We start from the raw sequence: 55716 nt of genomic DNA, 5'->3' as shown, positions 1-55716 counted from the left end.
ACATATTCGCCGAATGGCCTGAGACCGGAGGAGAATGCATGGGCGAGCAGGCCCGGACCGCCAATCTGATCGACCCGGCGACGCTGCGGGCGGCGCTGTCCGACGGGACCCTGGCGGTATTCGATGTCCGTCACACCACCGCAGGCGACCGGCCCGACCCGGCTGCCTACCTGCGGGGGCATATCCCGGGCGCGGTGTTCCTCGACCTCGACACCGACCTCGCCGGCGTGAGCAGCGGTACCAATGGCCGCCGCCCGCTGCCCGATGCCGATGATTTCCAGAAGACCCTGCGCCGCTTGGGCATCACGGCGGACACCCCGGTGGTGGTGTACGGCGCCACCCGATCGGCGGCCCCGGCTCGTGCCTGGTGGCTGCTGCGCTGGGCAGGTGTGCGATCGGTACGACTGCTCGACGGAGGGCTGGACGGTTGGACCGACCACGGTGGCGAACTGAGCCAGGGTGCGGAGACCACGACCCGACCGGAGAGCGACTTCGTGATCACACCGGGCGGCCTTTCGGTCATCGAATTGTCAGAGGTACCCGGCGTCGCCGGGCGTGGCCAGCTGTTCGACGCCCGGCCGGCGGCGAAGTTCTCCCACCCGACCGATGCCGACGCCGGCCACATTCCCGGAGCCCGGAACGCTCCGGTCGGTGCGTCCTTCGATGACGCCGGTTACCTGCTCCCCGATGATCAGCTCCGCGAACGGTTCTCCCAGTTCGGGGTGGATCCCGACAGTGAGCCGGCGGCCTACTGCGGTACCGGCGTCGCGGCGGCACTGGAGGTCTTCGTGCTCGCGCTCGTCGGTATCCGCGCCCGCCTGTACGTCGGGTCCGCGTCGGAATGGACCGCGGACCCGGCACGCGTGCTCGTGAAGTGACGAGGCGTACCAGGCCCGGCTCGGGGCTGCTGCTGGATCTGACACCGTTCCGCGAGAGCCGGGCGTTCGGCAGGCTGTGGACCGGCACCGCGCTGGGCAGCATCGGTCAGGAGATGACGGTGGTTACCGTCGCCCTACAGGTGTACGCGATCACCTCCTCGACCTTCGCGGTGGCTCTGATCGCCGGTATCGCGCTGACGCCCATCGTGGTGATGGGCCTGTACGGCGGTAGCCTCGCGGACCGGTTCGACCGGCGCCGGGTGGCGATGGTGGCCTCGGTGATCTCCTGGGTGGCGATCATCGCGCTGGCCGTCCATGCCTGGCTCGGCGGCACATCGCTGTGGCTGCTGTATGCGGCCGCCACGGTCAACTCGGTCGCCGGGACCGTCGGCGGAATCACCCGTCGCGCCATCATCCCGCGCCTGCTGCCGCGCGAACTGCTGCCCGCCGCGGGCGCGCTCAACGGCATCAACATGGGCCTGATGGCGACGGGCGGACCGCTGCTGGCCGCCGCCGCGGTCGGGGCCGGCGGGTTCCAGGCCGCCTACAGCGTCGACGTGCTGTTGCACACCGCCGCATTCCTCGGGGTGTGGGCCCTGCCCGCGCTGCGCCCGGTCGACGCACCGGAGGTGGGCGCCTGGCGCGCCGTCCGCGACGGTATCGAATACCTGCGGCGCGCCAACAATATTCGGTTCGCCCTCACCATCGACCTCGTCGCGATGGCGCTGGCCCAGCCGCGGGTGCTGTACCCCGCGCTCGGTGCGGTGACCCTGGGCGGCGGTGTGACGACCGTGGGTGTGCTGTCCGCGGCATTCGCCGCCGGCGCGATGCTCTGCTCGGTGTTCTCCGGCTGGACCGGCTCGGTGCGGCGTCAGGGCGTCGCCATTCTGGTGGTCTCCTACATCTACGCCTCGGCCATCGTCGCAGCCGGCCTCATCCTGCTCGCCGCGTCGCTGTGGGGGACCGAGGACTCGGCCAACATCCCGGCCATCGTCGCGTTGACGGTGGTACTGGCAATCGGCGGCGGGGCCGACGGGGTATCTGCGATCTTCCGTGGCGCGATCCTGCAGGCCGCCGTACCCGACCATCTGCGGGGGCGTGTGCAGAGCATCTTCACCATCATCGTGACCGGCGGACCACGGGTGGGAGATGTGGTCACCGGCGCGATCGCGAGCACGCTCGCCATCTGGAGCCCGCTGATCGCCGGCGGCACCGTCATGCTGCTGCTGATTTGGGTGCTGGCGCGGCGGGTCCCGGGCTTCGCGCGCTACGACGCGGCCGATCCCGAACCCTGATATCAGGGCATTTCCGGCTGAATGGCGTTGCGGGCGCCCAGTGTTCGCCCCTTACCCCAGCCCAGTGCCCGACGGTAGGACCCCAGTAGGTCCGCCTCGATGACATGTGTGGCGTCCTTGAGCGGCGAGTCATCGGGAACCGGTTCCAGCAGCGGCGTGACGAACAGTGCGTCTGTCGGGCAGTAGGCCTCGCACTGGAAGCAGGTCTGGCAGCTGTCATGCCGTGCGATGACCGGGATACCGTCGGGACCGCGGTCGAAAACTCTTGTCGGGCAGACGTCGACGCACTTGTCGCAGGCTATGCACCGGTCCGCGAGGATGATCTCGATCATGCGGCGCGTCCGCGTGCCGACAGCCATTCCGGCTCGGGGCGCGACCACACGGTGTCGAGTCCGCCGGTGAGCAGCCGATACTGCTGGGCCGGATCGAGCTCGGTGTGATCGAATCGCCGGTGCATACCCCGACTTTCGGTACGGTTCAGCGCGGCGTGATACATCCAGCGGCTGTGCGCCAGCATCGCCGTGGCCTCCCGGGCCCGGAACCGTTCCTCGCCGCTGACCGACTGCCCGGTCGCGGTGGCCGACCACAGTTCGTCGAGGACGCCGAGGGCCGGGGTGAGCCGATCGGCGTGCCGCAGGTAGTTGATCTCGTAGGGCAGGACCTGCCCACGGACCTCCGCCACCACGTCGCGGTAGCCGGCGGTCCCGGTCCGGCCGACCTCATCGAGGGCACCCGACGGCCTGCCGCGCTGGCGCGCGAACGCCGCGGCACCCACACCGGCCCAGCCCCCGGAACACGCCGCCCACGCCGCGTTGTGACTGCCGCCGCCGGTCCACGCTCCGGCGATCAGTTCACGGGTGGCCGTGTCACCGGCCGCATAGAGCCCGGGAACATCGGTGGCGCAGTCGGTTCCGGCGATGCGGACGCCGCCGGTACCGCGGATCGTGCCCTCGGTGACCAGGGTGATCTCGAAATGTTCGGTGAACGGGTCGATACCGAGCCGATCGAAGGTGAGGAAGAAGTTCGGCTGCGCGCTGCGCATCGCGGTCTGCTCCGCGGGCCCGGCGCGGTCGATACAGGCCAGCACCGGTTCGGACAGCAGTGTCGCCGCCATCAATGTGCGGTCCTTCGACCGTGGCACCTCGAACACCGAGCCGTCGGCCCGATAGAAGGTGGCCCAGTTGTAGAAGGCGTTCTTGGTGACGCCGGTCCCCTTCGGGGCGATGGCATACGCGTTGGAGAACTCCATCCCGGAGAGCACCGCACCGGCTTCCACCGCCATCAGGGCACCGTCTCCGGTATCGACATCGCAGCCGAGGGTCTTGGATTTGAAAGCACAGCCACCGGTGGCCAGCACCACGGCGGCGGCCTCGATGCGCGCGCCCGCCCCGGTGCGCCGGTCCACCGCGGTGGCGCCGGAGACCACGCCGGTCTGGTCGGTGAGCAGTTGCAGCGCGGGGGTGTGGTCCAGGATGCGCACACCGAGCCGTTGCACCCGCAGCCGCTGACGACGCATGTACTCCGGCCCCTGCAGGTCGTCCTTGATCAGCTCCCCATCGGCACCGACCGGGAACGGGTAGCGCTGGATTCTGGCGAGTTCGTCCATCCGGCGGTAGGTTTCATCGAGCACCCGGGTCATCCAGGAACGATCGGTCAGGCCGCCGCCGATCTTCTCGCGGGCTGCGATGGCGGCTTCACGCCGTTCCGGATCGTCCTCGATGTACCAGACTCCGGTACCTGCCGAAGCGGTCGCACCGCTGGCCCCGGTGTACCCCTTGTCGGCCAGCACCACATCGGCGCCGGCTTCGGCCGCGCGGATCGCCGCCCAGGTTCCTGCCGGTCCGCCACCGATGACCAGGACGTCCGCCGAGCAGCGTTCGGCGGCGGCGGATTCGGTCATAACAGATCGATATTTGTCGTCGCCGACGCGGCGCGGAAGATATCGGATCGGCCCGATCGGAAACCGGGCTAGTGCGAGGGACCCAGCAACAGCGGCCGCGGCAGGCTGCAGGTCGGGGACGGCCAAGTGATCTCCGGGACGTAGCGGGTATGCGGAAGCGCCAGGTACTCCTGGGTATCGGTCATCACGCCTCCCGCTGCGGCCGGACCAGACCGCGTGGCCGGACCAGTCCGAGATCCAGATGGGTGACCCAGCCGGGTGCGGCATCGCACACCGCGGGAATGGTGTTGATGGCGCCCATCGCTGTCCAGTCATAGCCGGGATGGGCCATCGTCCCGTCCGGCCGGTTGACCCCCTTGAGGGTCAGTTCGGTCGGTGGATCTCCGTCGATGACGATCTCGTAGCGGGTATCGCCCCAGTCCCACGGCGGATCCAGCTTGTCCGGTCCCGCGGTGACATAGATGGCGTGGAAGACGATCAACGGCCGGCCGTCCACCCATGCCGTCCATTCGTGTCGCTGCGCGGCGACCGTGCCCACCGCGATCGCTCCCTCGTCGTGCGCAATGGGTTCCCGCGCTGTCGCGACGTCGATCTCGGCGGCGGTCACCTCGTCGATGGTAACGCCGAGGCCGTCGGCGATCATGTACATCGACTGCGCGAAGAACGGCACTCCGAGGCCGAGAATCGTCGGCTCGGTCAGGAATGCGTCCTTGTCCTTGCCGAACCCCATCCAGTCGATGTGGTCCAGCGGCGCATCCTTGATGACGTCGACGACTTCGTACACCTGGATGGTGTCGATCCTGCTCATCACGCGGGCCAGGGTGAGCGGAAGGACGTCACCGGCGTAGCCGGGGTGGATGCCGCCGCCGTGAAACGAGGTACCACCGTCGGCGCAGGCGGCGCGGATCTGGTCACCGGCGTCCGCGAAATCCGGTGACGGATAGAAGAACCCGCTGGTGGTGACGACATTCTTGCCGGAACGCAGTATTCGGCAGACGGTGGCGACGTCCATGATGATGGGGGTGTAGAACACGCAGTCGGCGTCGAGGGCCAGGACGGCTTCGACATCGTCGGTGGTGGTGACCCCGGTAGGAGCGATGCCGACAATGTCGCCGGCATCCAGACCCACCTTCTCCGCGGAGTGCACCAGCACGCCGATGAGATCGAACACCGGATTGTCGGCGAAATGCCGAAGGCCGACCTGTCCGACGTCACCGGTCATCCACTGGATCAGCCGATAGCTCATCGCCTCAGGCCTTTCGACAACACGCCGCGGCCCACGATGGTGGGCAGGTCCAAAAAGGTGCGGATCCCCGGCGCGGCGGCGCAGACCGGAGCGATCGCGTGGACGGCGTGCATCGCGGTGCCCAGACACCCCTGATCGGTGTCATCCTCGTCGTGGATGGCGATCCGCGATTCCAGCACCATCGACGGTGCCCCCTCGACGGTCACCTTCCAGCCTCGCCCGTTCGGCCAGTCCGGCGCCTGCTCGGCGCCGAGCCGGGTGATGTGTTCGACGGTCAGTGCCCGCCTGCCCTCGATCACCGCGGTATAGGAGAAGCGCTGCGCCGAAACGGTTCCCGCTTCGATGCGGCCGGCCTTGACATCGATCGGCGTGTCGGTGACCGCCACCTCGCGCTCCCAGATGTAGTCGTCGATCGTCGCGCCCAGGCCCTCCGCCAGCAGCATGAGCGGCGCCTTGAAGGACAGTCCGCCGATCGCCGCCTCGTCCATCGGCACCCGCTCATCGGGTGGTTTACCGAAGCCCATCACCTCGAACAATACGAACGGCACGTTGTAGGTGGAGTAGTCCATCAGCTCCTGCACCAGCAGCGAGTCGATGTGCCGGAACAGTCCGGACATCGTCAGCGGGAGCACCTCCGCAGCCCAGCCCGGTTGAATTCCGGTGGCGTGGAGAGAACTCCGGCCCTCCTGGCAGGCCGTCTCCAGTCGCTGGGTCACGTCGTCGCCGGCACTCTGCGGATAGATCCACGCGGTGACGGCGGTGGACACCACGTTCTTGCCGGAGGTCAGCAGCCGGCAGATATCATCCAGCGCGACGGGTGGATTCCACTCGCCCTCGGCCATGTAGAGCACACAGTCGGCGTCGAGCGCGAGGATCTCGTCGACATCGGTGGTGGCCAGGATGCCGATCTCGCCGATTCCGGCGAAGTCGCCGATATCGCGTCCTGCCTTCGCCTCGTTGTACACCCGGGCACCGACGAGTTCGAGATCGGGATGGTCGTGCACCGCGGCCAACGCGTGGGTGCCGACATTGCCGGTGGCCCACTGGATCACCCGTAGTTTCGGGCCCATCTCAGCCACCTTGCTCGGCGAGCCGGGCCTGGCGTGCTTCGTACCGGTCCACCAGCTCCCGGAATCCGAGCCGGTCGTACTGCGGGATGGGTTGGATGCCCCAGACATCGCGGGCGGTGTCCTTGCCCTCGGCGCCTTCCGGCGGGCCCAGCGGCGGATAGGGGAACTTGCACTCCAGGGCGTCATCGGAGTACCGCACCTTGAGCAGTTCACTGCAGATCTGGGTGAGGCTCAGCGTCGGGTAGCCGTAGTAGACCGCCATGAACGGCAATGTGAAGGCCCCCTCGATGACGAGCGCGATCAGGCACACCAGCACCGCGCGTTTGATGTACTTGTGCATCCGTGCGTAGTAGGGCGTGGTGCCCGGCGGCAGATCTTCGGCGGTTGTTTCGGCTTGCGGTGTTGTCACGGTGTCACTCCTTCAGTCCGTGAAGATTTCGCGATTCACCGTGTGCAGGTACGGGATCGCGAGGAATGGGGTGATGTAGAAGATGTCGTAGAGCCACCAGCCGATGACGGGGAAGATGACGCCCGCGAACCGGACATCGGCGAACATCGTCATGTTGAAGACATAGACGCTCCAGATCACGACACCCATCCAGCAGGTGACGATCATCCACTGGTGGCCCCAGCGCTTCATCTGCAGGAATCCGATGGCGGCGGCGCAGCGCATGGCGAAGACGGTGATGATCATGCCGGCCACCATGGCCTTCTCGCCGGGACCTGCGGCGCCGCCGATCCACAGTTCGTTGTAGTGCCAGAAGTATCCGGCGTCGAACATGTGGCCCCAGCCCACCATGAGGACCCGGTTGATCAGGGTGTGGTTGGCGACCAGGTCCAGCGCCCAGCCCAGGCTGTTGAGCATTCCGTCGATCAGCACCAGGTAGCCGATCAGGGTGACGATCATCGGGCGCACCGACAGTCCGGCGCGCGCCGCCTGCCGCTGCAGCCACACCCCGCGCATGAAGATCGGGAAGCCGATCAGCCCCGGTACCCACATGCCCATGAGCGCAGCGCCGACGATCATCCATTTGTCGGCTCGCCGCTGGGCGAGCCGGGACTCCTCGCTGTGGTCCTCCAGGCTGACGGAGCCGCCGACAGCCAGGCTCACAGATACCACCAGCCGCGTTCGAACGACATGTAGAGCTGGATGAGGAACATCGTGAGCAGGTAGCCGTAGATGGCGATCTGGAACACGATGAGCGCCCGCTTACGCTTCTTCTCTTTCTGGTCGACCATGGCGAAATCCCTTCTCAGAGTGTGTCGGCGGCGAGCAGGCCTGCTGCCGCGATTTCCCGGAGCCCCTCACTGATGGCTCCGTCGGTGCTCAATGGTGCGAGGATGCACGCTTCGGCGGCCTCCAATTCGCCGGCACCGGCGGCGATCAACTGGGCGGCGGTGACAAGCACCCGCGTCGACGGCGGCTCGAAGTGGAAGGCTTCATCCGCGGTGCGGATGGCGTTGGCGCACTGCACGAGCCGCCGGGCTGCCGCTGGGTCGATACCCGTTTCGGAGACCACGGCTTCGGCTTCCCGTTCCGATGGCAGGTAGTTCATCGGCAGCGTCGCGAAACGCTGCCGGAAGGACGGCTTGAGTTCCTTCAATGAGCTGCGGTAGGCCGGATTGTAGGAGCACACGAGCATGAATTCATCTGGTGCCGAGACGACTTCGTCGGCGCGGTCGAGATAGAGGGTGCGACGGTGGTCGGTCAGTGAGTGCAGGATGGCCAGCGAGTCGTGGCGTGCCTCGACGACCTCGTCGAGGTAGCAGATGGCCCCGGTCTTGACCGCTCTGGTCAGGGGTCCGTCGGTCCAGATCACGTCACCACCGGTGACCATGAAGCGGCCGACGAGATCGGAGCTGGTCAGGTCGTCGTGGCAGCTGATGGTCACGACGGGTCGGCCGAGCAGGGACCCCATGTGTTCGACGAACCGGGTCTTCCCGCAGCCGGTGGGCCCGGTGAGCATGACCGGGATCTTGCGGGTGAACGCCTGCTCGAAGAGCTGCACCTCGTTGCCGTTGGAATAGTACGTCTCGCTACTCATCTGTCTCCCGATGTCATGCACTGACCAGCTCCCGGTGGACGTGCGCCAGCACGCGGGGTAACTCTTCGATCCGCCGGATCCGTTGTGAGCGTTTGGGTCCGAACACCTCGGGAAGCGGGTCGACCCGCGTCGGTCCCACGCCGACGTAGTAGACGGACACGCCGGCGTCGTTGGCCTCCTCGACCGCATGCGCGGCATCCGACCAGGCGTAGCGGCCCTCGTAACCTTCATCGGAGATCATCCCGTCACCGATGATGATGAGCAGTCGGCGCTCCGAGGGCTGTGCGAGCAGCCTGCCGGTCAGGTGACGGATGGGCGCGCCGAGTCGGGTATAGCCGCCGGTGGACAGCCCCAGACCGCTGGGCGGGACGAACCGTACTTCCGGGAAGTCCTTGAGGCAGCGCACTTCCACGCGATGGCGGGTGTTGCCGGTGAACACGAAGATGCCGTGCCGTTCCCGCGCCTGGGTCATCGCCCGCGACAGGGCATCGGCGCAGGCCAGTTCCAACCGGAACACCCGGCCCCCGTGGACACCCAGCGATGAGCTGCCGTCCAGCAGCAGCGCTGTGCTGACATCGCGGTTGCTGGGTAGCAGTTCCCGGAACAGGCGTGGCTCGGCGGCTTCCCCGGTGCGCAGGTCCACGTAATGGCGTACGTACTGGTCGATGTCGAGATCCGAGCCGTCCTCCAGACGGCTGATCATGGCGCGATGGGTGTTCTCCTGGAACCACTTGCGCAGATCGGCCGAAGCCGTCTTCGCGGCATCGACACGGCTGTCGCGGGCCAGTTCCAGAACCGCCACGTGGTCGGGCAGGAAGCGTTTCGTCCAGGCGTTCCACTCCGGGTACGGGATGCCCGGCCGGTGCTCGGGGGTGACATCCACGTCGTTGTCCTGCGGGCGGCTCGGTGGCGGCAGATTCGGGTTGCGCACGCCGCCATCACCGCCCACCGGTACCGAGTAGGGCCGGGGCATCCGCTTTTGCGTCGTGGTCCACGGCATCCTGCCGAATTGGCGCCGCAGCTTGTCGACCAGTCCTGTCGGTGTCGTGTAGATCGCGGGCAACCGCCCCAACAGTGGGTGGACGGTGAGCCCGTCGGCGCTGCGGGCCAGCGCGATCGCGCGGCTGATCATCGTGTGGGCATCCAGTTGCGGGTCGGCCGGCTCCAGTTCGGGCAACAGCCGGGCGCATTCGGGCATCAGCCCCGGCCACCGTGAGGCGATCCAGCCCAGCGAGACACCCGCCTCGATGAGGGTCAGGGCACGTATCTCGCGTGCCGACAGTTCGTCGATCCGGTATTCGCCGACCCGGTCCTTGGATGACGAACATTGCAGGGCGATACCGCATGTCAGCGAACGGCGTGTCCAGTCCGCACCGAGCTGCGGGTAGGGCACGTGGATGAACGTGCGCGACGAGTTCAGGCCGAACCCGCGGTGTTCCCCGGTGACCAGCCGGACACCCGCGCGATGCTCTTCGCTCAGTGCGACCGCGGTGAGCGAGCAACTGCGTTCCAGCGCCATCGCCGAGGTGTCATCGAGATCAGCCATGGCCGGCCCCCGGCGGTCCCACGTGGGCGCGGTTCAGAAGGTGCCGATATTGGAGAACATCCAGTACCAGAACCAGATGACCAGGCCGGTACCGCCCCAGGCTGCGACGTAGCGCAGTACCTCCCACAGATAGTCCACGGTCGAACCTCCTCGTTGACGGGTTCATCGGATCTCCAGGCCACGAGCCGCGGAGGAGACCAGCTTGTCGAGCATGGTGTTTCGGGCGGCGACGTCGTCGGTGGTGGTGAGCACCCCGTAGACGCCGAGCAGGAAGAACACGGCGCTGTAGAAGGCGTCGACTTCCGGGTGCACAGCGCCGTCGCGGCGCGCGCTCTCGATCTCACGAACGAGTTGCACGATCACCGCATGGTCGGTCCAGTCTTCGGGGTCGGGCCGCGACGGCGAGAAGTGCAGGGCAAGAATCTCTTTGAACAAGATTGGGCCGAAGCGGCGCTCGATGCCGATCACGAGGGTGATCACCTCTGCCAGTGCGCCCCGCAGATCATGCCGGTGATCGAGGAAACGGCCGAAAGCCGTCGCCACCCTGGCTTCTTCGCGCCGTACCAACTCCAGCAACACATGTTCTTTGGTCGGGTAGTGGAAGTAGAAGGTGCCGTGCGCAACCCCGGCCGCAGCCACGATCGTGTTCACCTCGGCGCCGGCCGTGCCCGCCCGCTGGAACTCGGCGATCGCGGCGCCGAGGATGCGTTCCCGGGTCTGAAGCCGGCGCGCGTCACGCTGTGTCGGCTTCAGTTGTGGCGTCATGTCTTCTGTTTCTAGCCGAGTGACTGACTTGAGTCAATAGAGGACACGGCTTTTCGAACTGAATTGCCTGTTTGGGGCCTATATGGGAACAGGTTAGGTGATATCAGTCAGTGAATATTTCGCGGTTCACCGTATGGAGATACGGGATCGCAAGAAACGGCGTGATGTAGAAGATGTCGTAGAGCCACCAGCCCACGACCGGGAAGATAGTGCCCGCGAACCGGACGTCGGCGAACATCGTCATGTTGAACACGTAGAGCACCCAGATGACCACGCCCATCCAGCAGGTGACGATCATCCACTGCTGGCCCCAGCGCTTCATCTGCAGGAAGCCGATGGCGGCGGCGATCCGCATGGTGAACACCGTGAGGATCATCCCCACCTCCATGGCCTTCTCGCCCGGCCCGGACGCGCCGCCGACCCAGAGTTCGTTGAAATGCCAGAAGTATCCGGCGTCGAACATGTGTCCCCAGCCGTTCAACAACACCCTGGCCAGCAGTGTGTGACTGCCGATCAGGTCGAGCGCCCAGCCGACCGTGTTGATCGCCGCGTCGATGATGACCAGGTACCCGAGCAGGGTCACCATCATCGGCCGCACCGACAGTCCGTTCTGCTGGGCACGGCGCAGCAGCCACACGCCCCGCAGGAACAGCGGCAGGCCGAAGATCCCCAGCGCGGCGGTACCTATCAGGATGCTGCCACTGATCAACCATCGGTCCGCCTGGCGCTGGGCCAGCCGTGACTCCTCCATGTGTTCATCGAGAGGCAGGGTCGCCGAAGCGGCTGACGGTCGCATATTCACTGACTCTAGTCATGCAAATGACTGCCGAACAAGCACCGGACGCGGTAGCGGCCGACGACTCAGCCGGCGACGGCGACGCTGCGCATGGTGCGCTTCACCAGATCTTCGAGCAGATCGCGGCGCATCGGGTCGTTGGTGGTGATCGCCAATGCGTAGAGGCACAACAGGAAGAACACCGCACTGTTGATCGGCTGAACCTCGGGATCCACGTCACCCTCGGACCGGGCCTGCTCGATGCGCTGGGCCAGCAGCAGCACCAGCGAGTGGTCACCGCCGTCCTCGGAATCCGGCCGGGTCTGTGAGAAATGCAGCGCCAGGAAGTCCTTGAACAGGACGTCGCCGAGCCGGCGTTCGAGCCCCAGCACCAGGCGCGCGGCCTCGGACAGGGCCGACTCCAGGTCATGACCCTTGTCGAGGTAGCGGCCGAACTGCTTGGCCATTCGGTCTTCCTCGCGCTTCTCCAACTCCAGTAGAACGTGCTCCTTGGTGGGAAAGTGAAAAAAGAAGGTGCCATGAGCCACCCCGGCGGCGGCCACGATGGCGGCGACATCGGCCTCGGCCATCCCGGACCGCTTGAACTCGGCGACCGCGGCGCCCATGAGGCGCTCCCGGGTCTGCAGACGCTTCGCCTCGCGCGCCGAGGGGCCGTTCACCACCGCCATATCCGCTCCGTCCCTGTCCCCGCTGCGGCGCGCCGAGTGGTCCGGAGCCGCCGACAACGACAATATCGCCTCCACCCGCCGACACATCCGTCCCGGGGAAGCTGCCGCTCCAATGACCTGAGTCAGCTTTGGTCGAGAGGGACAGGCCGCCATGTTTGGGCACGCAGACCGCGGGGCAGCCCATTGTCATGACTGCTACGCCCACAGCCCTTCAGGGCAAGAAGATCGCCATCCTGGCCACCGACGGTGTTGAGCGTCGCGAGCTCGCCGAACCCCGCGATGCCATCGACAAGGCCGGCGGCGCGATCGAGTTGCTGTCCCTACATGACGGCGAGATCGACGCGCGTGACCATGATTTGGAGCCCGCCGGCACTTTTCAGGTGGATCGCCAGGTCGGTGGTGCCAGCGCAGATGAGTTCGATGCACTGGTGATCCCCGGTGGCACCGTCAACGCCGACAAACTGCGCTCCGATGAGTCCGCGGTGGCTTTCGTACGCCAGTTCGTGGAGTCCGGCCGCCCGGTGGCGGTCATCTGTCACGGACCGTGGACGCTGATCGACGCCGGCGTGGTCGAGGGTCGCACCGTCACCTCCTATCCCAGCCTTCGCATCGACCTGCGCAACGCCGGAGCGAACACAGTCGACCAGGAAGTGGTGGTCGACGGGAATCTGATCACCAGCCGCTCCCCCGACGACCTGCCGGCGTTCTGCAACGCCCTCGTTCAGGCCGTCGCTGCTGTTCCATCCCCGCGCTGAGGCCAGTCTGTCGAAGCGCGGCGCAGCGGTGCCATTGGTCCTATCCTGTCAGCGGTTGAGACGCAGCCGGCTGGGAGGCACCTTGTCATGTCCGCTGATCAGATCGCGCGAACGGTCCTGCCCATACCCGATGTCGCACACGTGGGTCTGACCACCTACGACGCGAAGGATCCCGATACCAGCTACCCGCCGATCAGGGATATCCGCCCACCCGAGGGCGCGCCGAATGTCGTGGTGATCCTCATTGACGATGTCGGCTACGGCGCGAGCAGTACCTTCGGCGGGCCGTGCCATACGCCGAACTTCGATCGGCTCGCCGAGCGTGGCCTGAAGTACACCCGGTTCCACACCACCGCGCTGTGCTCGCCGACCCGCCAGGCGCTGCTCACGGGTCGCAATCACCACTCGGTGGGGATGGGCGGCATCACTGAGATCGCCACGGCAGCACCCGGTTACAGTTCTGTGCTGCCGAACACGAAGGCGCCGCTCCCGCTCACCCTGAAGCTCAACGGTTACGCGACAGCACAATTCGGCAAGTGCCATGAGGTGCCGGTCTGGCAGACCAGTCCCGCGGGACCGTTCACCGCCTGGCCCACCGGCGGAGGCGGGTTCGAGTACTTCTACGGGTTCATCGGCGGTGAGAACAACCAGTGGGACCCCGCCCTCTATGAGGGCACCACTCCCATCGAGCCGCCGAAGACCGCGGCCGAGGGCTACCACCTGACCGAAGACCTGACCGACAAGGCCATCGCGTGGGCGCGGCAGCAGAAGGCGCTGTTGCCGGACAAGCCGTTCTTCATGTACTTCGCCCCCGGCGCCACCCATGCCCCGCACCAGGTTCCACCAGAGTGGATCGAGAAGTACAAGGGCAAGTTCGCACACGGCTGGGATCGGCAGCGCGAGATCACTTTCGAGCGGCAGAAGGAACTCGGCGTCATCCCGGCCGACGCTGTTCTGACACCACGCCACGCCGAGATTCCCGCTTGGGAGGAGATGGATCCCGCGCTGAAGCCGGTCCTCGAACGCGAGATGGAGGTCTACGCCGCGTTCATGGAACACACCGACCACCACGTCGGCCGGTTGCTAGACGCGCTCGAACCCGTGCGGGACAACACCATGGTCTATCTGATCATCGGTGACAACGGGGCGTCCGCAGAGGGCACCCTGCAGGGCGCGTTCAACGAGATGGCCAACTTCAACGGTATGGCGGCCATCGAGACACCCGAGTTCATGCTGTCCCAGCTCGACGAGTTCGGCGGCGAGAAGTCGTACGGACACTACGCGGTGGGCTGGGCGTGGGCGATGGACGCGCCGTACCAGTGGACCAAACAGGTGGCCTCCCATTGGGGCGGGACCCGCAACGGCACCATCGTGTCGTGGCCGGCGGGTATCGGCGAAACCGACGGCGTACGAGACCAGTTCAGCCATGTCATCGATCTCGCACCGACCGTGCTGGAGGCTGCCGGCATCCCGGAACCGGTGATGGTCAACGGTGTGCTGCAAAGTCCGTACGAGGGCACCAGCATGCTGTACAGCTTCAATGACGCGCAGGCACCGGAGCGGCACGAGACGCAGTACTTCGAAATGTTCTGTAACCGCGGCATTTATCACAAGGGCTGGAGCGCGGTGACCAAACACCGGACGCCCTGGGAGATGGGCGGGACCGTCATGCCCGCATTCGACGATGATGTCTGGGAGCTCTACGACGGCAGCACCGACTGGACGCAGTCCGATGATCTCGCCAAACGGCACCCGGAGAAACTGCATGAGCTGCAACGTCTCTGGCTCATCGAAGCGGTGAAGTACAACGTCCTTCCGCTCGACGATCGCCAGGCCGAGCGGCTGATCCCCGATATCGCCGGCCGGCCGACCTTGATCAAGGGCAACACCCAGCTGCTGCTCGGCGGGATGGGTCGGCTCACCGAGAACAGCGTCGTGGACATCAAGAACAAGTCCTTCGCCGTCACTTCCGAGCTGGAGGTCCCGGCCGACGGCGCCGAAGGCGTGATCATCGCGCAGGGCGGACGATTCGGCGGGTGGAGCCTGTACGCCAAGGACGGCCGGGCGAAGTTCTACTACAACGTCCTGGGCATCCAGTCCTACGTCATCGATGGCACCGCCCCCATCCCCAGTGGGACGACCCAGGTCCGGATGGAATTCGACTACGACGGTGGAGGTATGGGCAAGGGCGGGACCGTCACCCTTTACCACGACGGCACCGAGGTCGGTACCGGCCGGATCGAGCAGACGCAGCCCATCGTGTTCTCGGCCGACGAGACCACCGATATCGGCCGCGAAACCGGCACCACCGTCAGCCCCGACTACACCGCGCACACCAGCGCCTTCACCGGAGCGGTGAACTGGGTGCAGATCGACCTGGGCGAAGACGCCGAGGATGCCGATCACTACATCGACGCCGAGGAACGTTTCCGGGTGGCGATGGCCAGGCAGTAGGCCCGTCGGGTCAGGGCGTCAGTGCAGCGCTGAAGAACTCCAGCTCCAGCCGCATCGCGCGCCGGTAAGCCTGCCGAGTCGCCGGACTGTCCTCGCCGTGCTGGTCGAGGAGCCGTTCCAGCAGTGCGGCGATCTCCTCGAAACCCGGGTCCGCATAGGTCTGAACCCACTGTGCGTACGGCCCGGCCGTGCCCGCATCCAGGTGTGACCCGATGTGGGCATAGAGCCGCATGCACGGCGTCATCGCCGCGCACACCACCCCCAGCCCTCCGGTCGCCGCGGTCGCCAGCAGAAACTCGGTATAGGCCAGGGTCGCGGCCGCGGGTTGAACCCCGGCCATGTCGATGCCCCAGGAGGCGGCGTACCCGGCATGCAAGCCCAGTTCTTCGCGCACGCCGGCCAGCAGATCAGCGAAGGTCAGCAGCGTCTCGGTGTCGGTACTGCGCGCCAGCGCCAAAGCGTATGCACGAGCGAAGGATTCGAGGAAGAACGCGTCCTGGGCGATATATCCGGCGAAGAGTTCCCGCTGCAGAGTGCCGTCCCCGATTCCGCGGACGAACGGGTTGGCCAGTACCTCGGCGGTGATATCGGCGTTCTCCGACCACAATCGGGCAGACAGCGTCATGCCAGCGCCATATCCCAGAAGGCCACCTCGAGCTTCAGCACCGCATCGACCTGTTCGGTGTGCTCGCCCGGTGAGGCCAGTGCGCCCAGCGCGTCGACGTACCCGGCGAAGTCCGGGGTCGTCCAGTGTTCGACGAACTCATCCAGGGGGGCCGCAGCCGGCGCGGCGGAGGTCCACCCCAGCAGGTAGACCCGCTCGATGACCCACAGTGCGGTGATGGCGGCGTCATGGGGCTCGTTGTCGAGACGCTGCAGCAGCTCGCGGTAGGCCAGCGTGGCGGGCAGCGGCGCGGCAGCCAGATCGATACCGCGGCGCACCGCCTGTTCCTCGAACCAGTCCAGCTCGGCCACCAGGGCGGCGCATCCGCCGACGAGCACCTGCTGGGCGCCGCGCGGTGCCCGGGCCAGCAGTCGGGACTGGAAGATCAGCAGATCGGCGACGAACAGCGCATCCTGGCGCAGCCACTTGTCGAACGCAACATCGGTGATGGTGCCGGCACGCACCGCGTCGAGGAACGGGTGCCGGGTGGCAGCCGTCCAGAGGTCATCGGACACAGCACAACCCTAGCCGTGCCGCGCGGACCGGACGCCGCTACCCCGTCACACGTTCTGCGGTTCGTACCCGCAGATCGCGGCGACCTTCTCCGCCGATGCGGAGGCCGGATCGAACTGGTAGCCCAGCCATTCGGCTGCCAGCCGACGTGCCAACTCGACCCCCACGACGCGCTGCCCGAAGCACAGCACCTGGGCGTTGTTGCTCAGTACCGCACGTTCGACCGAGAAGCTGTCGTGGGCGGTGACCGCGCGTACGCCGGGCACCTTGTTGGCCGCGATGGCCACCCCCAGGCCCGTACCGCAGATCAGCAGCGCCCGGTCGGCTTCCCCCTCGGCCACCATGCGGGCCGCGGTGACCGCCACGTGCGGGTAGGCGGTGTGTTCGTCAGGTCCGACGCCCACATCGACCACGCGATCCACCCGCGGATCGGACTCAAGGTCGGCGCGCAGGATGTCCTTGTACTGCAATCCGGCGTCATCGCAACCGATCACCACGCGCAGGGTCATGCCATCTCCTCGATCAGTTCGGCCACGGTGTGAATGCACATGGCCAGCGATATGGCGCCCGCGTCGGGGGTCCCGACGCTGCGTTCTGCCAGTGGTCGGGCCCGGCCGACCTTGGGTCGAAGGTCGGCCGTCTCGGCGGCCGCCTTCTGGGCGATCTCCACGGATTCCAACCAGGCTCTGCGCCAATCGGTTCTGCCCTCGACGGCAGCCTCGAACGACTCGATGAAGGGTCCGAGTGCATCGAGCATGGTCTTGTCGCCGCGCTCGGCACGGCCCAGCGCCACCAGCGCGTCCTGCCCGGCCCGCAGCGCAGAGGCGATGTCACGTCCCCCGGGAACACCCCGATTGCCAAGGGTCGCCCCGGCGGCACACAGAGCGGCACCCCACAGCACGCCGGAGGTGCCGCCGGCCTTCGCCGCCCACGCTTCGCCGGCCGCGGTCAGCACAGATGCGGTACCGCCGCCCGCGTTGACGGCGAGGGCGGCGGCGCCGGCGGCCGCCGTGGTGCCCTTCACCATGCCCCGTCCGTGGTCACCGTCCCCGGCGACCGCGTCGATGCGCCCGAGTTCGTGCTCGGCATTCACCATCTGCGCGGCGATCGATGAAATCCCCTGAGCCACAATCGCAGCCACCTGCCGGGAATCCCCATCACCCTCGATGGTCCGCAGCGCAACAGCACCGGCAACGCCATCGGCACGTCGGATCCCCGCGCCTGCCGTGACCGCACCCTTGCGATAGGCGGGCGTGTCGGCCGGCGCGGTCCACAACCGCTCCAGTTCGTCATCGAGCCACATCACCGTCAGCGAGCAGCCCGCCATGTCCAGGCTGGTGACCAGTTCTCCCACCTCGGGTGCCACCACGGTGTGGCCCGATTCGGCGAGCCGCGCCGCCACCGTCTTCCACACCACGAACAACTCTTCGTACTTGGTGCGGCCCAAACCATTGAGGATCACCGCGATTCGCCCGGATGACCCGGACGGCTTCTCGGCAAGCACCCCGGCGACCAGCAGGTCGGCGAGTGCGGCGGCCGTCGGCATCTCATGACTGGAGACACCCGGTTCACCGTGGATGCCCAGGCCGAGATCCATCTGGCCGTCCGCGACGACGAACAGCGGACGACCCGCACCGGGCATGGTGCACCCCTCGAACGCCACGCCCAGGGTGCGGGTCGCCGCGTTGGCCTTGACGGCCACCCGCTCGACACCGTCGAGATCGGCACCTTCTTCGGCCGCTGCACCGGCACAACGGAACACCGTGAAGTCTCCGGCGATACCGCGCCGCTTCCCGATGTCTTCGACTGCGGCACTGGCGATATCGTCGGTGACACCCAGATAGCGGGCGTCTATGCCCTCGGCCCGCAGCGCCGTGACCGCGAGCCCGAAGTTCATCACATCGCCGGCGTAATTGCCGGTGATGAGCAGTACGCCCGCGTCGCCGTGCGCGGCGCGGGCCACCGAGGCGGCCTCCTGCGCCGACGGGGAGGTGAAGATGTTGCCCACCACCGCGCCGTCGGCGAAGCCGTGCCCGACCACCCCGCAGAACGCGGGGTAGTGGCCAGAGCCGCCACCGACGACGACTGCCACCTTTCCCGCCGGTGTCTCGGTGGCACGCACGACGCCGCCGGGCACGCCCACCACGTAATGCGCGTTGGCGTCCAGGAAGCCGGCGAGCATGTCCTCGGTGAACGTGGCCGGGTCGTTGAACAGACGTGTCATGGCACGGACCTCATCTAGGTGAAAGGCGACTAGTGAATGTGGCTGCCGCCGTTGATGTCAACGGTGGTCCCGGTCAGGTAGCTGGCGTCCTCGCTGGACAGGAAGGTGATCACCGCGGCGATCTCCTCGGTGGTGGCGGTGCGCCCGACGGGAATGGCGGCAGCCAGCGCGGCCTCCTGCTCATCGGTGGATCCGACGCGGATATTGGTGTCGACCGCGCCCGGGGTGACGGCATTGACGGTGACGCCCTTGTCGGCGACCTCACGGGCCAGCGCCTTGGTGAAGCCGAGGATGGCGGCCTTGGCCGAGGAGTAGGGCACCTTGCCGAACACACCGCCACCGCGCTGCGCGGACACCGATGACATGTTGACGATGCGGCCCCAGCCCTGCTCGATCATCGCGGGCAGGAAGGCGCGGGTGACGAGGTAGGTGCCGGTCGAGTTGACGGCGAACACCTTGTTCCACAGCTCCAGGGTGGTTTCCAGGAACGGCACCGGGGAGGTGATGCCCGCGATGTTGGCCAGTGCGCCGATCGGGGGCAGGTTGCCCGCGGTGACCTCAGCGGCGACAGCGTCATAGGCAGCGGTGACCGATTCCTCGGAGGTGACGTCGATGCCGTAACCGAACGCCGGTACCGCGTACTGGTTTCCGATCTCGGCGGCGACCTTGGCGCTCTTTTCGCCGTCGAGGTCGAGGATGACGATGGCCCAGCCCTCCCGCGCATAGCGTGCGGCGACGGTCGCGCCGATGCCCTTGTCGGAGGTTGCGCCGGTGATGACGGCGGTCTTCTCGATACTCACAGTGTCTCCTTCTAGATCAGTTCGGAAATCAGTTGGCCGCCGGCGGCTGTCGCCGCGGGTCGTTCGTCGTGGGTGATATCTCGGGTCTCCAGCTCCAGGGAGAAGTGGCCGGTGTAACCGGCGTCTGCCAGTGCCTTGAGTCCGCGGCCGAAGTCGACGGCCCCGTTGCCCACCGAGAGGTTGATGTTCCCGGGCACCGCATCGCGGATGTGCACGTGCGCGATACGCGCACCGATCCGTCCGATGTAGTCCACCGGGTCGCCGCCGGAAGCCACGATGTGGCTGAAATCCATGACGATGCCCACCGCGGCTTCGAGTCGTTCGTGCAACGCCTGAGCCCGGTCGATGTCACAGCACAGCCGATGGAAGTGCAGGGATTCGGTCCAGAGCTCGACCCGCCCCCCGGCGGCGATGTGCGCGGCCGCGGTGAGTTCGTCGGCGACCAGGTCGAGGTCCTCGTCGAGGGTGGACACCGGTTCGTGAGCCAGCGCCCCGCAGGGCAGCACCAGCGCACGCGCGCCGGTGGCCGACGCGAGGGCGACCAGCATGTTCAGGTGGCGCACTCGCGCTCGTTGCTGATCTGTGTCCAGCGGCGCATTCAGGTCGCCGATATCGCCGTTGATGGATCGGACCGTGAGCCCGGACGCGGCGACCGTCGTGGACACCTCGTCGACAGCGGCTTCGTCGAGCACGTACGGCACGTGATCGCAGACGCCGGGCAGCGCGCCTAGATCGATCTCCCTGAAGCCCAGCCCGGCGATCGTCGCCAGCCCCTGAGCCAGATTCTGGTGCCGAAAGCTGATGGTCGAGCACCCGAGCCTGCTGCTGAAACGGCTTGTCATGTCACCTCCCGCGTTGTGATGACTGACACAGTAACCGAGTTGACTGTTAACAGTCAACGGGCAACATTTGTCTGGTGTTGACTGTTGACATTCAGTGTGGGCGTGCTCACACTGGGTGACGCACCGCACTGTTGACCGTCGACAGTGACCGGAATGGCCAGTCGGAACACCAGGTAGAACTGGATTTGAAAGGATGTCCACCATGAGCGACGACGCTCTGAAGATGCGGGGTCCGGTGCATGGCACCAAGGACGCCAAGCGGGTAGCGATCGGCTCCGGTGTCGGAGCCGTCATCGAAACCTATGACTTCATCGGATTCGGCACCGCAGCCGCGCTGTACTTCGGGACCGCCTTCTTCCCGAACTCCAGCCCGGTGACGGGGACCCTGCTCGCGTTTGCGACGCTCGGCGTCGGGTTCGTCGCCAGACCGCTCGGCGGCATCATCGGCGGCCACCTCGGCGACAAGGTGGGCCGCAAGCCGGTCCTGGTCGCCTCGCTGATCCTCATGGGCATTGCGACCTTCGCGATCGGATTGCTTCCCACCTACGAGACCGTCGGCGTGCTGGCCCCGATCCTGCTGGTGACCGTGCGCATCATCCAAGGTCTCGCGTTCGGTGCCGAGTGGGGTGGCGCCATCCTGATGAGCTACGAGCACGCCCCGTGGAAGAAGAAGGGCCGCTACACCGGCATCGTGCAGGCCGGATTCCCCGTCGGACTGCTCATCGCCAACCTCGTGTTCTTCTTCAGCATCCACCTCGGTGGCGACTGGGCGTGGCGGGTGCCGTTCCTGGCCAGCGCCGTCCTGGTGATCGTCGGTCTGGTCATCCGGGCCAAGGTGCCCGAGTCCCCGGTGTTCGAGGACGTCAAGAGCGAGGGCAACATCATCAAGTCGCCCATCATCGAGGTGGTCAAGACCGACTGGCGGAACATCCTGCGCGGCATCGGCCTTCGCATTGCCGAAACGGCCGGCTACGCGGTGTCCATCACGTACATGCTGTCCTACCTGAAGAACGCCGAACTCGCGACCAGGTCCCAGACCATCGGCGCCCTGTGCATCGCATCGGCGGTCGGCATCTTCGCCACCTTCGCCTGGGCAAAACTCACCGACAAGATCGGACGCCGCCCGCTCTATCTCTGGGTGTGCGCATTGGGCATACCTTTCGGCGTCCTGATGTTCGTCACCGTCAACACCGGTGTCTTCATCCTCATCGTCGCGACGTTCGTCATCGCCTACGGCGTGTTCCAGAACGCGCTGGCCGGCTCGCAGGGCGGATGGTTCCCCGAACTGTTCAATGCGAACACCCGCTCCTCGGGTGCCTCCCTGGCCTACCAGATCTCCGCGATCGCCTCGGGCTTCACGCCCTTCATCACCACGCTCTTGTACGAGGCCTACGGCTGGTGGGGCCCCGCCCTGCTGTTCAGCGGCTACATGGCCATCGGGCTGATCGCCGCCATTCTCACCCGCGAAACCTGGGGACCTCGGGAGCGCATGCTGGCCGAGGAAGCCTCGATCAGCACCCCCCTGCCACACGGGGCGAGCGTCTGATGCCCGCGGTGAGCACAGCCACAATCGACCTCCGCAGCCAGAAGGTCACCCAGGCCGCCTACCGGATACGGCACCACGCGCTGAACATGGGCGAGGCCCAGGGCCAGGGCTACGTCGGTCAGGCGCTGGGGGCCGCGGACATGCTGGCCGCCGTGTACGTCGACCAGTTGCGTTACCGCGCCGACGATCCGCACTGGGCCGGCCGCGACCGGTTCCTGCTCTCGACGGGTCACTACGCCATCGGGTTGTATGCCGCGCTGGCCGAGGCCGGCATCATCGACGTCGACGAACTCGGGACCTACGGATCCGATGACTCCCGACTGCCGATGTCCGGAATGGCAAGCTACACACCGGGTATGGAGATATCCGGCGGTTCCCTCGGTCACGGTCTGACGGTGGCGGTCGGGATGGCGCTGGGATTGCGGCACCAAGGCTCGGATGCCCGCATCATCAACTTCCTGTCCGACGGTGAGCTCGATGAGGGTTCCACGTGGGAGGCCGCGATGGGTGCCGCGCACCACGGACTGGGCAATCTCATTGCGATGGTGGACATCAACGCGCTGCAGGCCGACGGACCCACCGCTGGTGTGCTGCGCACCGAGCCCGTCGCCGACAAGTGGGCCGCATGCGGGTGGCATGTGGCGCGGGTGGATGGCAACGATGTCGACGCGCTGCTCGGCGCTTTCGACGCCGTCAGCACCAGCGTGCCGTCGGTCATCCTGTGCGACACCAAGGTCGGCCGCGGTGTGCCGCTGCTGGAGAACCGCGAGAAGGCGCACTTCATGCGCATCGACGAGGACGAGTGGCAGATCTGCCGCGACCAACTGACTGAGGGATATCAAGCATGAGCACGCCCACCAAGCTCAAGACATCGGCGATGATCGCCTCGTTCGCCGATCCGGGCCAGAAGACCACCCCGGCCCCGTTCGGGCACGCATTGGTCAAGGCCGCCCAGGCCGATGACCGGATCGTCGGTCTGACCGCCGATCTGGGCAAGTACACGGACATGCACATCTTCGCCAACCGGTTCCCGGACCGGTTCTTCCAGATGGGGATGGCCGAGCAACTGCTCTTCGGCGCCGCTGCGGGGATGGCCGAAACCGGTCTCGTGCCGTTCGCGTCCACCTATTCGGTGTTCGCGGCGCGGCGCGCGTATGACTTCATCTGCCTGGACATCGCCGAGCCGAACCTGAACGTGAACATCATCGGCGGACTGCCGGGCCTGACCACCGGCTACGGACCGTCACACCAGGCCACCGAGGACATCGCCATCTTCCGCGGCGTGCCGAACCTGACCATCGTCGACCCCTGCGACTCGGTGGATATCGAGCAGGCCGTCCCGCAGCTCGCCGAACACGCCGGACCGACCTACCTGCGGCTGTTACGCGGAAACGTGCCCACCGTCCTGGACGAGTACGACTACCGTTTCGAGCTCGGCAAAGCCAAGGTGTTGCGGGACGGGGCCGACGTGGTGCTGATCTCCTCGGGCCTGATGACCATGCGGGCACTGCAGGCCGCCGAACAACTGGCTGCCCACAATGTCGACGTGGCCGTGGTGCACACCCCGACCATCAAGCCCTTCGACGCTGAAACCGTACTGGCACAGGTGGATACGGATCGATTGGTGGTGACCTGCGAGAATCACACGGTGATCGGCGGCCTGTTCGAGACGGTCGCATCGGCGGTGGTAACCCGCGGGATCGCCAAGCAGATCACCCCGGTCGCGCTGCCCGACGAGTTCCTGGCCGCCGGCGCGCTGCCGACCCTGCACGACCGTTACGGGCTCGCGACCGCGCGTCTCGTCGCGACGGTGCTCGAACGGCTGTAAAGTGTTGACATCTGAATGTTGACAGTCAAGGAGCGCAGGATGTCCGTGGATTCCACATCTCTGCTGCGCCTGGAAAAAACCAGCCTGCGCCAGCAGGCACTGACCGCACTGCGCCGGGCCATCACCACTGGCCAGCTCACCCCGGGCACCCACCTGGTGGAGACGGATCTGTCCGACGCACTGCAGATCAGCCGGGGCACCCTGCGCGAGGCGATGCGCCAACTCCAGCAAGAGGGCCTGATCTCGGCAGGGGCCCGCGGGCGGCTCTCGGTACGGCACCTGGACGCCAAGGAGATTCGCGACATCTTCAACGTCCGCGCCGCGCTGGAGTCGATGGCCGCGCACGAACTCGCCTCCCGGCCCGACCGCACCGAGGCCGTCGCGACCCTGCGCCACGCGGTCGACGAGATGGATCGCTGGGCCGAGGCGAACCTGGAGGACCGGATCGAGGCCGACCTGCGGTTCCATCGCACCATGTGTCAGCTCACCGGAAACGAGACGCTGCTGCACCAGTGGACATCACTGGAGGGCAGCATCCGGATGTCGATCATGTTCGCCGGCGTCGACCGGGCCATCAAGAACATGAACGCCAAGCGCCATTACGACATCGTCGACGCCATCGAATCCGGGGACGCCGCCTTGGCCGCAGCCACGGTCGCCGAGCACATGGCGGGCGCGGCGAGCACGCTGGTCGGCTGAACGAGCCCCCTTTAGGGGGGACAATGGGGTCGTGTCGACGCCTGAGTTCGAAAAAAGCCTACGGGAGCGCAAGAAGATCAGCACCCGTGCCGCGATCCGCCGCGCGGCCCTCGAGCTGTTCGCGATGCGGGGCTACGCCGACACGACCGTCGAGCAGATCGCCGATGCCGCCGATATCTCGCCGCGCACGTTCTACCGCTACTTCGGTGTCAAGGAAGCTGTGCTGCTCGCCGACGATCAGATCGCGCCGATCGTGGCAGCCTTCGCGAAGGCACCCCCGGAACTGTCCATCGTCGCCGCCTACCGGCACGGGGTGGCCGAGGTGTTCGGTGCGCTGACACCCGAGGAACGGACGGTTTTCGAGGCCGGCCAGCGGTTGACGTTCGACATTCCCGAGGCGCGCGGTCTGCTCTACGCCGAGTACATCCGGCTGATCGATCTGATCACCGAGGCGCTCGTCGAACGCCCTGATGCGCCCGCCGACGAACTCGGGCGCCGGGTGATCGCGGGGGCGATCGTCGGGGTACTGATGGCAGCCTCGGACAACACTCCGATGCCCGAGGGCTCGCTGCTGAGCGCGCTGTCACTGTTGGACGACAAGTTGTCCGCCAGCTGATCTATTCGGCTGCAGTGTCTTTCGTCGATTGATATCCCACCGTGAGCCAGTACACCGTGCGGTCCAAGGTGGGCAGGATGTCGGTGGTCTCGATCTCACCGGCAACGAACCGGCCCAGTAGCCCGTAGACCACGCTGGACAGGACGGCGTTCAGATCGGCGACGAATTCGTCATCGACATCGGCCATCAGCTCAAGACCTGCCGGCCCGACGATATCCAGACCCCGCCGAAAGAGGCGTTGCCCGCTCGCCGATGACCGCGCCCGGAAGTAGGCCGTCAACATCCCCGGATTGCGCTCCCACGGTTCGAAGATGGTGCGAAACAGCGACATCATCGCCTCGTGCAGAGACTCCCCCTCGGCCCGGCGATGCGGCGCGACAGCGGAGTACCGATTCTCATCCAGCCACACCTCGAGCGCCGCGAGGATCAGGTCCTCACGGGTGGTGTACCGCTTGTAGATGGTGGCCAACGACGAGCGGGCGCGGCGGGCCACCTCACGCAACTGCACCGCGTCATAACCCTCGGTTTGCAGGATCTCGACCACGACGGCGAGCAGCCGGTCATCGATCTCCGCCATCGCACACCCCCTTGCCCATCGTCAGTAACTTGGTTACCGTACCCCCAGTAACCCGGTTACTCCGGAGCGCCGCACACAGAGGCGGCACCCGCAACGAAGCGAGGATTCATGGGCTCATTGGACGGCAGGGTCGCCTTCATCACCGGCGTGGCACGCGGACAGGGACGCAGCCACGCCATCAAGCTGGCCGGTGAGGGCGCCGACATCATCGGCATCGACATCTGCGCCGACATTCCCGCCAACGGCTATCCGATGGCCAGTCGTGACGAACTGGACGAAACGATCGCACTGGTGGAAGCCGCGGGCGGCAAGATCCTCGCGTCGGTCGCCGATGTCCGCGACTTCTATGCCGTCCGGGCAGCGGTCGACGCCGGGGTAGCGCGCTTCGGCCGACTCGACATCGTCTGCGCCAATGCAGGAATCGCACCGACGGCTTTCCGCGAGGTCAGTATCGAAGAGGACTTGGACATGTGGTCCGCAGCCATCGACGTGAATCTCATCGGCTCCTTCCACACCGCGAAAGCCACCATCCCGCACCTGATCGCCGGCGAGCGCGGCGGCGCCATCGTGTTCACCAGTTCGACGGCCGGGCTCAAGGGTTTCGGCGGCTCGCAGGGCGGCGGCCTCGGTTACGCGGCATCCAAGCACGGCGTGGTGGGCCTGATGCGTACGCTGGCCAATGCTCTTGCCCCGCACAGCATCCGGGTCAACACCGTGCACCCGACCGGTGTCAACACCATGATGGCGAACAATCCGGCGATGACCGCCTTCCTGGAGCAGTACCCCGGCGCGGGGCCGCATCTGCAGAACCCGATGCCGGTGTCCATGCTCGAACCCGAAGACATCAGCGCGGCGATCGGCTATCTGGTCTCCGACGCCGCCAAGTACGTCACCGGGGTCACGTTCCCGGTCGACGCCGGCTTCTGCAACAAGCTATGAACGGCCGGGTCGAGGGCAAGCGCGTCCTGATCACCGGCGCGGCGCGCGGTATGGGCCGCAGCCACGCCGTCCGACTGGCGCAGGAGGGTGCCGATCTGATCCTGATCGACATCTGCACTTCGCTTCCCGAGGTGGAGTACCCGCTGTCCACCGAGGACGATCTGGCCGAAACTGCGCGACAAGTAACAGAACTAGGCCGTCGAGCGGTGTCCCACGTCGTCGATGTCCGCGACGCGGAGGCGCTCGCAGCCGCGGTCGATGCGGGGGTTGCCGAACTCGGCGGTCTGGACGCCTCGGTGGCCAACGCCGGGGTGCTGACCGCGGGCACCTGGGACACCACCACATCGGCGCAGTGGCGCACCGTCGTGGATGTCAATCTGATCGGCACCTGGAACACCTGCGCCGCTGCGTTGCCGCACCTGGTCGAGCGCGGCGGAAGTTTGATCAACATCAGCTCGGCGGCGGGGATCAAGGGCAGCCCGCTGCACACCCCCTACACAGCGTCCAAGCACGGCGTCGTCGGCATGAGCAAGGCACTGGCCAATGAGCTTGCGGCGGTCAATGTCCGGGTCAACACCGTGCATCCCACCGGTGTCGAGACCGGTATGCAACCCGCTTCGCTGCACACCCTGCTGGTGGAGAAGCGGCCCGATCTCGGCGTTATCTTCCAGAACGCACTGCCCATCGTGATGGCCGAGGCCATCGACATCAGCAATGCGGTGCTGTTCCTGGTCTCCGACGAAGCTCGCTACGTGACCGGCCTGGAGTTCAAAGTCGATGCCGGCGTCACCATCAGATGACCGGCCGCCGAGAAGGAGAACCGTTATGACGCTGACCGACACAGACCGTCTCGAACGAGGCCGGCAGGCCTTCGCCGACGTGATGACATTCCCGGCCCCGGCCGACACCGCGCCGGCCACCACGAGCATGCTGGACTTCGTGTTCGCTGAGGTATGGCAACGGCCGGGCCTCAGCCGCCGCGACCGCCGGTTCGTCACGCTGGCCTGCGTGGCCGATGCCGATGCCGAAACCCCGCTGCGCGATCACGTATACGCCGCGCTGAACAGCGGGGACGTGAGCATCGTCGAAATGCAAGAAATGGTACTACATTTCGCGGTGTACGCCGGCTGGCCGAAGGCATCCCGTTTCAACATGATCGTCGACGAACAATGGGCCCGTATCCACCGCGAGCGCGGCGAGCAGGTACCGCCTCCGCTGCCGCTGCTGCCCTTGCCGACGCCCAGTGACCCGCAGGCCCGCCTTGCCATCGGTGCGCAGTCTTTCAAGGACATCAACTGCCTTGAGTCCGCGCCGAATCAGGACAATCCGTTCCAGGGCGCGGGGATCCTGAACTTCGTGTTCGGCGAGATGTGGTTGCGACCCGGGCTCGGCATGAAGGAACGCCGCCTGATCACCGTGGCGTGCGTGGCGTTTCAGGACGCCCCCTACCCGATCCTCAGCCACGTCTACGCCGCGTTGAAGAGCCGTGAGGTCTCCTTCGACGAGATGGACGAGTTGGCACTGCAGTTCGCGGCCTACTACGGCTGGCCGAAGGGATCTCACCTCAATCAGGTGATCGGGGAACAGAAGCAACGGGTTACCCAGGAGTGGGGATCGGAATGACCGGTGCACCAGTCGGATTGTTGATCGGCGGGGACCGGATCACCTCGACGGAGACCTTTCACGAGCACATCTTTCCGGCGACGGGGCGTCCCAATGCGACCGTCGCGTTGGCCGGCGCCGCGGACGTCGACCGTGCGGTCGTCGCCGCACGCGAAGCCCAAAAGGAGTGGGCGGCGCAGACCGTCGATGTGCGTCGCGACCGGCTGATCGACCTCGCCGACGCCGTCCACCAACACCTGGACGAACTGGCCACGCTGAACGTGCAGGACTATGCGGTACCGATATCGTTCGCCGGCACCGCGCACATGCTGGAGGGCTTCCTGCGCCATTTCGCCGGCTACGCCGACAAGATCTCCGGATCGAGCACGCCGGTGAGCGGATCGTTCGACGTCAACCTCGTCGAGCGGGAACCCTACGGTGTGGTTGCGGTGATCGCACCGTGGAACGGGTCGCTGGCGGTCGCCGGTTCCTGTGTCGCGCCGGCCCTTGCCGCCGGGAACGCCGTCATCTTCAAACCATCCGAGCTCGCGCCGCTGGCCGCACTCCGCTTCGGCGAACTGTGCATCGAAGCCGGGCTGCCCCCGGGTTTGGTGAACGTCCTGCCCGCCGCGGCCGAAGGCGGCGACGCCCTGGTCCGCCATCCCGGTGTGCGCAAGGTGCACTTCACCGGGGGCGGCATCACCGCGCGCGCGGTGATCCGCGCGGCGGCCGAGAACCTGACGCCCGTGGTCGCCGAGCTGGGTGGAAAGTCGGCCAACATCATCTTCGGCGATGCCGATCTGGATCAGGCTGCGATGCTGTCCGCGCACCAGGGGCCGCTGATGCAGTCCGGGCAGAGCTGCGCATGCGCGAGTCGGTTGCTCGTGCACGCCTCGGTGTACGACACCTTCGTGGAGAAGTTCCTGGCAGTGGTCGGCTCCGCCACGGTGGGCGACCCGTTCGATCCGAACGTCAGGTTCGGTCCGGTCATCTCCGAGGGCTCGCTCACCCGCATCCTCGAAACTGTCGATACCGCGGTGCGCACCGGCGGCGGGGAGCTGCTCACCGGCGGTAAGCGGGTGGGCGGTGAATTCGCGCAAGGCTTCTACGTCGAGCCCACGGTGTTCGCCGACGTGGACAACGCGTCACCGCTGGCGCAGACCGAGACCTTCGGTCCGGTCGTCTCCATCATCAGGTTCACCGATGACGACGAGGCTGTCCGGATCGCCAACGACACGGCCTACGGACTGAACGCGTTCGTGCACACCCGAGATCTGCGGCGTGCGCACCGGGTGGCCCAGGCACTGGAATCCGGCTCGGTGTGGATCAATTCCACGAGCAGGATCTCACCGCAGGGGCCTTACGGCGGATACAAGCAGAGCGGCTTCGGGCGCACCGGCGGGTGGGAAGGCCTGCAGGAGTTCTTGCAAGTCAAAAATATTCGTATTGGGCTGGGCTGAAAGCTCAATCGTTCCGCTGGTCGAGCGACGAGCCTGCATGGTTGGCCTAGCGCTCAGTCAAGAAGGGCGTCGGCAAGTTCTTCCAGCGCTGCGAGCGCCCGCCGCGCCGCGGCTTCACTGCCCAGTTCCTCTGTGAAGATGGTCAGCAGGGGTGGCGTGCGACGTCGGCTGGCGCCCTGCAGCATCGGACTTGGGCCGATGATCGTCCGCCTCCGGTCGGACTCATCGGCAGCTGTGACAAGGAGACCCCGCCCCACCAGTCCCGCGACACATTTGGACACGTAGCTCTGGGCGAATCCGGTCCGCGTGACGACGTCGCCGATGGTGCTGCTCGGATGGAACATGACGTCGCCGATGATCAATTCTTCTGCAGGATCGGGACGCACATCACCGGGCGCAAGCTCCACCTGCCGGGAGAGTTCGACCAAACGCCGCCCGAGGCGGTGCAGTCGCTGGCGTTCCATGGTTGCTAATCTAGCACCAGAGATGTATCTCTAGAGATGTATCAAAGATTCCGAAGGAGCCCGCATGCACTCGGCACGTACCGCCGGCGTCCGCCTGGGCGCAGCCCTCCTGGTGGTTGCCATCCTGGGCGGCTGCACCATGGGAACTGGCGAGAATCCCTCTCCAACAGGTTCTTCAGAGGTCGAACCGGTCGCTGTACGCGAGCTGCCCTTGCCCCCCACCGCCCCATCGGCCGAGGTCGGGTCGTGTAGCCACCCGACAGGGTGTATCGATGGCGGGGACCGCGGCATCGCGGAAGGACCTAGCTACACCCCGGATGGCAACCACATCCTGCTGCCGATCCGTTACGCAGGCGCTCCGGGCGCACCCGATCCCCGCCACATCTTCACCGGGGACCAGGTCATCGCCATCAAGACCGATGGAACCACATTCAGCGACGGGGAGGCGTGGCGATGCCTGACATGCGGTGTGTCCAATTCTGTCGGCGCAAACCGTCAACCCTCCGGTGCCGGGGACATTCTGGTCGACCACCCCCAGATATTTCGGGACGGCACGCGAATGCTGCTCGGCACCAATGTGTTCGACTGCGGGTCACATCGCATCCTAGACGACGCATGCACACCGGCTGAGGCCACGATCTACCCGATCTCGCCCCACCGACCGGGCATGATCATGCGCGAACTCCGGCTGCACCCCGACAACGAGCATCTCGGGTTCAGCGAGCCGAGTCTCGTCAACGGTGTTTTTGTCGATCAGCTCGCGGTGGTGGGCGGACTGAACTTCAACCGCACACAAGCCCGATACGAACTGAGTGACGTCACCTACCTGGTCCCGCACGAATCGAGCTTTCGCGGGATGGTCGATATTACCCCCGGTGACCCGACTCGGCTGCAGCTGAACGAACCCACCGCGATGATCGGCGAGTTTCGCGGCTTCACCCGTGACGGTAAGGCAGCGCTGGGAATAGGGACCTACGACTCGTGGAACTTCGATCTCTTTATCACAGATCTCAAGAGTGCTGCTTCCCAACGCATTTCGTATGATGCGGCGTACACCGACCCATCGATGACCTCACCTGACGACGAGTGGGTCGTATACATGGATGGTCGCGTGAGTGATCGCATGCGCTTCGTCGGCGCACTGCCGGGTGTGCCCCCGATCGTCGATCTGGTGAACACCGGGGCGGTGCAGTTCTTCTACAACAACGGACACCGCCGATTCTTCCAGCCCTTCATTGCACGAATTGATGACCCCGGTGCCACCCAGCAGTTGAACGCCTGCGATGACGCCACTCCGGGCAGTGGAAGCGTCTGCGACCCGCTGTGGAACGGCCGCGCTGATCCGGCATGGTCTCCAGATGGAACAGCGATCGTCTACTGGCAGGCCATGGTGGTGGCGCCGGCATGCGGTCCGGATCAGCCCACCGCGGCGGCGTGCCCGACGTCGAAGGAACCTGGCGGGCGGGCCACCAGACTCATGATTGCCGAACTGACCGACAGGCAGCCGCGTGTGGCCCCCCAGCCGCAACCGTTCGACATGGATATTCCTTGGGCAACCCGGGTGAATCCAGGTCAGCCCCTGCCCGCGCGTCGGCACCTGCCTGCGGGGACCTACACCCTCGACGGGGACGCGTCAGGCAAGGCGACCGTCAGCATCACCGAAAACGCCGACCGGACCGCGATCTCGCGCATCGACGTCGACTATGAGAACTTCAGTCGCGATGGCGCGAACATCGTCAACGGCACTGAATCGGCCACCTCTGCGCCGTATACCTGGCACTCAAACGTGACGCTCAGCGGAAAACACACCGGGTCGAGGTCGACCACCGGACCCACCGGTTTCGTGGTGACCCCTCCCTCGAAACCCGACGGCCGCGCGACGATCACCGGCGAGTTGGTCACGGTCCTCGATGGCGAGACGTTCACATCCCCCCGAACCGGACAATGAACCGCCCGGGCAGTTAAACGCGTTTCGCTTGCCGGTGACGCCATTGGCCGGCCCGGTGACGAAACCGGGATAGCCGAGCGCCAGTTTCGTCGACGAGCCGCAGGACCATTGATAGCAGAAGGTCGGAGATTGCGACGGTGATGTGTCGCCGGGGTTTTCACGAAGCAGGGAATGTCGATCGTCTGCGCCCGGAGTTCGTCGAGGAATCTATCGGTCTTCGTTTCGATCTCTTCGAGGGACCGGCCGGTCGAGCATTTGAAGGCAATTATGCGCTGGCGGGCCAACACCCGCCGGCCCGGAGCGGACTCACCCAATGAGCGCGCCAATCCTGAGCGCGATGACTACGTCCAAGCACGACCTGTGCCAAGCCGCTGTCACACCGGTCTGTCCTGTCAGGCTCTCGAGGTCGGCATCTGCTGCGGGGGTTTCACGAACTCTTCTGCGTCATAGCCGAGTTCGGCCAAGATGGCCGCAGTGTGCTGCCCCAGCGCGGGTACCGGATCCATCCGAGGTTCGGCGCCGAGATCGATCGGTGGCAGCAGAGCACGCGTGGGGCCGTTCTCCGTCTCGACTGTTCGCCAGCGATCACGTGCCGCGAGTACAGGATGGTCTAGGAATTCGCTGACTGTGTTGACTCCGGCGAAAGCGATGCGCGCAGCGGTCAGCCGGGCCTGCAGTTCGGCGGCGGACAAGGTGGCGAACACCTCCGAGATCGTAATGTTGACCTCGGTGCGGTAGGCCACCCGCAGGGAGTTGGACGCGAATCGCGGCTCCTCGGCGAGCTCGGGGCGCTGCAGAACCACGGTGCAGAACCGCGACCATTCCGGTTCATTCTGGATGGCGATCAGCACCGTGTGGGCGTCCCTTGCTTCGAAGGGCCCGTACGGGGCGATGGTGGCGTGCTGGGCGCCGAACCGTCCGGGTTGTCGGCCGGCTCCAGCCGTGAAATGCGCGGGCTGTCCGACCCATTCGGCCAGCGCCTCGAAAAGCGACACCTCGATGGTGGCGCCCTCGCCGGTGGCCCGATGGCGGTACAGCGCCGCCAGGATACCGCTGAACGCGTACATACCCGCGGCGATGTCGGCGATCGAAAGACCCACCTTGGCCACCTCGTCGGGTGTGCCGGTCAACGACACCAGCCCGGTCTCACACTGGACAAGCAGGTCGTACGCCTTGCGGTCGGCCCACGGACCGGTGCTCCCCCACCCCGTCACCGACACCACGATCTTGCCGGGGGCGCGTGCACGGATCTTCTCGGCGGACAGACCCAGCCGTGACGCTGCACCCGGGCCGAGGTTCTGCACGATCACGTCGGCCTTGTCGGCGAGTTCATGAAGAACCTGTTGTCCGCGTGCAGACTTGACGTCCAAGGCGACGGACTCCTTCGAGCGGTTGAGCCACACGAAATAGCTGGAGCTTCCGTTGACCGAATCGTCGTACTGGCGGGCGAAGTCACCGGAACCGGGTCGTTCGACCTTGATCACCCGGGCGCCGAGATCGGCGAGCTGGCGCGTGGCGAACGGTGCTGCCACCGCGTGCTCGAGCGAGAGCACGGTGATGCCCTCCAGCGGGAGCGTCACCGGTCCAGCCCTCCCCGCTTGACCAGCTGCTTGGCGATTACCCCGCGCTGAATCTCATTGGTGCCCTCACCGACGATCATCAGCGGGGCGTCGCGGAAGTAGCGTTCGACGTCGTACTCGGTGGAGTAGCCGTAGCCGCCGTGCACCCGCACCGCGTCCAGCGCGATCTCCATTCCAACCTCGGAGGCGAACAGCTTGGCCATCCCAGCCTCCATGTCCACGCGCGCACCGGAGTCGAATTTCTCAGCAGCGCTGAACAATAACGCCCGAGCAGCCGACAGTTTGGTGCCCATGTCGGCAAGCATGTTGCCCACCGATTGGTGCTGCCAGATGGGTTTGCCGAAGCTCTCGCGCTCCTGGGCGTAGCGCAGCGCGTCCTCGAAAGCGGCCTTGGCGACGCCGGTGGCGCGGGCGGCCACCTGGAGGCGGCCGACCTCCAGGCCCTTCATCATTTGGGGGAAGCCGCTACCCTCAGAGCTGCCCAGGAGGGCGTCGGCCGGCACCCGGCAGTCGGTGAAGTTCAGTTCACAGCTCTCCACACCCTTGTAGCCGAGCTTGGACAGGTCCTTGGACACCGTGAAGCCGGACACCTTCTCGACCAACAGGATGGACACACCGCGATGCGCCGGTTTGGCAGCAGGATCGGTCTTGCACATCAAAGCGATCAGGCCTGCCCGACGCGCATTGGTGATCCACGTCTTGCTCCCGTCGATCACGTATTCGTCACCGTCCCGGCGGGCGACGGTCCGCATAGCCTGTAGGTCCGACCCGCCTCCGGGCTCGGTCAGGGCCATCGTGGTGCGCAGTTCTCCGGACGCCATCCGCGGCAAGTAGCGCTGCTTCTGCTCCTCGGTGCCGAACATCGTGATCAGCTTCGAGACCACGGTGTGGCCGCCCATGGCGCCGGCCAGACTCATCCAGCCGCGGGCGAGCTCCTCGGTGACGGCGACATAGCAAGGCATCGAGACCTGCCCGAAACCGTATGGCTCGGGAATCGCCAGACCGAAGATGCCGATCGCCTTCATCATCTCGATGAGTTCTTCGGGGTAGGTGTTGGCGTGCTCAAGCTCGCGCACCACCGGTTTCACCTGCTTCTCTACGAACAGCCGTACCGTATCGACGAGGGCCTGTTCCTCCTCGGTAAACACCATGATTCCTTCCGCGTCCTGGCGAGAACAACAGCCGCCACGCCGGCGGCCTGCTGCCTCACATCGATAGAGCTTCCTGTGTCGCGTGAAACTTGCCTATTGCCATATGCGTTCAGGCAGGTGTCGGATCAAACGCGGAGATGAGCCATCGCCCGTTGTCATTCGTCATCGTGACCAGGACGCTGCTCGCCGAGATTGCGGACTGCGGCTTCTCTGCGGTGGTGGTGTCCTGATTGACGAAGACAAGCACCTTGGCGGCATCGCGATCAACAGCGACAGGCGCGGCTCGTACCACGGTGGCGGTCGTCTTCACGCCCTTGTCCTTGACGGCAGCGGGATTGAGCATTTTGTCGGTGAATTGTGAGTAATAGGTCAAAAAATCGCCGGTCAAATGAGATTTCGCGTTGTCGAGATCTGACTCGATCGTTTCTGGCGCGTAGGACAGAAGGGCGACGGTCGCGTCGCCGGCCGCCGAGATGACGGTTTCTCGCAGTTCGTCACTCGCCGGGCGGTCCGGACGGTACTGAAGCCAATACTGCCCGGCGAACAAGCCGACTGACATGATGGCGACGACGACCGCCACGATGGTCTTGGCGCGGGAGCGCCGCGGGGCGGGCTCCGCAGATGGCTCCAGGGGACTGTCGTCGGTGGTGCTCACGTTCACGGGACGAACTCCACATCTGAGATCAGGTACTGGCCGCCCTCGCGCGCAACGGACACACTGAGCCGCCAGGCGCGTGGCGCCTTGTCCGCACCGGCATTGTTGGTGACCTGTGAGGTGGCAGCAACCAGCACGACGGCCGAGTCGTCGGTCATCGTCTGCAGCGCAGCCGAGTGGACGGTGCCGCGGGTGACGACTTTGGAGTCAAGGACCACTTTCGCGAAGTCGGATCCCCGGGCCTGAAAGTCTCTTTCGAAGTCGCCGGTGGCGTGTTCGAGGACTTTGTCGATGTCTTCCTGGGCGTGATTGAAGTCCAATGAGGTAAGCGCGGAGATTCCCTCCCGTGCAGCGTTGATGAACTCAGTCTGGCGTTGCTCGTCGGCGGCGAGCTGGTGATGTTGCCACGAGAGGTAACCACACCCGGCAATTGCCACGACACACAAGATTCCCGACATCAATCTCACCGCGATGTGTACATCAGGTAGGCGCCACCGAGTTTGCCTCCCAACGTAACCCGCAGCGGCGGGATCATCGATTTCGATGAGGTCAGAATCATCGACGGGTAGTCCGGACTGCGCGCGGGCCAAGCTTTCGCGAAGTCGTGTCACCTTGGCACGTGCGCGTGTAGCGGCCAGGACCGCCTCGGCCTCGGCCACTTCAGCATCGGCCTGTTCGACGAGCTGTTGAATCTTCTGCAGCTCGAGGTCGTTCTCGGCGTCGGGCACGTCTGCATCTTCGAAGGTGGTACGCATGAGGGTTTCAGGGTCCGTTCGTATGGTCATCAGGCAGCACCGTCGAGCAGAAGGTCCCTCCAGGACTGCGGCTTTGATCCGGAAACCAGATCGTTTTGGCGGTGCACCTTCCCGTCACTGCCCATGAATTCACCTGTGCGCGGGTTGTAGTGCGCGAAATGGATCGATCCCGAAGTCACACTCGGGCCGTATCCCGAGGGGCTGACGGCAGGGACGACGGCTTCAGAATCTGGGGGTGGGAGAACGTTGCCGCCGGACGGACCGTTCATCCCCGGTGGCGGAGCGTCCATGCCGGTGCCCGGCGGCGGAACGGGCATGCTGGTCGGCGCCGAGGAAGTCGATACGTCCGATGGTGGTGGTGGACCCTGCCCGGGCGGCGAGTACAGACCCTGGTCGGGAAACCAGCGGCTGTCGGGCGGGATGCCCTGCGCTTCGAGATTCGGATCTCGTGGGGCGGGGCCCAGGACCGGCTGTTTGGGTGCCAGTGCTTCGTAGTTTTGGTCGCTGTTGCAGATTTCTGCCGTCGGTGCCCGTTTGCCGGGCTGGCCCATGCAGGGAAAATTGCGGCTGCCGCGCACCGCTATTGGGGAATCCTGTGGCAGTTTGCAGTACAGATCGTCAGGAGTGTCGATGGTGGTGGTGTCGTACGCCGGGCGCCAGGATGATGGTGGGAGAAACCCGACGGTACAGGCGGGCGGGTCGCTGACGGTGATACGAAACGAACCGGCGCCCAACCCTTGCGCGTTGCGGTTGGGTTGTACAGCCTGAACGATCGAAATCACCGGTGGCAGAAGCACAAGGAGCTGCTCCAGAGACGGGCGGTACGTAACGGCCAACTGGGAGATGGAGTTCAGATTAGCCAGCAGGATCGGGATGGTCGGGTTGAGTTGGTCCAGCAATCGGCTGGATTCATCGAACGCACCGGGACCCTTCTCCAGCAGAGTTCGAATATCGGGCTCGTTGTCAACGAGCTGAGTGCTGACCGCTGCCAGCGAGCGCGTCCACGTCTCGATCGACTCTGTGCTCTGCACCTGGCCGTCGATCAACGGACCGCCGTCGTCGATCAAACTACGGGTCTCTTTCTCGACGTTCCGCAATCCATGGGTAATCGTGCCCGCTGAATCCAGGAGGGACTGCAGGTCATATTCCGCCCCGTCGAAGGCCCGGTTCATCTCGTCGACGAGGCTGTGCAGCTGGGGTTTCGGCAGACTGCCCAACAACTCACTCGTCTTGTCGAGTACCGGGCCGATCGGCTGGGGAATCGTGGTGTCGGCCTGGCCGATGACCGAGCCATTTTGCAGGTAGGGCCCGTTGGCACTGCGCGGGATCAGATCGACGTACTGTTCGCCGATCGCCGATACGCTGTGCACGTCGGCCTGCACGTCGGCCGGTATCTTGGCCCCACCGTCCAGGGACAAGGTTGCGCGCACCGTGCGCTCATTGCCGTCTTTGGAGATCTCCACCTCGGTCACCTTGCCGACCTGCACACCGCGGTAGGTGACGTTGCTGAAGCGATACAAGCCCCCGGCGGCAGGCAGTTCCACCGTGACCGTGGTTCGCCCGATCCCGAGCAGCGCGGGCACTTGCACGTAGTTGAGAGCGATGGCGGTCACGCCGATCAACCCGGTAACGGTGAAGATCATCAGCTGGATCCGAACAAAGCGTGTGAGCATTGTGGCCTCCTACCTTGGCGCCTGTCCGGCGACCGGAGGCGCGGTGACAGGATCAGAGGGCGACACGGGGCCAGTCGGCGCGGGGGACGGCGCCAATCCGACAGCAAGGGGATCCCCGGTCTGTTCGGCATAACCGGGGTCGCCGACAGCGGCTTGCAACTGCGCCTGGGGATCACCCCACCGGGTACCCATGAGCAGTTCTTTTTTCAGCCGCGGGACGGTGAAGTCGAGGGTGGTGATCTGGTTGATGTAGTCACCTCTGACCGCATGGTCGATCACGGACTGGCCATAGGGAAAGACTGTGGCGAAAGCGATCGCCTTGTCAATGTCAGCGCCGACATCGGCCAACGAGCGTAGAACGGGCTCCAGATGTCTCAGGTTGGTCACCAGATCGCTCTGAACGTTGTTGATCACCGCAGTCGCGGTGCCGCTGAAGATGGCCAGCTTGTCCAGCGCAGCGATCAGGCGTGGTCGTTCGCGGAGCAGGACATTCATGGCCTCCGGCAGTTCCGTCAGGGCATCGGTGAGCACTGCGCGCTGATCGGCGAAGACAACCGCCAGTCGGTTCAGGCCGCTGATGAGGTCCACCACATCCTCGCGTTGGGAGTCGAACGTTCCGACGAAGGTGTCCAGCCTCCCGATCAGATCACGGAAATCCTGCTGCCGGCCATTGAACGCAGCATTGAAGCTGTGCACGATATCGCCGATCTGACCGAGCCCACCCCCGTTCACGACCACCGAAACCGCGGCCAGGGTCTGCTCGGTCGAGGGATAGGTCGACGTGTCGTTGAGCGAGATCACCGATCCGGAAGCCAATTGACCGGCTGGCGACTCTCCCAGCGGCGGGTTGAGGGCCAAATGGCTCGATCCCAGAAGACTGGTCTGGCCAACGGTCGCCACTGCATTGGCCGGTACCTTGACCTCGGGCCGGATGAGCACCTCAACCACTGCGTGCCAGTTCTTCACTGTGATATCACCGACGCTGCCTACCACAACGTCGTCGACGAGCACCGGTGAATTCGACACCAAGGAACCGACGTTGGCCATCTCGACAACCATTTGCTGCGCAGCGGAGACCCGGCCCGGCGCACCGGGCAGCGGCAGCGCACTTGCGCCCTGCCAGCCACACGAGCTCAGCACGACTGTGCATCCAATCCCGATGAAAACTCTTGCGAAACCGCTGTGATTGTGTGAAATCATGGTTGGCTTTCTGCGGGCAGAAGCATCTGCGGCATGGTCGGAGGTGGGGGTGGTCCTTGCTGACCGACGACGCCGGGAATGAGATCAGGTTCGCTGTAGATGAGCTGGTCCGGCGCCGGCACAGGAGCCAGGAATGGGTTCAATGCGACCGGGACATAGTTGAAGTTCACGAGGGCAGCCGGATTGAACACCCGAAGCAACGGTCCGAGGTACTCGGCACACTTCTTGACACCTTCGGTCGGGTTGGCTGGTTGGGTGGCAGCGAGTGCTGCACAGGTGAATTGAATCGGATTGGCGAAGTTGTTGAGGGCGAAGGTGCCTGTTTCGGTCCCCGTCACCGGATCGTAGATGTTATAGAAGTTGGACAGACTGTTCGGGAAGATGTGGAGCAGTTGCTCAAGGTGTTTCTTGTTGTCTACGAGGGTCTGTGTGACATTGGACAGCCGCTCGACTTGCTCGACGGTCGGGTCCCGGGCTTTTTGGACGAAGCGCTGTACATCACCGACCGCGGCGGCCAGGGTGGTCAATGCCGCGTCGAGATCGCCTCGGCTACCGTCTAATACGCTGGACAGCGTGGCCAGGTTGCCGCCGAAGTCGACAATCTGTTCATGACTGCTTTTCAACGCCTCGACGAAGCGCTGCAGATTGACGATGACACTGGTGATGTCGCCGGTGCCGTCGGCAAGCACCCGCGCGACGCCGGACAGCTCCGCCATCGTCTGCCGCAGCTTGTCACCGTTTCCGGCCATCGCGTTGGCCGCACTGTTCAGCAACCTACCGGCCGATCCCATATCGTTTGCGTCCTCAGGACCCAGTTCCTCTGCGAGGCGGTCTAATTGAATCTTCACGTCATCCCATTCGACGGGTACGGCGGTCCGTTCGATCGGGATGACTGCGTTGTCCCCCAGACGCGGACCATCTTCTGTCTGGGCCGGCGTGAGCTGCACATAACGTGCAGCCACCAGGTTCTGGGCCACCACCACAGCTTTCACGTCAGCGGGCACAGCCACCGAACGATCGATGCTCAGCGAGAACGTGACAGCGTCGGGGTGCGCGACGATCGCGGTCACCGTGCCGACGCGCACACCGGCCACGCGGACGGTATCACCGGGGTAGATCGCGGCCGCGTGGGAGAAGTGCGCAGTGATCGTCATCGGTGCGGTTGAATGGCGGTAGACCGACACAGCGACAGCTATCACCGCACTGACTGCGAGGACGACGGCGATCGGACGAATGATATTGCGAGTCAGCGTCATCTCGGTGCCTCCGGTAGATCCAGCGGCAGAGTTTCCTCGCGGTCGTAGCAGTCACCGTCATCGCCGCAGGTCGGAAACGGGAAGAGGGCGCGAGGCTGTACGTTGAAGATCCGGTCCATGATCGGCTGGATGAACTGTCCTGAGGACAAGTTGACGATGAAGGCGTTGTAGAAGGCGCCGCTGGATACCGCTTCTCCTTGCGTTTGCGAAGACCGGGCCAGCCCGGGGATGGCTTTGGCCAGGTTGTCCCGGTTCTTCTCCAGCATCGCGGTGACAGCGTTGAGCCGTTCAAGTGTCGGTACGAGTTCCTGCTCGTTATCCGCCACCAGGCCGCGGAGCTGAGTGGCCACCGCGGCCGTATTGGACAACAGATCGACGATCGCCTGGCGACGCTCGACCAGAACGCCCAATAGCTCGTTGCCGTCCACGATCAGGGAGTTGACTTGGTCACTGCGTTGCGCCAGTACCTCGGTAACGTCCGCCGCAGCGCCCAGCAGTTCACGCAAGGATGCGTTGCGGGCATTGAGAGACCTCGACATTCGAGTCAATCCATCGAAGGTGGGGCCGAGCTGGGGAGCGATCTGGTCAAGGGTCGCCGACAGTGTTTCCAACGATTCGTTGAGTTGCGTCGTGTCGGTGGCCGCCACATTGGAGGTCAGTTCGCCGACCGCATCGGGCAAGGAGAACGGGGTGGAGGTCCGCGACACCGGAATGGTGGAGTTTGGGCGCAGACTACGCGGCCCGGTGGAGTCGAGCTCGATGATCCGCTGTCCGAGTAGTGATCCGGTTTTTATATGCGCAGTGGTGTCCGCGCCGAGCTCTACGGTGCCATCAACGGCGAACTCGACGGCCGCCAGTCCGTTCTGGAGGTCGATCCGCGAGACCGCTCCGACTTTAGTGCCGGCCACCATGACGTCATTGCCGATGTCCAGTCCGGCGGTGTCGGTGAACACCGCGTGGTAGCGCACCGCCGTCGCCCACGCGATGAGCGCTTGAGGCTGCAAACCGACAGCGACGACCAACATGATCAGTACGAGGCCGATCACGCCGGGCCGGACGAGCCGCGCGCCGCGGTACTTAAGCATCCTTGCACCTCCCGAAGTTGGGCTTGACTGTTGGGAGGACAAGCACCTTTCCGGTGGGATCGTTGACTCTGATCACCAGCCCGCACAGGAAGTACTGGATGAAGTTGCCGTAGGCACCTGTGCGGACCAGCTTGCGGTAGTTCTCGGGCGCTTTCTGCAACGCCATTTCCAAGCGGTCCTTGCCTTGGTCGAGGTTGGGCGCCAACCTGTTCAGTTCATCGATGGTTCCGGCCAGCGGGCTGCGTGCCTCGCCGAGGAGACTGGCGATCGACGCGGTGCCCTGGCTCAGGGCCGTGATGGACTCGCCTACGGTGTCGCGGTCCTCTGATAACTGCGTGACGAACTGCTGCAGCCGGTCGATGGTCGTCGAGAAGTCTCCGCCGCTGCGGGCGATGGTGGCCAGGACGTCCTTGAGGCTGTCGATGAGTTGTTGAATCGTCTGCCCGCTGTCCGCCAAGGTCGAGGTGAAGGACGAAGTGCGTGTCAGCAGAGAATTCAAGTTGCCTTCTTGGCCCTGCATGATCTGCAGCAGTGACCCGGTGAGCGCGTTCACATCGTCGGCGTTGAGACCCTGGATGACCGGTTTGAGGCCGCTCAAGAGCAAGTCAAGATCGAGAGCCGGTGCCGTCTGCTGTACCGGTATGACTGCCCCTGGGGGCAACAGTCGGGTGGAGCCGGGAGCGTCCTGCAGCTCGAGGTAGCGGTCACCGACCAAGTTCAGGTAGCGCACCACCGCGCGGGTGCCGGTGGTGAGCTGGATCTGCCGGTCGGCGGTGAAAGCCACTGTCACCTGGTGCGGGTTGTCGAGACGAACATCGGAAACTGAACCGACGTTCGCGCCCGCGATGCGCACCGACTCTCCCTCCTGCAGATCAGAGACATTGGTGAAGATGGCCGAATACTGTTTCACCGAACCGGTTCTGGCCTGGCTGAAGACCATGAAAAGAAACACGGTCAGCACCGTCATGACCACGGTGAAGGCACCGAACTTCAGCGCGTTCCCGCCACTTCTCGACAGCATCATCCGGGTTGCCCGATCTGGCCGACGTTGCGTGGCGGTCCATCTTGCGGGCCGAACAGCAGATTCTTGAGACCGTCGCTGTTGAGTACCCAACCCTGGTTGCCGTTTTGGAAAGGGTTGGTGCCGGTGTCGGTGACCACATAGCGCGGATGCGTCTGGTACTTGACCGGAAGAACCTCGCAACGAGGTCCGCCGCTGGCGCCGACCTTCGGGAGATCTTGGGGATAGCGGTAGCGTTCGTGGCCCCAGACGAAGTTGACACTCAACGGAATGCCGGCTGCGCTTGCCGGCATTGCCTCGGACACCCCCGCCAGGTCCAGCATTCCGTTGAGCGAACACGTGAGCGCGGCGTTGTACTGATCCAGAAGCGATGTCGTGGGCACCAGCAGGCGGACGAACCCTTCCAACTGTGCTCGATTGTCCGACAGGAACTGATGACCGATGCCTCCGAGCCCGATGAGACTGACCAGTATGGAGTCCAATTGGTGTTGTTGCTCGACGAATGTGTTGCTCAGCCGCGCCGCGTTGGCCGCCGTGGTCAACAAGTCAGGAGCGGCGCCTGCATAGGTGTCGAGCACGCCGGGTAATGCCGACAGCTCGTGCCTGAGCACCGGAAGCACCGGATCAACCTCTGCCAGAGCCGCGTTCATATCGCTAAACGTCTGCCCGATCCTTTCACCGCGCCCGCTCAGAGCGCGCGAAAGAGCTCCCAAAGACTGGTTGAGCTTCACTGGCTCAATCGAGCCCAGGACGCCGGTGAGTTGCTCGAAGACGGTATTGATCTCCACCGTCACCTGGCGGCTGTCGAGGGTCTGCCCTGCGACCACCGGGCGCGGAGACGGGTCACCGGGCATCCGTAGTTGCACGTACTTGGCGCCAAATACGGTGGTGGAAGCGATATCAACGAGCACGTTGGCCGGGATTGTGTCCAGCTTGGCTTTGTCGATCGCCAGGCGAAGGGCGGCTTGGCCATTGGGCAGCTGCTCGATATCGGCGACGCGGCCTACCTGCACACCGAGCATCTGCACCTTTGCATCCGGGTTCATCACCAACCCGGCACGCTGTGTAAGTACCCGCAGCTCGACGTCATCGCTCAGTTCTCCACTGAAGGACGTAAGTGCGGCCGCCACAATGCATCCAGCCGCAACAACCGCTGCCAAACCGACCAACTCACGCCGCACAGCCGTGGCACCACCCTTGCGCCCATTGGGTTCCCATGGCTGCCGAATATAGGACATGAATCGCTATAAGTATACGAAACCGTCTAATTTAAAGATTCGAGCGCCTATGAAATCCCGCGATGACGTCCACGTTTGACAAAAGTATACGCCATAGGGTACTTGTGGCTAACGTAGATCCGGACACCTCCGGGGACCGAGACATGGAGTTCGTTGAGATGGTGACACGCTCGAAACGATCGTCCCGTCGGCGGTTCCGCGCAGGGGTGACTCGCTGGCGAGCGTGCCTCGCGTTGGCGATGTGCGTGATGGCGGCAGGGCAATCCGTCATCGCCCACGCCGACACTCCTTTATTGGGCAACGAGCAACGGCTACGTTTCTATGGCACCGAGCTCAGTGGTGACCTATTCGATGGACGCAGCCTGATCGGCAAGCCCGCCGTGCTCTGGTTCTGGACTCCCGCTCCCTACTGCGGTGTGTGCGCGCAGGAGGCACCGATTGCCGCGAGAGTGGCGGCGGCCAACCCGGAAGTGACATTCGTGGGCATCGGCGGACGCTTCGATGTGCTCTCGATGCGGAGATTCGTCGATGACCACAAGCTGCGCTTCACCAATCTGACGGATGGAAACGGCATGCTGTGGCAGTCGTTTTTCGTCCCGTGGCCACCCGCGTGGGCATTCCTGCGCCCCGACGGCACCGGTGAACTGATCAACAACATAGGCGCGCCGATGTCCGAAGAGGAACTCACCAATCGGGTACACAGCCTGATCAGAGCGTCGTGATCGTCTCGGGCCGAGGAATATTCGCGCTGGCGACCGGAGTATGGGCGGCGGTGGCGACACTCATCGCTCCCGTCGCTGCGGCCAGCCCCGGCGAGATGAATGGCACCTTCAGCGTCCGCGCGGGTGATCACGTGTCGACGTGGACCGCTACCTCGGCCTGCACGCCGGCCTGCACGGCACGTGTGATCAGCTCTGACGGTTGGCGCGCCGCCGCGTCGCTGTCGAATGGGCAATGGAAAATGTCGGTCTATCTCGGCGGCTGGCCGCGCTCGTCATATCCTGCAGACCCGGCGAACTGCCCGGAGAGCGTTGACATCGTGCAGATCTCGCAGGACTTCAACGTGGAGGCCGCCACGCTCCAGGGCATCGTCGAGACGCAGACCGGAGATCGTTGCCGAGGATCGCGTGAACGACATCGAGAATCACTGACACTGATCGCCCTGAGCTGATTCGTTCGCGGAGGAGAAACTTCCTATGGTCACACGTTCGGCGTTCACCTGCGCCATCATGGCAATCGCGGCCGCCGTCATCGGACCACCGGCCGTTGCAACGGCCGACAGGTCAGAAGATTACTTCCTGAGCGAGCTTCACAAGACCGGGCAGAAATGGTTCTGGCCGTACGGCGAGGCCCACATCATCGCGCTGGGGCGCGAGGTATGCGACGCCTGGGCGGTGGGCACGGCCTACCCGGACAAGATCGACTCGCTGTCCACCGAGAAGGGCTGGACACACCGAAACACGCGCTACTTCGTCGCTTTATCCACCGGAACATTCTGCCCAGACCTCTACAGCGCTGTTGTTGTGCCCCAGGACCGCCCGAGCGACGGAAGTGCGGCCCGCAGATAGAGCGGACAGCCCCCAGCTAGTTGTCCCAGTGGTCACCGCGGATCCACCGGCTGTCAGCTTCTCCGCTGTCGCGCAACGACATTCCACAGATGAGGAAAAGACCGTCAGGCGCCTGCGCCATCTGATTATAAGGCTGTTCGCACAGCGTGTTGTACTCGCGGATACCGGCCACAGGCAGCGCTCGGAAGTAGCGCGGGGCATATCCTCGTGCCGAGTCACAGAAGACGACACGCCCCCACGGAGTTGTGGCGAACACATTGAAGATCACGTTGTTGCAGGAGGCACCCAACTCGACGGTGCGATTGATGCCGGGTATGCAACTCGGATCGTCGCACCTGGCCACGTCGGCGCCGGCCGGGGCCGCCACGATGAGTGACCAGATGATGCCTGCACTTACCACCGGTGCCACCAGCTTCATGGATCCAGCTTAGCCAAGATCACACTTTACGTATACATAACCGTATATTTATTGCTTGTGATCTCGGGTTGGTCGCGACTCCGAATTACCTTGCAACCATGCTGGATAGCGTCTGGATGTCACCCTTACCGGCTAGTGCACGAAGCGCGCCAGCGGGTGCATTCGCGTCGCGCAGCGGCCCTCGACATAGGCACAGCGCAACAGAGCCTCGACACAATCTTTGCCGCCGGCGCGTACCTCACCTTCGCCCCCCGAAGTATGAGTACCGCAGCGTTTTCAGCGGGTCTCCACTCCTCGCATGAAGAGGCTGACCGCACTCTTGAGGTGTCGCTCCTCCTGACGCTTGGACCGATAGATGCCGAAGTCGGCCATACGCCCCGGCACCAGTTCCACCATCGCCAGAAAGTGCTCCGCTGCCAACTCGATATCGTCTACCTTGACCACCCCGAGCGCCTCCCCGCGCTTGAGCACCTCGACCACCGCGCGCTGACGACCCGACCACATCATCGAGTCTGCGGTCACTTCGAACTCGGGGAACTTGGCATGCTCGTTCATCGCGATCCGCGTGAGCCGCACATTTTCAGGATCCGTCGCGCGCCTGAGCGCCACCCGGGCCACTTTGAGCAATGCTGCTGCGATGTCCTCCCCGGCAGGCACGGCATCAGTGCCCGTCTCCTCATAGCGCGACAGCGCCCACGGGATTACCTCCGCGAAAGCCGCTCTCTTATCGGGATACCGCGCGTACAGGGAACGCTTGGTAATGCCGGCGGCCTTGGCGATAGCCTCCATGGTGGCTCCGTCATAACCGAACTCCAGAAACGTCGCGACAGCCGCGGCGCGCACGGTCTGATCGAGCTCCTGCGCCTCTGCCTGCGTCGGCCGGCCGCGCCTTGTCGTCGCCATGAGGTAAATATACCGTTCTGAATACTTCAGCAATCACCCACCGCAGAGCCGGTTCAATGCCGCTGTTTCATGCCTCGTCAGGGTTTCTGGACGCACTACAGCTCGACGTGCAATTTTCTCGTGTACTCAATAGTCTCCGACACCTCGCGCTGACAAGGCCAGGGATGCCGTTGTTGGTCTGAACATCGTTGTCGCGGAACGGGATGTGCAGAAGACGCGGACAGACTGCGGTGATGCGGACTCCAGTCGCCGATCAGCCGTTGTAATGAACCTTGCCGTCCTTCATCACGAACCTGACGTTCTGAGTGACAGTGATGTCCTCCAGCGGATCCCCAGGCACACCGATGAGGTCCGCGAGGTACCCCACCTTGATTCGACCGAGATCGGTTCGGTTGATCAGGTCCGCGGCGACAGTAGTGGCGGCGCGCAACACCGCAAGTGGCGGCATTCCCCAGTCGACCAGCGTGACCAGCTCGTCGGCGTTCTTGCCGTGCGGGATGGCCGGTGCGTCGGATCCCACCGCTATCTTCACCCCCGCCTTATACGCAGCTTCGATCGAGGTGCGTGCCTTCGGGAACATCTCTGCCGCTTTGTCCTGCAACACCTGGGGTGCCTTCGAGACATCCATGGCCTCTGCGAGCCTGCGCGTAGTCACCAGGAACCGGTCGTTGTCGACCAGCGCTTGAATCGCGTCGTCATCCATCAGAAAGCCGTGCTCGATGCAATCGATACCGCACGCGACGGCATGCTTGACCGCCTCGGCGCCGTGAGTGTGGGCCGCGACTCGCATCCCGCGACGATGGGCCTCGTCGACGATTGCACAGAGTTCTTCATCTGAATAATGCTGTGCGCCGGCCTCGCCGGTGAGCGACATGACCCCACCGGACACGCATACCTTGATCAGCTGGGCACCGTGCTTGATCTGGTAGCGGACCGCCTTCCGTATCTCGTCGACACCGTTGGCGATGCCTTCCTCGACCGTCAACTCGAGCGAACCCGGCATGAATGCCGCGAACATCGTCGGATCGAGGTGTCCACCAGTCGGCGTGATCGCATGCCCAGCGGGGATGATGCGCGGACCGTCGATCCAGCCCGCGTCGATGGCCTTGCCCAGAGCGACATCAAGCAGGTATCCGCCGGTCTTCACGAAGAGCCCGAGGTTGCGCACAGTGGTGAAGCCGGCGCGCAGAGTACGGCGGGCATTGCCGACCGCGCGCAGCACGCGTGTTGCAGGGTCGTCCTGGACCTGCGACAGCGGACCGGTTTCGCCGCGCCCGCCCATCAACAGATTGACCTCCATATCCATCAACCCGGGCAACAAAATCAACTCCCCGAGCTCCAGGACGTCGTTGTCCTGGACCTCGGGGGAGCCGCCGACACCGACTATTCGGTTGCCCTCGACGTGTAGCACGCCGGGACGGACGATCTCACCGGTGTCGATGTCCAACAGTCCAGCCGCCTTGATCGTCAACATTTCTCAGACCACCGGTTCCCGGACGAGCTGGATATAGGACGCGCCGCTGTCGAGCACCCGTGGCTGCTTCCACACCTCGATCGGAAAGCTCACCATCACAATCGACTGCCCCAGATGTACGAGAGCCTTCGCATCTGCCGGCATGCTCGACAGCGGAAACCGTGCGTCGACGTACACCATGATGTCCTCGAGTCGCGCCATCCCAGCGTCGTACAGCGCCTGCATCTCGTCCATCGACGAATTGAGCCGCTTCTGATAGCGCTCCTCTTCTGTCGGCAGGCACCAGTCGCTGAAGTGCTCGAGGTCGGCGAATTCTTCGGGCAGCTCAGACACGTGCACGATCCTTCCCGTTCGTTGCAGCGACGTGTTCGCCGCTCGCTGACTCCTGGGCTTCGGACGAAGACGCTTGGTAGCTGGCCACGTGGTCCCCCGCCGTCTTGTGCAAGTGGCGCAGCAGGATCTCCTGGTCGCACAACGGGAAGACAGTGACGGCTCGGGTGCCGATCTGCGTCTGGGTAGCCTCCAAGGTGTTGGCATCCTGAAATGCGTACTCCTTGAACGTGACCGCGGCCAGTTCCTGGGACAGGCGCTGACGCAGGTTCGTCGGTGGCACGAAGTACAGGTTGGCCTCGAAGATGTGCTTATCGACGGCGGTGGGCCAGTAGTGGTAAGTGAGGTACCAGCCCGGTGCCCAGAACAGCAGCGTCCAGTTCGGGAAGAACTCGAAAGAGTCGGTGCCCCAGCTCTCGTAGCGCCCGGGATTGATCGCCGGGGGTAGCTCCTCGGGAAGGATGCCCTTGATGTCCGGTCGGTCCCAGGGGCCGAACAGCCCGCTGTGCAGAACCCGCTCGATGGGCTTGACCATCTTCAGGTCCTTGGGCGGAGACATGCCGCCCCAGGTCGAGATCATGGCATGATCACCCTTGATGTCGTAGCTCAGCGCCTCGAAGCCGAACTTGGCCAACTTCTCGGCCTCCTCCTTCTCGGCCTGCTTCATGTGCAAAATCGGTGCGTGGTAGAACTCGGTGAACGCGTCGATGAACAACTTCCAATTGGCGTTGATCTCCGACCGGTAGCTGTAGACTTCGGTCATCTCATGAAAGGGATAGCCTTCCAACCCTTTTCCGAAGTCTCCGAGATAGTCGACCAGCGGTTCTGCAGCCTGGTCGAAGTTGACGAAAATGAAGCCCTCCCAGACTTCGCAGCGCACCGGAACGAGTCCGAACTCGTTCTTGTCGAGGTCGAAGAACTCACCTTCCTGCTGGACGAACGTCAGCTCGCCGTCGAGTGCGTACCGCCACGCGTGGTACTTGCAGGTGAACTGGCGACAGGTGCCCGAGACCTCCTCGCCGGGATAGTCACTCCAGACCAATTTGTTTCCGCGGTGGCGGCACAGGTTGTGGAAGGCCCGCACCGTCTCCACCCCATCCGTGACATCTTTGACGATGATCACCGACGTTCCCGCGCCCACCGAGGGCATCTCCCGAGTGAAGTAGCTCCCCTTCTTCGGCAGACGCTCCACGCGGCCGACGTTGAGCCACAGCTTCTTGAAGATTGCCTGCTGTTCGAGCAGCCAATGCTCCGGATCAATGGAGTCGTTGTAGTCGACCGGGGCAGTGCCGAGTTCTGGCCAGTTCTCAGTCCAGCTTCCCGCACCGGGCTTGGGAAAGTGGGGCATTTTCAGTTCTCCTGTTCGGGTAGTACGCCAAAGGTGTTGAACGCCATGGCCAGGACCTGGTAGCCACCGATGGTGAACACCAAGTCCATCCGTTGTCGCTCGTCGAGGAACTCACTCAGTTCGGCCCAGGTTTCATCCGATATGGTCGCAGCTTCGTAGAGTTCGTCGACGGCATGCACGACTGCGTTGTCCAGCCAATCGATGGCGTGGCCGTGGCTAATCGCGACGATGTCCTCGTCGGTCAGTCCTGCCTCCTTGCCGAAGCCGACGTGGTGGACCCACTCGTAGGCGCATCCCGTGCGATGGGCCACTCGAAGGATCGTCGTCTCGCGAACGCGAGGAGGTAGTGTCGATCGGTAGGTGAGGTACACGCTGAACGTCAGGAATGCCTTCGCCAAGTCGGGATGGCGCGCCAACGTCGACAAGGCAGGGCCCGCCCCCTCGGGGTTGCGGCGATCAGCGGGAAGCATCGGAGACAGGCCGCGATGCACATCGTCATCCCAGTGTTCCGCGGGCAAGGGCGCTACGCGTACGGGTATCATCGATTTCCTCCGACTGTCACACCGGCCGCTTCTTCGATCGGCTTGATCACCGAGGTGAAATCGGAGTCGGCACCGGTCTCGCGGAGCACCACCTCCCAGAGACGCTCGACGGCCTCGGCGATCTCCAGTGAGAGTCCTGCAGCCTTGGCCTCCTCCAAACATAGGCGAACGTCTTTGACCATCAGTCCGGTGGCGAAGCCGTAGTCGAAGCTTCGCGGCAGGATGGCCTGCGGGAACTTATCGCGACTGGCGTGGGTGGCGCCCGAACCGGCGTTGAACACCTCGATCATCACCGCAGGATCCAGACCCGCCTTGACACCCATCACCACCGCCTCCGAGGTCGCCGCCAAGGTGGTCGCTGCCAGTAAGTTGTTGGCCAGCTTCATCGTCTGTGCCGATCCGGACTGCTCGCCGACGACGAACACCCGGCCCAGAATCTCCAGCACGGAACGTACTGACTCCACCTCGGCACTGGGGCCTGAGACCATCATGGCCAGCGTGCCTTTGCGGGCGCCGCTGACGCCGCCACTGACAGGACTATCGATCTGGGTGATTCCCCGCTCGGCCAGAGCGCCGGCGATGCGCACCGCAATTCGCGCTCCCACGGTCGACAGATCGATGAACCTCTTCACCCGTGAACCGTGAATGACACCGGCCGCGCCGGTCGCCACGTCCAGGGATGCCTGTAGCGAAGGCAGGCTGGCCAGGACGGTGTCAGCCCGGTCGGCAACATCGTGGGCTGAGGACGCGGCCTGCGCGCCGAGGGACACCAACTGATCGATCACGTCCGAGCGGGCGTCGAAGGCCACGACGTTGTGTCCCGCGTCCACCAGGCGTTGCGCCATCGGAAAGCCCATGTGGCCCAACCCGATGAATCCAATGTCCACGATGATCTCCTAGTTCTCGGCACTCGCGTCGAGGTCGGCGAAGACCTCGACGGCGATACGGAAGCTGTCGACGGCGGCCGGCACGCCGGCGTAGATCGCCACCTGCAGAAAGACCTCCCGAACTTCAGCGCGGGTGACGCCGTTCGTCAGCGCGCCCTTGATGTGGGTGCGCAACTCGTTGGTTCGGTTGAGGATTGGAAGCATGGCCAGATTGAGCATGCTGCGCGTCTTCAGGGACAGCTCCTCACGACCCCACACCGCACCCCAGCAGTACTCGGTCACAAGGTCCTGCAGCGGGCCGCTGAAGTCGTCGGCTGCGGCCAGCGCCTTGTCGACATAGGCCTCCCCGACGACGGCTCTGCGGATCTGCAGGCCCTTGTCATACATGTCGCGGCCGGTCATGCCCAGGGCTCGTCACCGGCGATGGTGGTGCGCTGCATGGTTCGTTCCGAGGACGCTTCGTAGGGCAGCGCCCGATGAAGCATGCCGGTGTTGTCCCAGATCACGACATCACCGACCCGCCACTGGTGGGCGTAGCAGAACCGCTCCTGGGTGGCCCAGGCGAGCAGTTCGTCGAGGAGGACGCGGCTTTCCTGTGGGTCCATACCGACGATCCGATCGGCGGTTGCCCCGATGGCCAGGGAGCGTCGCCCGTCACGGCGGGGCCACACCAGCGAGGTCTCGTGGGTGGGCACCGAGCGCAACGCGCGCAACTCCTTGTCCGTCGGATCAGGGTTGACCATCCGCTGGGCGGCTTCGAAGCTGTGCACCACCCGCAGACCGTCGTAACGCTTGCGTTCGTGCTCTGGAAGGTTTTCGTAGGCGGCATAGGTGTTCGCGAATTCGGTTCCCCCACCCACCATGGCGACGTGGCGGGCGGTCAGCATGGTCGCCTTGGCCGGCACGTCGTTGGTGGTGTCGTCGATATGCCAGTGGAAAGTGCCCTTGAGGTACTCCGCTGCGGGATTCTTCGACTTGTCGAGGGTGACGGTGAAGATCTCCTTACCGCCCGGAGCAAGCACCGGACCCAATTGGCGACTGAAGGCGAGCTGACCGTCGTCATCGAGGTTCACGCCGCGAATGAGAAGTACGCCACGCCATTTCAGCGCTTCCAGACAGCGGCTGACCAGAGTGGGTTCGAGCAGGTCCTCCACCCCGAGCACTTGAGCACCCAGGCCGGGGGTGATTGCGACGGTTTCGATCATGGCGTTTCCTTCGACGTGAGGTGGTTCATGGACGATGCTGTCGTGGCGTCAAACGACGGTCGCGTAGGTCTTGCTCTCCTGGAATTCGCGCAGCCCGTCCAACCCCATTTCACGGCCGATGCCCGACTGCTTGTAGCCGCCGAATGGACTGTCGGGCAGAAAGTAGTTACCGCCGTTGATACTCATCGAGCCGGTCCTGATCCGGCGGGCGACGGCCAGAGCGCGGGTCTCGTCGGCGCTGAACACTCCGCCGGCGAGTCCGTAGATCGAATTATTGGCGATACGGACGGCGTCGTCATCGTCGTCGAAGGCGATGACCGCCAGTACCGGTCCGAATACCTCTTCTTGTGCGATCTCACTGTCCGGATCGACGTTGGCCAACAACGTCGGCTCGTAGAAAAACCCGGGACTCATGCGGTTCCCTCCCGTGACAAGGGTGGCGCCGTCCGTGATCGCGCGTTGCACCAAGGCATCGACCTTGTCGCGTTGGCGCTCGCTGATCAACGGACCCATATAGGTTTTGGGGCTCGCTGGGTCGCCGGAGCGGACCCTTGCAAAGTTCGCGGCCACCAGTGCGACGATTTCGTCGTGGCGGTCGCGTGGCACCAGCAACCGTGAGGTGAGTGCGCAGCCCTGCCCAGCGTGGGTGGCGATCATGAAGGCGGCGAACTGGGCCGACGACGCGAAGTCGGCGTCGTCGAGCAGGATCATCGCCGACTTGCCCCCCAGTTCGAGGAACACGCGCTTGACGGTCGGGCCCGCCGCGATCATGATCTCGCGACCGACCGGAGTCGATCCGGTAAAGGTGACGACATCCACGGCGTCGTGAGCGGTCAGCAACGGTCCCACGGCGGGATCGGTGGAACTGAGCACGTTGACCACCCCGGCAGGGATGTCGGTGTGCTCGGCGACGAGTTCTCCCAGGGCCAGCGTGATCAGCGGAGTGTCGGGGGCGGCTTTGAGAACGACGGTGCAGCCCGCTGCGAGGGCCGGCGCCAACTTGGCCAGCGCGAGTTGGGTGGGATAGTTGTAGGCAATGATTGCGGCCACGACGCCCGCGGCCTCGTGCTCGATCCATCGCTGGTGGCGCTGACCGCGACTCTCCGCGATACCGAGATCGACGGTGCGTGGCTGTGTTTCGAGCAGATCGGCGTAGTACCGAACAATCTCGATCGGGTCGTCCAACTGAGGTCCATGGGTGAGCATGCGGGTGGCACCGACATCGGCGATCGTCAGCTCCCGCAGCTCCTCTCGGTGATCAAGAAGGGCCTGATGCAGCTGGCGCAGGCAGCGTGTCCGAAACCGCACATCGGTGGACCATGACGTGTCGTCGAATGCTCGGCGAGCAGCGGCGACCGCCGCCTCGGCGTCCTTCGGTGTGGCGTTCGGTGCGTAACCGGCGACCTCGCCGGTGGCTGGATTCACGGACTCATACGTCGTGGAACCCTCGACGAGTTGGCCGTCGATCAGCAGGCACCGAACCGAAACCACAGGAAGTTCCTCGGATCCGGCCAAGCCCTCGGTTGTCTCACGCGTCAAGTCAGGCGGCACGTCATCTCCTTAAGCATGAATCGAGGCGCGGATGCCCAATGTTGTTCGGGCCGTGCGTGTCAACGCAGGCGCTGTTACGCATACTCCGTCGCACGAAACGTTGAACGATCACGGGCAATGTGGAGCGGTTTCGATCACGACATTCTCGCGCTGTACGTGCAGCCTATCGCGGCCGCGCCAAAATGTAAACGGCATCGTTTACTTATTTTAGGGGGCCGATCTGCTCAGGTCAGTCCGCCCGGCAAAGGACCCCGCGCAGAAACAAATTCACCGCGTGCTCGAGATGTTGTTCTTCGACCGCGGGACTGCGGAAAATGCCGAAGTCGGCCATCCTGCCCGGCACCAGGGCCACCATGGCAATGAACTGCTCGGCGGCGATCTCTGCGTCGGCGATGTCCAAACCCATAGGCTCCCTGAAATGTTCGAGCGTAGCCATCACCGCTCGCTGCTGCGCCGACCACAGCAGAGAGTGCGAGGCGGCTCCGAATTCGGGGAACCGATTCGACTCGTCCAGCGCGATTCGCAGGAGTTTCGCACGATCGGGGTCGACGGCCCGCGAGATGGCCGCCCGCCCAATAGCAGTCAGCGAAGCCACGATGTCCATGTCAACGTGGTTTTCGTCGGCGTCCGAGAGTTCCAGCCGCGAGAGCGCCCAAGGGATGACGCTGGCAAACAGAGCATGTTTGTCGGCGTAGCGGGCGTACAGCGTCCTCTTGGAGATGTTGGCGGCGCGCGCGACGGCCTCCATCGTCGTTCCGCCGAAACCGTATTTGATGAATGTTTCGACAGCGGCCTGACGGAGCCGCTCATCCAGCTTCTTGGCAGCCGCCTGGGTGGGCCTGCCGGTTCGCGCGACATCAGTCATACGAGTTGCCTCGCAGCATTTTTGAGATCGGTCGACAACCCACGGCCGGCAAGCAGGGCATCGGCCTTCTCCTTCAGGAGCGTAGTAGCACGTCGGCCCGCGAACCAAGACTTGGCCAGCGATTGGTTGACAGTTTCAGAGACTACGCGTAGTACTACAAGAAGTAAACGTAGACGTTTACTTCGCGAAGTTCACAGGTGCGCTACGAACAATCGACCGCAGACATGACCGTATCCCCTATGTCGACGGCGGCCGCAACACATCATCCAGGAGGGCCCATGCCGACCACTGAGTCCTACATCGACGCAGCTTCGGTGCCCTCGGCCGATACCTACGACAACATCGATCCATCCGACGGTCGGTCACTTGGTCCGGTGGCCCGCGGTGGACCGGACGAGATCGACCGCGCGGTGGCCGCCGCACGTCGAGCCTCCCGCGACTGGAGAAGAACCGCGCCCGCCGACCGAGCAAGAATCCTCACCCGCATCGCCGACCTGATCGAGGAGGAGCACGACCGACTGGCATGGATGGAAAGCGAGGACACCGGCAAACCTCTGACTCAGGCACGCAGCGACGCCGCAGTGTGCGCACGGTACTTTCGCTTCTACGGTCACGCCATCGACAGCTTCTACGGGAACACCATTCCGTTGACCTCAGATGTGCACGCGTACACCAGAAACGAACCTCTCGGAGTCACCGGTCACATCATCGCCTGGAACTACCCCATGCAGCTCCTGGCCCGCGCGGTGGCGCCGGCGATTGCCACCGGCAACTGCTCGGTGGCCAAGCCCGCCGATGAAACCCCCCGTACCGCAGTCGCTCTCGCCGAACTTGCCGTCCGCGCCGGGCTACCCGCCGGCGTGTTCAACGT

The 55716-nt window shown here is 64.7% G+C and carries 59 protein-coding genes; 18 read left to right on the top strand and 41 right to left on the bottom strand.

Features of this window, described 5'->3' with window-relative positions; genetic code table 11:
* Nucleotides 1–38 precede the first annotated feature (38 nt).
* A complete protein-coding gene (locus tag AC1DTF_RS15190) occupies nucleotides 39–878 on the top strand; it encodes a sulfurtransferase (RefSeq protein WP_477474668.1) in 840 nt (279 codons plus the stop codon).
* Entirely contained in the window at nucleotides 875–2173 is a 1299-nt protein-coding gene (locus AC1DTF_RS15185) for an MFS transporter (RefSeq protein WP_477474667.1), read from the top strand. Before AC1DTF_RS15190 ends, AC1DTF_RS15185 begins: the two co-directional genes overlap by 4 nt.
* Before the next feature lie 2 nt (nucleotides 2174–2175).
* Here the strand turns inward: AC1DTF_RS15185 and AC1DTF_RS15180 are convergent, their stop codons facing one another.
* The 12 genes from AC1DTF_RS15180 to AC1DTF_RS15125 all read right to left on the bottom strand — a co-directional run bounded on the left by AC1DTF_RS15180 (nucleotide 2176) and on the right by AC1DTF_RS15125 (nucleotide 12209).
* Nucleotides 2176–2505: a 4Fe-4S binding protein gene (locus AC1DTF_RS15180; protein WP_477474666.1), complete on the bottom strand. Its 330-nt coding sequence runs from the start codon at nucleotides 2503–2505 to the stop codon at nucleotides 2176–2178.
* Entirely contained in the window at nucleotides 2502–4073 is a 1572-nt protein-coding gene (locus AC1DTF_RS15175) for an FAD-dependent oxidoreductase (RefSeq protein ID WP_477474665.1), read from the bottom strand. The genes AC1DTF_RS15180 and AC1DTF_RS15175 overlap by 4 nt, the downstream gene beginning before the upstream one ends.
* Nucleotides 4074–4257: 184 nt before the next feature.
* The gene (locus AC1DTF_RS15170; protein ID WP_477474664.1) at nucleotides 4258–5319 is read right to left on the bottom strand and encodes an NAD(P)H-dependent amine dehydrogenase family protein; all 1062 of its coding nucleotides are present in this window, start codon (nucleotides 5317–5319) and stop codon (nucleotides 4258–4260) included.
* A complete protein-coding gene (locus AC1DTF_RS15165; protein ID WP_477474663.1) occupies nucleotides 5316–6389 on the bottom strand; it encodes an NAD(P)H-dependent amine dehydrogenase family protein in 1074 nt (357 codons plus the stop codon). Before AC1DTF_RS15165 ends, AC1DTF_RS15170 begins: the two co-directional genes overlap by 4 nt.
* Before the next feature lies 1 nt (nucleotide 6390).
* Nucleotides 6391–6729: a hypothetical protein gene (locus AC1DTF_RS15160; protein ID WP_082614513.1), complete on the bottom strand. Its 339-nt coding sequence runs from the start codon at nucleotides 6727–6729 to the stop codon at nucleotides 6391–6393.
* A gap of 81 nt (nucleotides 6730–6810) precedes the next feature.
* A complete protein-coding gene (locus AC1DTF_RS15155; RefSeq protein WP_442928774.1) occupies nucleotides 6811–7500 on the bottom strand; it encodes a hypothetical protein in 690 nt (229 codons plus the stop codon).
* Entirely contained in the window at nucleotides 7497–7628 is a 132-nt protein-coding gene (locus tag AC1DTF_RS15150) for a hypothetical protein (RefSeq protein ID WP_255419436.1), read from the bottom strand. The genes AC1DTF_RS15155 and AC1DTF_RS15150 overlap by 4 nt, the downstream gene beginning before the upstream one ends.
* A gap of 14 nt (nucleotides 7629–7642) precedes the next feature.
* Entirely contained in the window at nucleotides 7643–8434 is a 792-nt protein-coding gene (locus tag AC1DTF_RS15145; RefSeq protein ID WP_477474662.1) for an AAA family ATPase, read from the bottom strand.
* Nucleotides 8435–8447: 13 nt separating this feature from the next.
* A complete protein-coding gene (locus AC1DTF_RS15140; protein WP_477474661.1) occupies nucleotides 8448–9980 on the bottom strand; it encodes a nitric oxide reductase activation protein NorD in 1533 nt (510 codons plus the stop codon).
* 162 nt (nucleotides 9981–10142) lie between these two features.
* Nucleotides 10143–10745, bottom strand: coding sequence for a TetR/AcrR family transcriptional regulator (locus AC1DTF_RS15135; protein WP_477474660.1), 603 nt, complete (start codon nucleotides 10743–10745; stop codon nucleotides 10143–10145).
* A gap of 103 nt (nucleotides 10746–10848) precedes the next feature.
* Nucleotides 10849–11541 carry a hypothetical protein gene (locus AC1DTF_RS15130; protein WP_057170731.1) on the bottom strand — a complete coding sequence of 231 codons (693 nt, stop codon included), beginning with the start codon at nucleotides 11539–11541 and terminating at the stop codon, nucleotides 10849–10851.
* Nucleotides 11542–11606: 65 nt separating this feature from the next.
* Complete coding sequence (locus AC1DTF_RS15125) at nucleotides 11607–12209, bottom strand: TetR family transcriptional regulator (RefSeq protein ID WP_477474659.1); 603 nt, start codon at nucleotides 12207–12209, stop codon at nucleotides 11607–11609.
* A gap of 188 nt (nucleotides 12210–12397) precedes the next feature.
* Here AC1DTF_RS15125 and AC1DTF_RS15120 point away from each other — a divergent pair, with 188 nt between their 5' ends.
* On the top strand, nucleotides 12398–12964 hold the full coding sequence (locus AC1DTF_RS15120) for a type 1 glutamine amidotransferase domain-containing protein (protein ID WP_477474658.1): 567 nt from the start codon (nucleotides 12398–12400) through the stop codon (nucleotides 12962–12964).
* Nucleotides 12965–13051: 87 nt separating this feature from the next.
* On the top strand, nucleotides 13052–15418 hold the full coding sequence (locus AC1DTF_RS15115; RefSeq protein ID WP_477474657.1) for a sulfatase-like hydrolase/transferase: 2367 nt from the start codon (nucleotides 13052–13054) through the stop codon (nucleotides 15416–15418).
* A 10-nt stretch (nucleotides 15419–15428) separates the two neighbouring features.
* Here the strand turns inward: AC1DTF_RS15115 and AC1DTF_RS15110 are convergent, their stop codons facing one another.
* From AC1DTF_RS15110 to AC1DTF_RS15085, 6 genes are read right to left on the bottom strand one after another with little or no spacing between them, the layout of a single operon-like run.
* Entirely contained in the window at nucleotides 15429–16043 is a 615-nt protein-coding gene (locus AC1DTF_RS15110) for a TenA family protein (protein WP_477474656.1), read from the bottom strand.
* On the bottom strand, nucleotides 16040–16597 hold the full coding sequence (locus tag AC1DTF_RS15105; protein WP_477474655.1) for a thiaminase II/PqqC family protein: 558 nt from the start codon (nucleotides 16595–16597) through the stop codon (nucleotides 16040–16042). The genes AC1DTF_RS15110 and AC1DTF_RS15105 overlap by 4 nt, the downstream gene beginning before the upstream one ends.
* 45 nt (nucleotides 16598–16642) lie before the next feature.
* Nucleotides 16643–17104, bottom strand: a complete 462-nt coding sequence (locus AC1DTF_RS15100) for a ribose-5-phosphate isomerase (protein ID WP_477474654.1) — start codon at nucleotides 17102–17104, stop codon at nucleotides 16643–16645.
* Complete coding sequence (locus tag AC1DTF_RS15095; protein WP_477474653.1) at nucleotides 17101–18819, bottom strand: dihydroxyacetone kinase family protein; 1719 nt, start codon at nucleotides 18817–18819, stop codon at nucleotides 17101–17103. Before AC1DTF_RS15095 ends, AC1DTF_RS15100 begins: the two co-directional genes overlap by 4 nt.
* Before the next feature lie 29 nt (nucleotides 18820–18848).
* Nucleotides 18849–19619, bottom strand: coding sequence for an SDR family NAD(P)-dependent oxidoreductase (locus tag AC1DTF_RS15090; protein WP_477474652.1), 771 nt, complete (start codon nucleotides 19617–19619; stop codon nucleotides 18849–18851).
* A gap of 11 nt (nucleotides 19620–19630) precedes the next feature.
* A complete protein-coding gene (locus AC1DTF_RS15085; protein ID WP_477474651.1) occupies nucleotides 19631–20461 on the bottom strand; it encodes a sugar phosphate isomerase/epimerase family protein in 831 nt (276 codons plus the stop codon).
* 202 nt (nucleotides 20462–20663) lie between these two features.
* Here AC1DTF_RS15085 and AC1DTF_RS15080 point away from each other — a divergent pair, with 202 nt between their 5' ends.
* Genes AC1DTF_RS15080 through AC1DTF_RS15060 form a run of 5 tightly spaced genes read left to right on the top strand, consistent with a single transcriptional unit; the run spans nucleotide 20664 to nucleotide 25150 of the window.
* Complete coding sequence (locus AC1DTF_RS15080; RefSeq protein ID WP_057170732.1) at nucleotides 20664–22007, top strand: MFS transporter; 1344 nt, start codon at nucleotides 20664–20666, stop codon at nucleotides 22005–22007.
* Nucleotides 22008–22015: 8 nt separating this feature from the next.
* Complete coding sequence (locus AC1DTF_RS15075; RefSeq protein ID WP_477474650.1) at nucleotides 22016–22855, top strand: transketolase; 840 nt, start codon at nucleotides 22016–22018, stop codon at nucleotides 22853–22855.
* Entirely contained in the window at nucleotides 22852–23835 is a 984-nt protein-coding gene (locus AC1DTF_RS15070) for a transketolase family protein (protein ID WP_057170487.1), read from the top strand. The genes AC1DTF_RS15075 and AC1DTF_RS15070 overlap by 4 nt, the downstream gene beginning before the upstream one ends.
* A gap of 39 nt (nucleotides 23836–23874) precedes the next feature.
* The gene (locus AC1DTF_RS15065; RefSeq protein WP_057170488.1) at nucleotides 23875–24534 is read left to right on the top strand and encodes a GntR family transcriptional regulator; all 660 of its coding nucleotides are present in this window, start codon (nucleotides 23875–23877) and stop codon (nucleotides 24532–24534) included.
* A 31-nt stretch (nucleotides 24535–24565) separates the two neighbouring features.
* Nucleotides 24566–25150, top strand: coding sequence for a TetR family transcriptional regulator (locus AC1DTF_RS15060; protein WP_477474649.1), 585 nt, complete (start codon nucleotides 24566–24568; stop codon nucleotides 25148–25150).
* Between the two features lies 1 nt (nucleotide 25151).
* Here AC1DTF_RS15060 and AC1DTF_RS15055 read toward each other — a convergent pair whose 3' ends face one another.
* On the bottom strand, nucleotides 25152–25727 hold the full coding sequence (locus AC1DTF_RS15055; RefSeq protein WP_477474648.1) for a TetR/AcrR family transcriptional regulator: 576 nt from the start codon (nucleotides 25725–25727) through the stop codon (nucleotides 25152–25154).
* A gap of 108 nt (nucleotides 25728–25835) precedes the next feature.
* Here AC1DTF_RS15055 and AC1DTF_RS15050 point away from each other — a divergent pair, with 108 nt between their 5' ends.
* Genes AC1DTF_RS15050 through AC1DTF_RS15035 form a run of 4 tightly spaced genes read left to right on the top strand, consistent with a single transcriptional unit; the run spans nucleotide 25836 to nucleotide 29728 of the window.
* Nucleotides 25836–26666: a mycofactocin-coupled SDR family oxidoreductase gene (locus AC1DTF_RS15050; protein WP_477474647.1), complete on the top strand. Its 831-nt coding sequence runs from the start codon at nucleotides 25836–25838 to the stop codon at nucleotides 26664–26666.
* Complete coding sequence (locus AC1DTF_RS15045; RefSeq protein WP_477474646.1) at nucleotides 26663–27466, top strand: mycofactocin-coupled SDR family oxidoreductase; 804 nt, start codon at nucleotides 26663–26665, stop codon at nucleotides 27464–27466. Before AC1DTF_RS15050 ends, AC1DTF_RS15045 begins: the two co-directional genes overlap by 4 nt.
* A 25-nt stretch (nucleotides 27467–27491) precedes the next feature.
* Nucleotides 27492–28289 (top strand): carboxymuconolactone decarboxylase family protein, encoded by a 798-nt coding sequence (locus tag AC1DTF_RS15040; protein WP_477474645.1) that lies wholly within the window; start codon nucleotides 27492–27494, stop codon nucleotides 28287–28289.
* Nucleotides 28286–29728: an aldehyde dehydrogenase family protein gene (locus tag AC1DTF_RS15035; protein WP_477474644.1), complete on the top strand. Its 1443-nt coding sequence runs from the start codon at nucleotides 28286–28288 to the stop codon at nucleotides 29726–29728. The genes AC1DTF_RS15040 and AC1DTF_RS15035 overlap by 4 nt, the downstream gene beginning before the upstream one ends.
* Before the next feature lie 53 nt (nucleotides 29729–29781).
* Here AC1DTF_RS15035 and AC1DTF_RS15030 read toward each other — a convergent pair whose 3' ends face one another.
* Entirely contained in the window at nucleotides 29782–30192 is a 411-nt protein-coding gene (locus AC1DTF_RS15030; protein WP_057170495.1) for a MarR family transcriptional regulator, read from the bottom strand.
* A 64-nt stretch (nucleotides 30193–30256) separates the two neighbouring features.
* On the opposite strand from AC1DTF_RS15030, the gene AC1DTF_RS15025 reads away from it, so the two are divergent.
* Nucleotides 30257–32140: a TolB-like translocation protein gene (locus AC1DTF_RS15025; protein ID WP_477474643.1), complete on the top strand. Its 1884-nt coding sequence runs from the start codon at nucleotides 30257–30259 to the stop codon at nucleotides 32138–32140.
* A 392-nt stretch (nucleotides 32141–32532) separates the two neighbouring features.
* Here the strand turns inward: AC1DTF_RS15025 and AC1DTF_RS15020 are convergent, their stop codons facing one another.
* From AC1DTF_RS15020 to AC1DTF_RS14975, 10 genes are all read right to left on the bottom strand, one after another.
* A complete protein-coding gene (locus tag AC1DTF_RS15020; protein WP_477474642.1) occupies nucleotides 32533–33720 on the bottom strand; it encodes a CaiB/BaiF CoA transferase family protein in 1188 nt (395 codons plus the stop codon).
* Complete coding sequence (locus AC1DTF_RS15015) at nucleotides 33717–34871, bottom strand: acyl-CoA dehydrogenase family protein (RefSeq protein WP_477474641.1); 1155 nt, start codon at nucleotides 34869–34871, stop codon at nucleotides 33717–33719. Before AC1DTF_RS15015 ends, AC1DTF_RS15020 begins: the two co-directional genes overlap by 4 nt.
* A 109-nt stretch (nucleotides 34872–34980) precedes the next feature.
* Nucleotides 34981–35526, bottom strand: coding sequence for a twin-arginine translocation pathway signal (locus tag AC1DTF_RS15010; RefSeq protein ID WP_477474640.1), 546 nt, complete (start codon nucleotides 35524–35526; stop codon nucleotides 34981–34983).
* Between the two features lie 2 nt (nucleotides 35527–35528).
* Complete coding sequence (locus AC1DTF_RS15005) at nucleotides 35529–36311, bottom strand: hypothetical protein (RefSeq protein ID WP_477474639.1); 783 nt, start codon at nucleotides 36309–36311, stop codon at nucleotides 35529–35531.
* The gene (locus AC1DTF_RS15000) at nucleotides 36311–37954 is read right to left on the bottom strand and encodes an MCE family protein (RefSeq protein ID WP_477474638.1); all 1644 of its coding nucleotides are present in this window, start codon (nucleotides 37952–37954) and stop codon (nucleotides 36311–36313) included. The genes AC1DTF_RS15005 and AC1DTF_RS15000 overlap by 1 nt, the downstream gene beginning before the upstream one ends.
* A 9-nt stretch (nucleotides 37955–37963) precedes the next feature.
* A complete protein-coding gene (locus AC1DTF_RS14995; RefSeq protein WP_477474637.1) occupies nucleotides 37964–39154 on the bottom strand; it encodes an MCE family protein in 1191 nt (396 codons plus the stop codon).
* Nucleotides 39151–40410 (bottom strand): MCE family protein, encoded by a 1260-nt coding sequence (locus AC1DTF_RS14990; protein ID WP_477474636.1) that lies wholly within the window; start codon nucleotides 40408–40410, stop codon nucleotides 39151–39153. The genes AC1DTF_RS14995 and AC1DTF_RS14990 overlap by 4 nt, the downstream gene beginning before the upstream one ends.
* Nucleotides 40407–41495, bottom strand: a complete 1089-nt coding sequence (locus tag AC1DTF_RS14985; protein ID WP_477474635.1) for an MCE family protein — start codon at nucleotides 41493–41495, stop codon at nucleotides 40407–40409. Before AC1DTF_RS14985 ends, AC1DTF_RS14990 begins: the two co-directional genes overlap by 4 nt.
* Nucleotides 41488–42516 (bottom strand): MCE family protein, encoded by a 1029-nt coding sequence (locus AC1DTF_RS14980; protein WP_477474678.1) that lies wholly within the window; start codon nucleotides 42514–42516, stop codon nucleotides 41488–41490. The genes AC1DTF_RS14985 and AC1DTF_RS14980 overlap by 8 nt, the downstream gene beginning before the upstream one ends.
* Nucleotides 42516–43697, bottom strand: a complete 1182-nt coding sequence (locus AC1DTF_RS14975; RefSeq protein WP_477474634.1) for an MCE family protein — start codon at nucleotides 43695–43697, stop codon at nucleotides 42516–42518. The genes AC1DTF_RS14980 and AC1DTF_RS14975 overlap by 1 nt, the downstream gene beginning before the upstream one ends.
* Before the next feature lie 305 nt (nucleotides 43698–44002).
* Here AC1DTF_RS14975 and AC1DTF_RS14970 point away from each other — a divergent pair, with 305 nt between their 5' ends.
* The 3 genes from AC1DTF_RS14970 to AC1DTF_RS14960 are packed head-to-tail and all read left to right on the top strand — an operon-like array spanning nucleotide 44003 to nucleotide 45322.
* Nucleotides 44003–44476, top strand: coding sequence for a thioredoxin domain-containing protein (locus AC1DTF_RS14970; protein ID WP_477474633.1), 474 nt, complete (start codon nucleotides 44003–44005; stop codon nucleotides 44474–44476).
* The gene (locus AC1DTF_RS14965) at nucleotides 44473–44925 is read left to right on the top strand and encodes a hypothetical protein (RefSeq protein WP_477474632.1); all 453 of its coding nucleotides are present in this window, start codon (nucleotides 44473–44475) and stop codon (nucleotides 44923–44925) included. Before AC1DTF_RS14970 ends, AC1DTF_RS14965 begins: the two co-directional genes overlap by 4 nt.
* Before the next feature lie 25 nt (nucleotides 44926–44950).
* A complete protein-coding gene (locus tag AC1DTF_RS14960) occupies nucleotides 44951–45322 on the top strand; it encodes a DUF732 domain-containing protein (RefSeq protein WP_477474631.1) in 372 nt (123 codons plus the stop codon).
* 16 nt (nucleotides 45323–45338) lie between these two features.
* Here the strand turns inward: AC1DTF_RS14960 and AC1DTF_RS14955 are convergent, their stop codons facing one another.
* The 11 genes from AC1DTF_RS14955 to AC1DTF_RS14905 all read right to left on the bottom strand — a co-directional run bounded on the left by AC1DTF_RS14955 (nucleotide 45339) and on the right by AC1DTF_RS14905 (nucleotide 54845).
* Nucleotides 45339–45740 carry a hypothetical protein gene (locus tag AC1DTF_RS14955; RefSeq protein ID WP_477474630.1) on the bottom strand — a complete coding sequence of 134 codons (402 nt, stop codon included), beginning with the start codon at nucleotides 45738–45740 and terminating at the stop codon, nucleotides 45339–45341.
* Between the two features lie 276 nt (nucleotides 45741–46016).
* On the bottom strand, nucleotides 46017–46643 hold the full coding sequence (locus tag AC1DTF_RS14950; protein ID WP_477474629.1) for a TetR/AcrR family transcriptional regulator: 627 nt from the start codon (nucleotides 46641–46643) through the stop codon (nucleotides 46017–46019).
* 253 nt (nucleotides 46644–46896) lie between these two features.
* Complete coding sequence (locus AC1DTF_RS14945; RefSeq protein WP_477474628.1) at nucleotides 46897–48117, bottom strand: metal-dependent hydrolase family protein; 1221 nt, start codon at nucleotides 48115–48117, stop codon at nucleotides 46897–46899.
* 3 nt (nucleotides 48118–48120) lie between these two features.
* Nucleotides 48121–48450, bottom strand: coding sequence for a hypothetical protein (locus tag AC1DTF_RS14940; protein WP_477474627.1), 330 nt, complete (start codon nucleotides 48448–48450; stop codon nucleotides 48121–48123).
* Nucleotides 48443–49795: an aromatic ring-hydroxylating oxygenase subunit alpha gene (locus tag AC1DTF_RS14935; protein WP_477474626.1), complete on the bottom strand. Its 1353-nt coding sequence runs from the start codon at nucleotides 49793–49795 to the stop codon at nucleotides 48443–48445. Before AC1DTF_RS14935 ends, AC1DTF_RS14940 begins: the two co-directional genes overlap by 8 nt.
* Nucleotides 49796–49797: 2 nt before the next feature.
* Nucleotides 49798–50337, bottom strand: a complete 540-nt coding sequence (locus AC1DTF_RS14930; RefSeq protein WP_477474625.1) for a carboxymuconolactone decarboxylase family protein — start codon at nucleotides 50335–50337, stop codon at nucleotides 49798–49800.
* The gene (locus AC1DTF_RS14925) at nucleotides 50334–51224 is read right to left on the bottom strand and encodes an NAD(P)-dependent oxidoreductase (protein ID WP_477474624.1); all 891 of its coding nucleotides are present in this window, start codon (nucleotides 51222–51224) and stop codon (nucleotides 50334–50336) included. Before AC1DTF_RS14925 ends, AC1DTF_RS14930 begins: the two co-directional genes overlap by 4 nt.
* A gap of 9 nt (nucleotides 51225–51233) precedes the next feature.
* Nucleotides 51234–51626, bottom strand: coding sequence for a carboxymuconolactone decarboxylase family protein (locus tag AC1DTF_RS14920; protein ID WP_477474623.1), 393 nt, complete (start codon nucleotides 51624–51626; stop codon nucleotides 51234–51236).
* Nucleotides 51623–52429: a TauD/TfdA dioxygenase family protein gene (locus AC1DTF_RS14915; protein WP_477474622.1), complete on the bottom strand. Its 807-nt coding sequence runs from the start codon at nucleotides 52427–52429 to the stop codon at nucleotides 51623–51625. Before AC1DTF_RS14915 ends, AC1DTF_RS14920 begins: the two co-directional genes overlap by 4 nt.
* Before the next feature lie 48 nt (nucleotides 52430–52477).
* Nucleotides 52478–53968 (bottom strand): aldehyde dehydrogenase family protein, encoded by a 1491-nt coding sequence (locus AC1DTF_RS14910; protein WP_477474677.1) that lies wholly within the window; start codon nucleotides 53966–53968, stop codon nucleotides 52478–52480.
* Nucleotides 53969–54209: 241 nt separating this feature from the next.
* Nucleotides 54210–54845: a TetR/AcrR family transcriptional regulator gene (locus AC1DTF_RS14905; RefSeq protein WP_477474621.1), complete on the bottom strand. Its 636-nt coding sequence runs from the start codon at nucleotides 54843–54845 to the stop codon at nucleotides 54210–54212.
* 278 nt (nucleotides 54846–55123) lie between these two features.
* Between AC1DTF_RS14905 and AC1DTF_RS14900 the strand changes: the two genes are divergently transcribed.
* A partial coding sequence (locus AC1DTF_RS14900) for an aldehyde dehydrogenase family protein (protein WP_477474620.1) occupies nucleotides 55124–55716 on the top strand: 593 nt, incomplete at its 3' end.

This window comes from Mycobacterium sp. P4_H6 (assembly GCF_056400845.1).
This window is presented reverse-complemented; position numbering and strand designations above follow the sequence as displayed.

Bases quoted from the DNA above. Each gene is read 5' to 3' on its own strand.
- AC1DTF_RS15000 (WP_477474638.1), bottom strand. From the start codon at position 37,954: ATGCTCACACGCTTTGTTCGGATCCAGCTGATGATCTTCACCGTTACC.
- AC1DTF_RS14980 (WP_477474678.1), bottom strand. From the start codon at position 42,516: ATGCTGTCGAGAAGTGGCGGGAACGCGCTGAAGTTCGGTGCCTTCACC.
- AC1DTF_RS15145 (WP_477474662.1), bottom strand. From the start codon at position 8,434: ATGAGTAGCGAGACGTACTATTCCAACGGCAACGAGGTGCAGCTCTTC.
- AC1DTF_RS14985 (WP_477474635.1), bottom strand. From the start codon at position 41,495: ATGCTTAAGTACCGCGGCGCGCGGCTCGTCCGGCCCGGCGTGATCGGC.
- AC1DTF_RS14970 (WP_477474633.1), top strand. From the start codon at position 44,003: ATGGCGGCAGGGCAATCCGTCATCGCCCACGCCGACACTCCTTTATTG.
- AC1DTF_RS15130 (WP_057170731.1), bottom strand. From the start codon at position 11,541: ATGCGACCGTCAGCCGCTTCGGCGACCCTGCCTCTCGATGAACACATG.
- AC1DTF_RS15190 (WP_477474668.1), top strand. From the start codon at position 39: ATGGGCGAGCAGGCCCGGACCGCCAATCTGATCGACCCGGCGACGCTG.
- AC1DTF_RS15135 (WP_477474660.1), bottom strand. From the start codon at position 10,745: ATGACGCCACAACTGAAGCCGACACAGCGTGACGCGCGCCGGCTTCAG.
- AC1DTF_RS14915 (WP_477474622.1), bottom strand. From the start codon at position 52,429: ATGATCGAAACCGTCGCAATCACCCCCGGCCTGGGTGCTCAAGTGCTC.
- AC1DTF_RS15080 (WP_057170732.1), top strand. From the start codon at position 20,664: ATGAGCGACGACGCTCTGAAGATGCGGGGTCCGGTGCATGGCACCAAG.
- AC1DTF_RS14945 (WP_477474628.1), bottom strand. From the start codon at position 48,117: ATGTTGACGATCAAGGCGGCTGGACTGTTGGACATCGACACCGGTGAG.
- AC1DTF_RS15165 (WP_477474663.1), bottom strand. From the start codon at position 6,389: ATGGGCCCGAAACTACGGGTGATCCAGTGGGCCACCGGCAATGTCGGC.
- AC1DTF_RS15140 (WP_477474661.1), bottom strand. From the start codon at position 9,980: ATGGCTGATCTCGATGACACCTCGGCGATGGCGCTGGAACGCAGTTGC.
- AC1DTF_RS15040 (WP_477474645.1), top strand. From the start codon at position 27,492: ATGACGCTGACCGACACAGACCGTCTCGAACGAGGCCGGCAGGCCTTC.
- AC1DTF_RS14955 (WP_477474630.1), bottom strand. From the start codon at position 45,740: ATGAAGCTGGTGGCACCGGTGGTAAGTGCAGGCATCATCTGGTCACTC.
- AC1DTF_RS15070 (WP_057170487.1), top strand. From the start codon at position 22,852: ATGAGCACGCCCACCAAGCTCAAGACATCGGCGATGATCGCCTCGTTC.
- AC1DTF_RS15085 (WP_477474651.1), bottom strand. From the start codon at position 20,461: ATGACAAGCCGTTTCAGCAGCAGGCTCGGGTGCTCGACCATCAGCTTT.
- AC1DTF_RS15050 (WP_477474647.1), top strand. From the start codon at position 25,836: ATGGGCTCATTGGACGGCAGGGTCGCCTTCATCACCGGCGTGGCACGC.
- AC1DTF_RS15045 (WP_477474646.1), top strand. From the start codon at position 26,663: ATGAACGGCCGGGTCGAGGGCAAGCGCGTCCTGATCACCGGCGCGGCG.
- AC1DTF_RS15095 (WP_477474653.1), bottom strand. From the start codon at position 18,819: ATGACACGTCTGTTCAACGACCCGGCCACGTTCACCGAGGACATGCTC.
- AC1DTF_RS15100 (WP_477474654.1), bottom strand. From the start codon at position 17,104: ATGACCCTGCGCGTGGTGATCGGTTGCGATGACGCCGGATTGCAGTAC.
- AC1DTF_RS15150 (WP_255419436.1), bottom strand. From the start codon at position 7,628: ATGGTCGACCAGAAAGAGAAGAAGCGTAAGCGGGCGCTCATCGTGTTC.
- AC1DTF_RS15175 (WP_477474665.1), bottom strand. From the start codon at position 4,073: ATGACCGAATCCGCCGCCGCCGAACGCTGCTCGGCGGACGTCCTGGTC.
- AC1DTF_RS14995 (WP_477474637.1), bottom strand. From the start codon at position 39,154: ATGATTTCACACAATCACAGCGGTTTCGCAAGAGTTTTCATCGGGATT.
- AC1DTF_RS15170 (WP_477474664.1), bottom strand. From the start codon at position 5,319: ATGAGCTATCGGCTGATCCAGTGGATGACCGGTGACGTCGGACAGGTC.
- AC1DTF_RS14920 (WP_477474623.1), bottom strand. From the start codon at position 51,626: ATGACCGGCCGCGACATGTATGACAAGGGCCTGCAGATCCGCAGAGCC.
- AC1DTF_RS14960 (WP_477474631.1), top strand. From the start codon at position 44,951: ATGGTCACACGTTCGGCGTTCACCTGCGCCATCATGGCAATCGCGGCC.
- AC1DTF_RS15055 (WP_477474648.1), bottom strand. From the start codon at position 25,727: ATGGCGGAGATCGATGACCGGCTGCTCGCCGTCGTGGTCGAGATCCTG.
- AC1DTF_RS15120 (WP_477474658.1), top strand. From the start codon at position 12,398: ATGACTGCTACGCCCACAGCCCTTCAGGGCAAGAAGATCGCCATCCTG.
- AC1DTF_RS15035 (WP_477474644.1), top strand. From the start codon at position 28,286: ATGACCGGTGCACCAGTCGGATTGTTGATCGGCGGGGACCGGATCACC.
- AC1DTF_RS14990 (WP_477474636.1), bottom strand. From the start codon at position 40,410: ATGACGCTGACTCGCAATATCATTCGTCCGATCGCCGTCGTCCTCGCA.
- AC1DTF_RS15125 (WP_477474659.1), bottom strand. From the start codon at position 12,209: ATGGCGGTGGTGAACGGCCCCTCGGCGCGCGAGGCGAAGCGTCTGCAG.
- AC1DTF_RS14905 (WP_477474621.1), bottom strand. From the start codon at position 54,845: ATGACTGATGTCGCGCGAACCGGCAGGCCCACCCAGGCGGCTGCCAAG.
- AC1DTF_RS15030 (WP_057170495.1), bottom strand. From the start codon at position 30,192: ATGGAACGCCAGCGACTGCACCGCCTCGGGCGGCGTTTGGTCGAACTC.
- AC1DTF_RS15065 (WP_057170488.1), top strand. From the start codon at position 23,875: ATGTCCGTGGATTCCACATCTCTGCTGCGCCTGGAAAAAACCAGCCTG.
- AC1DTF_RS15110 (WP_477474656.1), bottom strand. From the start codon at position 16,043: ATGACGCTGTCTGCCCGATTGTGGTCGGAGAACGCCGATATCACCGCC.
- AC1DTF_RS14935 (WP_477474626.1), bottom strand. From the start codon at position 49,795: ATGCCCCACTTTCCCAAGCCCGGTGCGGGAAGCTGGACTGAGAACTGG.
- AC1DTF_RS14950 (WP_477474629.1), bottom strand. From the start codon at position 46,643: ATGGCGACGACAAGGCGCGGCCGGCCGACGCAGGCAGAGGCGCAGGAG.
- AC1DTF_RS15180 (WP_477474666.1), bottom strand. From the start codon at position 2,505: ATGATCGAGATCATCCTCGCGGACCGGTGCATAGCCTGCGACAAGTGC.
- AC1DTF_RS15025 (WP_477474643.1), top strand. From the start codon at position 30,257: ATGCACTCGGCACGTACCGCCGGCGTCCGCCTGGGCGCAGCCCTCCTG.
- AC1DTF_RS15005 (WP_477474639.1), bottom strand. From the start codon at position 36,311: ATGACCATACGAACGGACCCTGAAACCCTCATGCGTACCACCTTCGAA.
- AC1DTF_RS15160 (WP_082614513.1), bottom strand. From the start codon at position 6,729: ATGCACAAGTACATCAAACGCGCGGTGCTGGTGTGCCTGATCGCGCTC.
- AC1DTF_RS15115 (WP_477474657.1), top strand. From the start codon at position 13,052: ATGTCCGCTGATCAGATCGCGCGAACGGTCCTGCCCATACCCGATGTC.
- AC1DTF_RS15015 (WP_477474641.1), bottom strand. From the start codon at position 34,871: ATGGTGTTTACCGAGGAGGAACAGGCCCTCGTCGATACGGTACGGCTG.
- AC1DTF_RS14930 (WP_477474625.1), bottom strand. From the start codon at position 50,337: ATGATACCCGTACGCGTAGCGCCCTTGCCCGCGGAACACTGGGATGAC.